Origin of the sequence: Alteromonas marina, from assembly GCF_000808575.1 — a bacterium.
Taxonomy (GTDB): Bacteria; Pseudomonadota; Gammaproteobacteria; order Enterobacterales; family Alteromonadaceae; genus Alteromonas; species Alteromonas marina_A.
This window is the reverse complement of the sequence record NZ_JWLW01000066.1, coordinates 346,029-403,699: the sequence shown is the minus strand read 5'-3', so window position 1 is coordinate 403,699 and position 57,671 is coordinate 346,029. Positions and strand designations below refer to the sequence as shown.

Annotated in this window: 54 protein-coding genes, 1 tRNA gene and 1 pseudogene (2 of these 56 cut by a window edge); 32 read left to right on the top strand and 24 right to left on the bottom strand. The window is 44.6% G+C overall.

The features are described from left to right. Positions 1-899 carry the 3' end of a WD40/YVTN/BNR-like repeat-containing protein gene (locus tag RJ41_RS17490; protein WP_039223458.1) on the top strand. 2,257 nt of this gene lie to the left of the window's left edge, so 899 of the gene's 3,156 nt are visible here — the last part of the coding sequence; its start codon lies beyond the left edge, outside the window; it ends in the stop codon at positions 897-899. Between the two features lie 126 nt (positions 900-1,025). Here RJ41_RS17490 and RJ41_RS17485 read toward each other — a convergent pair whose 3' ends face one another. Then, positions 1,026-3,149 (bottom strand): TonB-dependent siderophore receptor, encoded by a 2,124-nt coding sequence (locus RJ41_RS17485; protein WP_039223456.1) that lies wholly within the window; start codon positions 3,147-3,149, stop codon positions 1,026-1,028. A 296-nt stretch (positions 3,150-3,445) separates the two neighbouring features. Between RJ41_RS17485 and RJ41_RS17480 the strand changes: the two genes are divergently transcribed. Together RJ41_RS17480 and RJ41_RS19435 are read left to right on the top strand one after the other, a co-directional pair. After that, positions 3,446-5,332, top strand: a complete 1,887-nt coding sequence (locus tag RJ41_RS17480; protein WP_039223453.1) for a TonB-dependent receptor domain-containing protein — start codon at positions 3,446-3,448, stop codon at positions 5,330-5,332. Positions 5,333-5,342: 10 nt separating this feature from the next. Further along, a complete protein-coding gene (locus RJ41_RS19435; RefSeq protein ID WP_039223452.1) occupies positions 5,343-5,882 on the top strand; it encodes a DUF6314 family protein in 540 nt (179 codons plus the stop codon). Positions 5,883-5,900: 18 nt separating this feature from the next. Here RJ41_RS19435 and RJ41_RS17470 read toward each other — a convergent pair whose 3' ends face one another. The 3 genes from RJ41_RS17470 to RJ41_RS17460 form a co-directional block, all read right to left on the bottom strand. Further along, positions 5,901-6,764 (bottom strand): DMT family transporter, encoded by an 864-nt coding sequence (locus RJ41_RS17470; RefSeq protein ID WP_039223449.1) that lies wholly within the window; start codon positions 6,762-6,764, stop codon positions 5,901-5,903. Positions 6,765-6,835: 71 nt separating this feature from the next. Then, positions 6,836-7,705 carry an MIP/aquaporin family protein gene (locus tag RJ41_RS17465; RefSeq protein ID WP_039223448.1) on the bottom strand — a complete coding sequence of 290 codons (870 nt, stop codon included), beginning with the start codon at positions 7,703-7,705 and terminating at the stop codon, positions 6,836-6,838. Between the two features lie 296 nt (positions 7,706-8,001). Next, positions 8,002-8,193 (bottom strand): hypothetical protein, encoded by a 192-nt coding sequence (locus tag RJ41_RS17460; protein WP_039223445.1) that lies wholly within the window; start codon positions 8,191-8,193, stop codon positions 8,002-8,004. 385 nt (positions 8,194-8,578) lie between these two features. On the opposite strand from RJ41_RS17460, the gene RJ41_RS17455 reads away from it, so the two are divergent. From RJ41_RS17455 to RJ41_RS17420, 9 genes are all read left to right on the top strand, one after another. Beyond that, positions 8,579-8,953: a PKD domain-containing protein gene (locus RJ41_RS17455; RefSeq protein ID WP_039223442.1), complete on the top strand. Its 375-nt coding sequence runs from the start codon at positions 8,579-8,581 to the stop codon at positions 8,951-8,953. A gap of 77 nt (positions 8,954-9,030) precedes the next feature. Further along, positions 9,031-9,621, top strand: coding sequence for a peroxidase family protein (locus tag RJ41_RS19545; RefSeq protein WP_052235505.1), 591 nt, complete (start codon positions 9,031-9,033; stop codon positions 9,619-9,621). Further along, positions 9,597-10,574 carry a peroxidase family protein gene (locus tag RJ41_RS19540; RefSeq protein ID WP_052235504.1) on the top strand — a complete coding sequence of 326 codons (978 nt, stop codon included), beginning with the start codon at positions 9,597-9,599 and terminating at the stop codon, positions 10,572-10,574. Before RJ41_RS19545 ends, RJ41_RS19540 begins: the two co-directional genes overlap by 25 nt. Before the next feature lie 348 nt (positions 10,575-10,922). Next, positions 10,923-12,866: a TonB-dependent receptor plug domain-containing protein gene (locus RJ41_RS17445; protein ID WP_039223439.1), complete on the top strand. Its 1,944-nt coding sequence runs from the start codon at positions 10,923-10,925 to the stop codon at positions 12,864-12,866. Positions 12,867-12,999: 133 nt separating this feature from the next. Beyond that, positions 13,000-14,142: an HmuY family protein gene (locus RJ41_RS17440; protein WP_039223436.1), complete on the top strand. Its 1,143-nt coding sequence runs from the start codon at positions 13,000-13,002 to the stop codon at positions 14,140-14,142. A 3-nt stretch (positions 14,143-14,145) separates the two neighbouring features. Continuing rightward, positions 14,146-15,102, top strand: a complete 957-nt coding sequence (locus RJ41_RS17435) for a heme/hemin ABC transporter substrate-binding protein (protein ID WP_039223434.1) — start codon at positions 14,146-14,148, stop codon at positions 15,100-15,102. Next, positions 15,102-16,298 (top strand): FecCD family ABC transporter permease, encoded by a 1,197-nt coding sequence (locus tag RJ41_RS17430; protein WP_039223432.1) that lies wholly within the window; start codon positions 15,102-15,104, stop codon positions 16,296-16,298. Before RJ41_RS17435 ends, RJ41_RS17430 begins: the two co-directional genes overlap by 1 nt. Before the next feature lie 5 nt (positions 16,299-16,303). Next, complete coding sequence (locus tag RJ41_RS17425) at positions 16,304-17,134, top strand: ABC transporter ATP-binding protein (protein ID WP_052235503.1); 831 nt, start codon at positions 16,304-16,306, stop codon at positions 17,132-17,134. Positions 17,135-17,171: 37 nt separating this feature from the next. Continuing rightward, a complete protein-coding gene (locus RJ41_RS17420) occupies positions 17,172-17,903 on the top strand; it encodes a HugZ family pyridoxamine 5'-phosphate oxidase (protein WP_039223429.1) in 732 nt (243 codons plus the stop codon). Positions 17,904-18,064: 161 nt separating this feature from the next. Here RJ41_RS17420 and RJ41_RS17415 read toward each other — a convergent pair whose 3' ends face one another. Next, positions 18,065-18,688 (bottom strand): substrate-binding domain-containing protein, encoded by a 624-nt coding sequence (locus tag RJ41_RS17415; protein ID WP_276203246.1) that lies wholly within the window; start codon positions 18,686-18,688, stop codon positions 18,065-18,067. A gap of 185 nt (positions 18,689-18,873) precedes the next feature. Between RJ41_RS17415 and RJ41_RS17410 the strand changes: the two genes are divergently transcribed. Beyond that, entirely contained in the window at positions 18,874-19,962 is a 1,089-nt protein-coding gene (locus RJ41_RS17410; protein WP_039223425.1) for a Gfo/Idh/MocA family protein, read from the top strand. A gap of 110 nt (positions 19,963-20,072) precedes the next feature. Here the strand turns inward: RJ41_RS17410 and RJ41_RS17405 are convergent, their stop codons facing one another. From RJ41_RS17405 to RJ41_RS17370, 8 genes are all read right to left on the bottom strand, one after another. After that, a complete protein-coding gene (locus RJ41_RS17405; protein ID WP_039223422.1) occupies positions 20,073-21,146 on the bottom strand; it encodes an ADP-ribosylglycohydrolase family protein in 1,074 nt (357 codons plus the stop codon). A 92-nt stretch (positions 21,147-21,238) separates the two neighbouring features. Continuing rightward, on the bottom strand, positions 21,239-22,027 hold the full coding sequence (locus tag RJ41_RS17400; RefSeq protein ID WP_039223419.1) for a lipase family protein: 789 nt from the start codon (positions 22,025-22,027) through the stop codon (positions 21,239-21,241). 196 nt (positions 22,028-22,223) lie between these two features. Then, on the bottom strand, positions 22,224-22,580 hold the full coding sequence (locus RJ41_RS17395; protein ID WP_039223416.1) for a RidA family protein: 357 nt from the start codon (positions 22,578-22,580) through the stop codon (positions 22,224-22,226). A 124-nt stretch (positions 22,581-22,704) separates the two neighbouring features. Next, positions 22,705-24,537 carry a lipoprotein N-acyltransferase Lnb domain-containing protein gene (locus RJ41_RS17390; RefSeq protein ID WP_240485823.1) on the bottom strand — a complete coding sequence of 611 codons (1,833 nt, stop codon included), beginning with the start codon at positions 24,535-24,537 and terminating at the stop codon, positions 22,705-22,707. A 3-nt stretch (positions 24,538-24,540) separates the two neighbouring features. Then, a complete protein-coding gene (locus RJ41_RS17385; RefSeq protein WP_039223413.1) occupies positions 24,541-24,897 on the bottom strand; it encodes a hypothetical protein in 357 nt (118 codons plus the stop codon). A gap of 218 nt (positions 24,898-25,115) precedes the next feature. Then, the gene (locus RJ41_RS17380) at positions 25,116-25,490 is read right to left on the bottom strand and encodes a cupin domain-containing protein (RefSeq protein ID WP_039223410.1); all 375 of its coding nucleotides are present in this window, start codon (positions 25,488-25,490) and stop codon (positions 25,116-25,118) included. A gap of 8 nt (positions 25,491-25,498) precedes the next feature. Beyond that, entirely contained in the window at positions 25,499-26,041 is a 543-nt protein-coding gene (locus RJ41_RS17375) for a redoxin domain-containing protein (RefSeq protein ID WP_039223407.1), read from the bottom strand. Between the two features lie 9 nt (positions 26,042-26,050). Next, entirely contained in the window at positions 26,051-26,647 is a 597-nt protein-coding gene (locus RJ41_RS17370) for an NAD(P)H-dependent oxidoreductase (protein ID WP_039223405.1), read from the bottom strand. Positions 26,648-26,783: 136 nt separating this feature from the next. Here RJ41_RS17370 and RJ41_RS17365 point away from each other — a divergent pair. Continuing rightward, positions 26,784-27,144, top strand: a pseudogene (locus RJ41_RS17365) (winged helix-turn-helix transcriptional regulator). A 109-nt stretch (positions 27,145-27,253) separates the two neighbouring features. On the opposite strand, the gene RJ41_RS17360 reads toward RJ41_RS17365, so the two are convergent. Then, positions 27,254-28,342, bottom strand: a complete 1,089-nt coding sequence (locus tag RJ41_RS17360; protein WP_039223403.1) for a CaiB/BaiF CoA transferase family protein — start codon at positions 28,340-28,342, stop codon at positions 27,254-27,256. 397 nt (positions 28,343-28,739) lie between these two features. On the opposite strand from RJ41_RS17360, the gene RJ41_RS17355 reads away from it, so the two are divergent. From RJ41_RS17355 to RJ41_RS17335, 5 genes are all read left to right on the top strand, one after another. Next, positions 28,740-29,948 carry an acetyl-CoA C-acetyltransferase gene (locus tag RJ41_RS17355; protein ID WP_039223673.1) on the top strand — a complete coding sequence of 403 codons (1,209 nt, stop codon included), beginning with the start codon at positions 28,740-28,742 and terminating at the stop codon, positions 29,946-29,948. A 22-nt stretch (positions 29,949-29,970) separates the two neighbouring features. Beyond that, the gene (locus RJ41_RS17350; protein WP_039223401.1) at positions 29,971-32,121 is read left to right on the top strand and encodes a 3-hydroxyacyl-CoA dehydrogenase NAD-binding domain-containing protein; all 2,151 of its coding nucleotides are present in this window, start codon (positions 29,971-29,973) and stop codon (positions 32,119-32,121) included. Between the two features lie 64 nt (positions 32,122-32,185). Then, positions 32,186-33,829 carry an AMP-binding protein gene (locus RJ41_RS17345; protein WP_039223399.1) on the top strand — a complete coding sequence of 548 codons (1,644 nt, stop codon included), beginning with the start codon at positions 32,186-32,188 and terminating at the stop codon, positions 33,827-33,829. A gap of 79 nt (positions 33,830-33,908) precedes the next feature. Next, complete coding sequence (locus RJ41_RS17340; protein ID WP_039223398.1) at positions 33,909-34,910, top strand: helix-turn-helix domain-containing protein; 1,002 nt, start codon at positions 33,909-33,911, stop codon at positions 34,908-34,910. Between the two features lie 97 nt (positions 34,911-35,007). Next, positions 35,008-36,150, top strand: a complete 1,143-nt coding sequence (locus RJ41_RS17335) for an acyl-CoA dehydrogenase family protein (RefSeq protein WP_039223395.1) — start codon at positions 35,008-35,010, stop codon at positions 36,148-36,150. A 168-nt stretch (positions 36,151-36,318) separates the two neighbouring features. Here RJ41_RS17335 and RJ41_RS17330 read toward each other — a convergent pair whose 3' ends face one another. The 3 genes from RJ41_RS17330 to RJ41_RS17320 are packed head-to-tail and all read right to left on the bottom strand — an operon-like array spanning position 36,319 to position 39,227. Further along, positions 36,319-37,092 carry a 2OG-Fe(II) oxygenase gene (locus RJ41_RS17330; protein WP_039223394.1) on the bottom strand — a complete coding sequence of 258 codons (774 nt, stop codon included), beginning with the start codon at positions 37,090-37,092 and terminating at the stop codon, positions 36,319-36,321. 10 nt (positions 37,093-37,102) lie between these two features. Continuing rightward, positions 37,103-38,440, bottom strand: coding sequence for an aldehyde dehydrogenase family protein (locus tag RJ41_RS17325; protein ID WP_039223391.1), 1,338 nt, complete (start codon positions 38,438-38,440; stop codon positions 37,103-37,105). After that, a complete protein-coding gene (locus RJ41_RS17320) occupies positions 38,433-39,227 on the bottom strand; it encodes a CmcJ/NvfI family oxidoreductase (RefSeq protein WP_039223388.1) in 795 nt (264 codons plus the stop codon). The genes RJ41_RS17325 and RJ41_RS17320 overlap by 8 nt, the downstream gene beginning before the upstream one ends. Before the next feature lie 77 nt (positions 39,228-39,304). Here RJ41_RS17320 and RJ41_RS17315 point away from each other — a divergent pair, with 77 nt between their 5' ends. Then, positions 39,305-40,222, top strand: a complete 918-nt coding sequence (locus tag RJ41_RS17315; protein WP_240485822.1) for a LysR family transcriptional regulator — start codon at positions 39,305-39,307, stop codon at positions 40,220-40,222. Positions 40,223-40,348: 126 nt separating this feature from the next. Here RJ41_RS17315 and RJ41_RS17310 read toward each other — a convergent pair whose 3' ends face one another. The 3 genes from RJ41_RS17310 to RJ41_RS17300 form a co-directional block, all read right to left on the bottom strand. Continuing rightward, a complete protein-coding gene (locus tag RJ41_RS17310) occupies positions 40,349-40,651 on the bottom strand; it encodes an ABC transporter permease (protein ID WP_276203245.1) in 303 nt (100 codons plus the stop codon). 292 nt (positions 40,652-40,943) lie between these two features. Next, positions 40,944-41,020, bottom strand: a tRNA-Ile gene (locus RJ41_RS17305). Between the two features lie 142 nt (positions 41,021-41,162). Continuing rightward, positions 41,163-43,898: a choice-of-anchor B family protein gene (locus RJ41_RS17300; protein WP_039223381.1), complete on the bottom strand. Its 2,736-nt coding sequence runs from the start codon at positions 43,896-43,898 to the stop codon at positions 41,163-41,165. 78 nt (positions 43,899-43,976) lie between these two features. On the opposite strand from RJ41_RS17300, the gene RJ41_RS17295 reads away from it, so the two are divergent. The 3 genes from RJ41_RS17295 (at position 43,977) to RJ41_RS17285 (ending at position 46,391) form a co-directional block, all read left to right on the top strand. After that, a complete protein-coding gene (locus RJ41_RS17295) occupies positions 43,977-44,786 on the top strand; it encodes an MbnP family copper-binding protein (RefSeq protein ID WP_039223379.1) in 810 nt (269 codons plus the stop codon). A gap of 47 nt (positions 44,787-44,833) precedes the next feature. Beyond that, a complete protein-coding gene (locus RJ41_RS17290; protein WP_039223671.1) occupies positions 44,834-45,910 on the top strand; it encodes an MbnH family di-heme enzyme in 1,077 nt (358 codons plus the stop codon). A 151-nt stretch (positions 45,911-46,061) separates the two neighbouring features. Next, positions 46,062-46,391, top strand: coding sequence for a hypothetical protein (locus RJ41_RS17285; protein ID WP_039223377.1), 330 nt, complete (start codon positions 46,062-46,064; stop codon positions 46,389-46,391). A gap of 46 nt (positions 46,392-46,437) precedes the next feature. Here the strand turns inward: RJ41_RS17285 and RJ41_RS17280 are convergent, their stop codons facing one another. After that, positions 46,438-46,719: a hypothetical protein gene (locus RJ41_RS17280; protein ID WP_084081949.1), complete on the bottom strand. Its 282-nt coding sequence runs from the start codon at positions 46,717-46,719 to the stop codon at positions 46,438-46,440. A gap of 317 nt (positions 46,720-47,036) precedes the next feature. On the opposite strand from RJ41_RS17280, the gene RJ41_RS17275 reads away from it, so the two are divergent. The 9 genes from RJ41_RS17275 (at position 47,037) to RJ41_RS17235 (ending at position 54,796) form a co-directional block, all read left to right on the top strand. Then, positions 47,037-47,363 (top strand): DUF3718 domain-containing protein, encoded by a 327-nt coding sequence (locus tag RJ41_RS17275; RefSeq protein WP_039223375.1) that lies wholly within the window; start codon positions 47,037-47,039, stop codon positions 47,361-47,363. 115 nt (positions 47,364-47,478) lie between these two features. After that, a complete protein-coding gene (locus RJ41_RS17270; RefSeq protein WP_039223373.1) occupies positions 47,479-48,246 on the top strand; it encodes a LytR/AlgR family response regulator transcription factor in 768 nt (255 codons plus the stop codon). A gap of 115 nt (positions 48,247-48,361) precedes the next feature. Further along, positions 48,362-48,763: a CidA/LrgA family protein gene (locus RJ41_RS17265; RefSeq protein ID WP_039223372.1), complete on the top strand. Its 402-nt coding sequence runs from the start codon at positions 48,362-48,364 to the stop codon at positions 48,761-48,763. Beyond that, complete coding sequence (locus RJ41_RS17260) at positions 48,760-49,470, top strand: LrgB family protein (protein ID WP_039223370.1); 711 nt, start codon at positions 48,760-48,762, stop codon at positions 49,468-49,470. Before RJ41_RS17265 ends, RJ41_RS17260 begins: the two co-directional genes overlap by 4 nt. A gap of 292 nt (positions 49,471-49,762) precedes the next feature. After that, positions 49,763-50,758: a response regulator gene (locus RJ41_RS17255; RefSeq protein ID WP_039223367.1), complete on the top strand. Its 996-nt coding sequence runs from the start codon at positions 49,763-49,765 to the stop codon at positions 50,756-50,758. Next, a complete protein-coding gene (locus RJ41_RS17250) occupies positions 50,758-51,270 on the top strand; it encodes a PAS domain-containing protein (protein ID WP_039223364.1) in 513 nt (170 codons plus the stop codon). The genes RJ41_RS17255 and RJ41_RS17250 overlap by 1 nt, the downstream gene beginning before the upstream one ends. Positions 51,271-51,379: 109 nt before the next feature. Continuing rightward, positions 51,380-53,158, top strand: a complete 1,779-nt coding sequence (locus tag RJ41_RS17245; RefSeq protein ID WP_039223361.1) for an Lcl C-terminal domain-containing protein — start codon at positions 51,380-51,382, stop codon at positions 53,156-53,158. Between the two features lie 2 nt (positions 53,159-53,160). After that, positions 53,161-53,733 carry an Lcl C-terminal domain-containing protein gene (locus tag RJ41_RS17240; protein WP_084081947.1) on the top strand — a complete coding sequence of 191 codons (573 nt, stop codon included), beginning with the start codon at positions 53,161-53,163 and terminating at the stop codon, positions 53,731-53,733. Positions 53,734-54,001: 268 nt separating this feature from the next. Continuing rightward, positions 54,002-54,796 carry a YggN family protein gene (locus RJ41_RS17235; protein WP_052235502.1) on the top strand — a complete coding sequence of 265 codons (795 nt, stop codon included), beginning with the start codon at positions 54,002-54,004 and terminating at the stop codon, positions 54,794-54,796. A gap of 111 nt (positions 54,797-54,907) precedes the next feature. Here the strand turns inward: RJ41_RS17235 and hemW are convergent, their stop codons facing one another. The 3 genes from hemW to srmB all read right to left on the bottom strand — a co-directional run. After that, complete coding sequence (gene hemW / locus RJ41_RS17230; protein ID WP_039223358.1) at positions 54,908-56,047, bottom strand: radical SAM family heme chaperone HemW; 1,140 nt, start codon at positions 56,045-56,047, stop codon at positions 54,908-54,910. Then, positions 56,040-56,642 (bottom strand): XTP/dITP diphosphatase, encoded by a 603-nt coding sequence (locus tag RJ41_RS17225; protein ID WP_039223355.1) that lies wholly within the window; start codon positions 56,640-56,642, stop codon positions 56,040-56,042. The genes hemW and RJ41_RS17225 overlap by 8 nt, the downstream gene beginning before the upstream one ends. Before the next feature lie 220 nt (positions 56,643-56,862). Then, positions 56,863-57,671, bottom strand: partial view of an ATP-dependent RNA helicase SrmB gene (srmB, locus tag RJ41_RS17220; protein ID WP_014997505.1) — the 3' portion only. 418 nt of this gene lie beyond the right edge of the window; 809 of the gene's 1,227 nt are visible here — the last part of the coding sequence; its start codon lies off the right edge, out of view; it ends in the stop codon at positions 56,863-56,865.

The following is a 57,671-nucleotide window of genomic DNA, read 5'->3' as shown; positions in this document are numbered from 1 at the left end:
TAGATGGCATTCGCTTGCTATCTGGCGGTGGCATGACCGACCAGCCACAAGCGAAAAACCCGCCACGTGGCGCTACCTTCCGTTATTACCTGAAAGATGCACTAGAAGAAGAGCAAACGCTACGCATTGATATATTTAATGCCGATAACGAGCTTGTTCGCACACTGTCATCTGCACCTAGTGCATTTGAGAAGTGCGCGAAGGGGAACGAAGACGTTCGCAGCCCTGTCAAATTTAAACACCCTGCAACAAAAGCGGGTTACAACGAATTTGTATGGGATCTTCGACGTGAGCCGTTGAACTGCATTGAGAATGTAAAACTGTTTGGCGGTTGGAACGGCGCCCGTGTTATGCCTGGAGACTACAAAGCGAAAATCACAGTAGGTGAACAGGCGCAAACCCGCGCGTTTAAAGTACTTCCAGACCCAAGAGAAGAAGCAGATAAAGCGCAACTTCAAGTGGTTGAAAAGAGCATTCAGGCTACAGAAAGCTTACTGAATGATTTGTTTGCACACCTGCAAAAAGCCCGTGATGTGCGAGCACAATTAAACGGTGTGTCTGAAGATAACGTAATGCTGGCAAGCGATGTGTCGGCTTCAATCGAGCGCATTGTTAGTGCAATCGACGACTGGGAAGCCTTGGTTATTCAGCCCAAACATCAAACTTTTGAGGATGACATTAACTGGCCGAATATGCTCGACAGACAAGTCCGCTTCTTAATGGATAACTTCGACAGAACAGGCGCGCCTGCACAAGCTGGTGCACTAAAACGGTTGGAAGACTTAGAGGCAAAGTGGCAGCAGTATAAAGTACAGCTAGAAACCTTGTTTGGCGAAGAAGTGAAACCATTGAACGAAAAGCTCTCAAAGCAAGGCGCGTTTGATTTAGAGAGTTTGTAAGTTTCTACGTCCACAATTCTCAGCTTAAATTTGTAAATAAAAAAAGCCAGAAGATATTATCTTTGTGGCTTTTTTTGCTTAAGAACACTCACGTCGTTAAGCGAGTAACGCTATTTCAGCTAGGCATTAGAACTGGTACTTAACGCTTACCGTATAGTTAGTTGGTGAGCCTGGCATAGTCCAAAGCTGATGGTATGAGTTCTCAAAGTAATCTCTGTCGAACAGATTGTTCACGTCAAATCTCATAGAAAGTTCATCGCTGATGTTCACCGACCCTGCCAAGTTCACAAGGGTATAAGACGGCAAAATGAAGGTTGGATCCGTGGTTTGCCCTAATCGGTCGCCCACGTAACGCATGGTCACACCAAAGAACGCTTCTTTTTCAAATATGCTGGTGAAATGATTAAGCGAGATATACCCCGAATGCTTGGCAATATTGATTAAGCGCGACCCTTTAGGAATAGGAACGCCCCAATCCAAGTTGTTAACTTCGTTCGCGGTTTTAGCATCTATGTACGCGTAGGCCATATCAAGGCGAATGTCTGAAGTAAGGTCAGTCGTTAACTGAAATTCTAGCCCTTGGCTTTCAACTTCACCGAGCGTAGCTGAAAAGCCAGTGTTAGGTTCAGCGGTAAGCATGTTGGTCTTTTCAGCATCAAAAATAGCGACGCTACCAGAAAACATATCAGCAATGTTTTCCCACTTAGCACCTACCTCAAAAGAGGTGGTCTCTTCAGGGGCAAATGCGTTGCGGTCAGAATCAAGTCCTGGGTTGGGTCTGAAACCTTCTGCATAGCTAGTGTAAAGGCTTACGGAATCATTGATTTCATACACGAATCCAAAGCGTGGCGTCACTTCCGTTTGGTCTTGTTCTTGCCCTTCATTACTTAACTTATTAAGAATGTCTTGCTCGAATTTGTCCACGCGAAAGCCAATTAAAAGCTTGGTTGCATCGGTAAGTTCAATAACATCTTGTGCGTAGAAACCTAACCCTTTTTGCTTTTCAGCCGTAAGTGTAGTGGGCGTAACGTCGGGTCTGAAAATAGTGTAGTCAGGATTTTCAGGGTCGATGCTATAAGTGGTATCACCAGCACCCCACGCAGTGCGCCAACGACGATAGTCTGTATCGATGTGGTAGTTGTAGTAGTCCAAGCCAAATAAGACGTTATTTACGAAGCCTGCCACGTCTACCGCGCCACTTAATTCAAAGCGTAGTGATAAGTCCTGCGCTTGATAGTCACGTGTTCTACGTTGCCTTGAAAGTATAGACGGGTCGGTATACAAAAGCTGACGGCCTTCTGACAGTTCAGTATCTGAAGACTGCCCTTCAAAAGAAGAGTGTCTGTAGGCGAAGCCACTGAGTAAATGCCAATTGTGATTCAACTCGTGATTTAACACTAGCTGATGGCCAAAGGCTTTAACTTCATGAGCTCCGTCTCTAACATCACCATAAAAGTCTTCGGCATCTACGGCGTCGAAGTCGTTATTCAATATGAACACACCGCGATCAAGCGGCTTTTCCTGATCCAATATTTCCATCTGATAGCTTAAGCTGGTGTGATCAGAAATGTTCCAAATGAATGAAGGGTTAAGATTCAAATTTTTGAAAAACACGTTATCGCGATAAGTATCAGAGTCTTCGTATGAACCATTAACGCGATACGCCATGTCTGAATTAATGCCGTTCGTGTAATCGAACTCAACTTGCTTTTTATCAAAGTTACCTACGGTACCTTGGATGTAGCCTTGCTCTTCAAACTGAGGTTTTTTGGTAATTATGTTTATGGTACCGCCAGGCTCCCCTTGACCATATAAGGCAGAGCCTGGGCCCTTCATTACTTCTATGGTTTGAACGTTAACGGTGCTTCTATTGCCGCTATAGCCACGTACGTTGAAGCCGTTTATTAAATAACCCGATGGATTATTTTCATCGCCAGAAAAACCTCGGATCGCAAAGCTATCGAACATGCCGCCAGAGTTGTTTTGTCTAACAACGGTGGGCGCAAAATCTAACGCATCGATGAAGCGCGTGATCCCTTCATTCGCTAACGTATCCGCGTTAATTCGGTCGATTGCTTGTGGGGTGTCGATTAGCGGTACGTTACCACGATATGGCTGAAAGTGTCTTTTTACTTCAATGTGTTCAAGTTCATCATGATCACCTTGAAGGGGGCTTTCATCTGTTTGCGCAGCAGCGCTTACTGATAATGCAACTAAAGAAAATATAAACGGAGTTTTAAGGTCAAGCATAAGCAAGGGATGACGTATCTTTGGCAGATTTTGGAAAGGTCGCGAATGTTATGTTATCTCGTTTCTTTCCTCAGTGGTATTGATGGGTGTAGAGGTGAAATTGATGATTATTTAGGACTAATTGCATACAGGGAGCTTCTTTTGAAAAGTAAAAACACGCAAAGCGTTGTTACAAAGTGAACATACTGGTCCAAACTCAACTGTCTGGCGTTTTCCTCTGCCTGCCAATGCTATACACTTCGCGTTTTTGTTACGCCTTATTGCTGGCTATCCGTAAATTTGAACTAGGACACTAAATGCGTCATACAACACTCTCTTTGCTCTTCTGTACTGTACCTTTTGCTGCGATGGCCGCTGAAAGTGTTGATACTTCAAGCGCTAACGTTGGCGTGAACAGTAACGAAAAAGGCGTGGAAAAAATTACGATTGAAGGGGCGGCGACGGCGAATGACAAGCCGGTAGGCACGTTTAATTCACCTATTTCAAATTTAGAGTACGACCCCCGTGTCGATTTGCAATCAAGGAACATGGCAGAAGCGCAGGCCGACGTCACAATACGCGGCGGTATATTCGAAAACACGGGTTTTCGCATAGGAAGCGCAACGCTTATTGACCCGCAAACGGGGCACTATTTTGCTGAAATTCCCATTGCGCCAGAAATGCTGACGAAGCCGAGTATTTTCACGGGCGTCGATAACGCGCTTTACGGTGTAAATAGCTCTGTAGGTACGGTGTCTTACGGCTGGCGCCCCATCCAAACAGCAGGCAGTGTGTCACTGGGTGTAGGCAATAATAACTTCAATCTGCAGCGTGTACACGGTGCAGTAAAGCACGCATTTGATGATTTACCCGGTTGGTCTGTTGGGGTTGAAGGAGAGTACTCTCGCTCTGAAAGTGATGGGACTATTGCCAATGGCGATCATGACTTCGAACGTGCGTCAGGGCGTATTCAACTAGCAAGTGAGGATTCACAAACTGATTTGTTTTATGGCTTCCAGCAAAAGTTCTTTGGCTGGCCTAACTTGTATACACCTTTCAACGTAAACGAAACGGAAGATATTCAAACCCGTTTGGTTATGCTAAATCATAAACAGCGCTACGGCGAAAAGGGTATGGTAAATACCTTTGAGGTTTCAGCTTACTACAGAGAAAATGACGACCATTATGTATTCTCACGTGAAAACCCTGAAGCGTTTCAGGCGTTTCACGAAACCCAAGTGGAGTCATTGGCGTTTTCTGGCACCCATAATATATCGCAAAGTTTTGGTATCAACTACGCCGCACAGTTTACCGCAGACGACATTACATCAACCACGTTAGAGAACAATTTCACCTCTCGTGACTACTACAAAATAAGCGTAGTGCCTGAGTATCGAACGCAGGTGAACAGCAATGAATCGCTTACCGTTCGTTTAGGTGGGGCGTTTGACGATACGAATCGCGACGACGACCGATTGTCTTTTGTGGGCGATATTAGCTGGCTTGCCCAAACGGGCAATAATGCCTCGCGCACACTCTATCTTTCTTATGCAGAAGCGACGCAGGTGGCTGGCTACACTGCTGTAGGCGGCAGCACCTCAAGCGGTCTATTTAGAAGTAACAATCAGTTACAGCGGGAAGTCAGTAAAAACCTAGAGTTTGGGGCGTCATTTGATGAATCTTCTTTCAAAGTTGATACCGCCTTGTTCTATCGCTGGGATAATGAACTGACAGACTGGACCTATAGCTTCGACTCTACCTCGGCGCGCAGTGCAAACCCAGTTGATATTGAAACCCTGGGTATTGAGTTAATTGCAATTAAGCGCTTTGATAGCGCAGATGTGGTGGCCAGCTACACCTATTTAGATAAGTCTGAAGACTATCGAATTGATGAGGTAGACGCGAGCTTTTACGCGCTTAACTATCCGCCGCATCGCGCAACCCTTGGGGTGGTGTGGTTTGCAACCGATACGGTTGAAGTGCGCATTGACAACGAGTGGCGGAAACAAGAAACCAATGCGCTTAGAAACGGCGATGACTCAGCATTCTTCTCGCATGTTGCCCTTACGTATTCACCGGCTCAGATTGAAGGGTTAAACCTAGTAATAGCCGTGGATAATTTGTGGGATGAGCGCTTTGAAGAAATTCCTGGTACGCCGGGTCGAGGCGACCAATATTCTGCCACTGTTACCTATTTTTGGTAAGGGATGCGCAATGACCGTTAATTCTCCTTATACCTTGGAAGATTTTGCTGGACGATGGACGCTCTCGCGCAAAATTATCCAGAGAAACGGTGATGAATTTACCTTTTCTGGCAAGGCTGAATTTAGCTGGCTTGAAGGCAAAAGCTACGTAGGTGAAAGCTATGTAGATAACGGCCACATCGGCAAAGACGACATAGTCAAAAAACACAAAGGCAAAAAACACAAAGACAACGTCGGCGCAAAAAAGGAAATGTGCAGCTTAGCGTATAACGAAAAAGGTGAGGTAACGGCGCCTAACGGCAGCGTTATGCCAGCAGAGCGTCGGTATATTTGGCAGCAACCTCAAACCGGTATGTTTGAAGTGTTGTTCGACGATGAACGTTATTTTCATACATTTAGTGCGAGCAACCCGAACGCCGAACACTTATGCGGCGATGACAACTACATAGTGCGCTATGACTTCTCTGCCTGGCCAGTATGGCGCTCAACATGGCAGGTCAAAGGCCCGCGCAAAGACTACACTATGGTAAGTGAGTATAGCCCTGCGTAGACTCGGCTTTGTTTAGGCTTAGATCTGCTTCAGTTTTTTGGTGTATTGATGAGACATCCAAAGCGCAATAGCAATGATGGCTCCGCCAAAAAACAGACGGGAAAAATCTGTGTCTTTTTGCCAAAGCAGTAAATTAACAACCAGCCCTGCCGGAATCAGCGCGTTATTCATTATGGCTAACGTACCACCAGAGACTTTTAGCGCGCCTTGATTCCAAAAGTAATACCCAAGCCCTGAAGCCACAATACCCAACCACAGTAGCACTCCCCATTGCTCGGTATTTTGCGGTAGTTGGCTTGTGTTGCCGAATAGGAAAAATGCGGGCAAGGCTACAACTAACGCGCCTAAATAAAACCACGCGAAAACGTTGTGATAGGAAATTTGGCCTTCAAAAGTAGAGGTGAGTTTTTTATAACCCACCTGTCCTAGTGCAAAGGAAAGGTTAGCACCTTGAACAATGGCAAAACCAAACCAGTAGTTATCAGTCACGCCATCAAAGCGAATTATGGCTGCACCTGCGGTGGCAATAAGTGCGCACAATAAATAAAACGGGGTAAACCGCTTAAACAGGGCGTCATTTAAAATGGCGACATAAAGCGGCGTAAAAATGGTGAAAAGTAGTACCTCAGGTACGGTTAAATACAAAAACGCGTGGTAAAAGAAGATGTACATCAACCCCAGTTGCACCGCACCTAAACTCGCCAGGACTGCCTTTTGTTTAGGGTTTAATAACGCAGGCTTAAGAAAGGGGAGGAAAACCAGTGTGGCGAGCACAATGCGTGTCAAAACAGCAAAATAACTGTCTACTGAGCCAGCCAAAAACTCGCCTATGAGCGAAAAGGAAAATGCCCACAGGACAGTAACTGCTATTAAATAAAACACACGCTATGCTTCTTTGTAAGTTCAACCGCGGCGTAAAATAGGCTATCGCCGCTCGTATATCAATAGTTAGCTTACCCTCTATCAAAACTCGCTTCAGAAGTTTGTGTAACAGCGGAAGTTTCGCAATCGTTTGGAATAGTGCAGGCGCGACTTTCTGGCGAAAGGGAATGACCTATTAATACAGGGTACAGCCAAGCGCCAAAGCATGCTCCACATATTGGCGCTACAATAGGCACAATAAAGTAGGGGATGTCTTTCGCCCCATCAAGCGCATACTCCCATCCTGCTATATAGGAAAATAGCTTTGGACCAAAATCGCGAGCAGGGTTCATAGCAAAACCGGTCAACGGCCCTAAAGAAGAGCCAATGACAGCAATGACAATACCAATTAGTAGTGGATTCATGGCTCCACGAGATGCGCCGTTATTTTCATCGCCCAGTGCCAGGATTGCGAACATCAACACTGCAGTGATAACGAACTCAACGCCAAAGGCCCCCCAGAATGAGAGGGCTTCGTGAGGGAAAGTAGAGAAAATGCTGGCTGTTGCTAGAGCCTCTTCACTATGGCGTGAAAGGTTGTGAGTCAGTTCATAGTCTATAAAGAGTTGATGATATAACCCGTAGACGAGAGCGGCAGCGGCGAATGCTCCCAGAAACTGAGAAAGAATGAAGGGGGCTACTTTGTGCTTTTCAAAACCATGAAAAAGCGCAAGCGCAACGGTTACCGCAGGATTGATATGTGCACCCGAAACCCCAGCAGTACAATAAATGGCAACAGCTACGCCAAACCCCCAGACAATACTTATTTCCCATTGACCGAAAGAAGCACCGGTTAATACCAATGCTGCGACTGCACCAACACCAAAGAAAATAAGAATTGCAGTGCCTATGAATTCAGCAATACACTGACGGAAAAGCGTTGGTTCCTTGAGAGGTAACATAATTCATCCTTTAAATCTTTAACCAGTACAACACGTTGTGCAGAAAAAGAAACGACAGAGTTATGTTAGGGAAAATGAAGGCAGAAACCGTTTTGTTTTGCGCAATATTGTATTCACTGTTCATTTAACTAACAGGCCGTTTAGTTCTTATTCTGACGCAGCTACCCATGTACATTTAATTGGGGGTATCATAAAACGAACATAAACGAACTGCAAATGAGCAAAAACGAATATTCGTCGTTATTGGTTTCCTGTAGCGCTCCTATTTGAAGGCAGTGAACACTGTAAAGCTTGTTCTAGTGGAGTACGGACAGCTCTGTATTGGGGATATTATTTTTGGTGTCGCTATCAGATTTTAACTCTCCAGCTTCCTCAACCAATGCCGTCATGGCGTCAATAATATCGAGAAAGCTTGATAACTGCTCAGGCGTTAGGCCATTAGATAAGTTTTCTATTTTATTAATAAGCTGTTTAGTTGGTAGGCGCATAGTGTCAAAATCTCGTTGTTTTATAGCGTGAAAAACCTAAATTCAAAACATAAAGTCATGTTTCTTTGTAAGGCCTTCAAAAAACTTGCCAACATTTTTCTGACGATTCTGACGATTCTGCCGATTGATTCTCGAAACCTCTTGTTTATCAGTTTTTTAGATTTTTTCATATTTGTTTAATCTTATTTTGCGTTCGCTGCCATCTAATAAAACCGATAATAACGCCTGCTTTTACTGGTCGAAACAATGAGTAGTTTCTCCAAGTGCTGTGGTACTAGCACTGCTGTTGTGAGGCATTACGGGCAGCGAGTACGAGTTTTTACAAGTGTTAATTCGTGCTCGCCAATTTAGTTACTTCATGTAGAAGTAAAAGAAGGCGTTGAATATGAAAAAAGTAAGAATGTCACTGACAGCAGTTGTCATTGCCATCAGTGCCTGTAGTTCTGATGAAAACAATGTTAAAACACCCCATGTAGTAGAAGCAGGGGAAAGGCAAATAATAGATGAAAGGTCTATGGTAGTGCTACAAGGCAATGCTAGCGATACGCAAGGTAGCGTTAGCGTTCAATGGGAGCAAATCTCGGGAGAGGCGGTTGATATCGAAGGCGCAAACACCTTAACGGCGAGCTTTCGTGCTCCATCTACTTCAGATGATGAAACCCTGGTATTTCGTCTTACCGCGACAGATGGCGAAGGAGTTAGGGCTTCTGATGATGTAAGCGTAGTGGTTAATGACCGTAGAGCATCGTTTCAGGGATAAACGAAGATGCTAACGAGCGCAGAGAGCGAGTTAACACCAACAGGGATGACGACAACGACTTTGTTGATAACAGAGAAGTGAGAACCATAGATGGCTCTTTAAACAATAACGCAAATCCACTTTGGGGCGCAGCGTTTACCCAATTAAAACGTTGGGGTGGGCCAGAATATGAAGATGGGGTTTCTACTATGTCGGGAGAAAATAGACCTAGTGCGCGCTTAATTTCCAATAATATTCAACATCGGGAAACTGGCGAAGTTATTCCCAACAATTTCGGCACGTCTGATTTTGTTTGGCAGTGGGGGCAGTTGATCGATCACGACTTCGGGTTAACTGATGGTCTTGAGGAAGTGGCAGATATCTCTGTCCCTATCGGACACCCTTTTTTTGACCCGCAAAGTACCGGTTCCGCTACTATTTTGTTCTCAAGAGCTATTTTCGATCATGATACGGGCACGTCTACTCGAAACCCGAGAGAGCAAGAAAACGAGCTTTCCGCGTGGATCGAAGTAAGCATGGTCTATGGCTCTGACGAAGAACATGCGTCAGCGATAAGGGTGGGGGAAGATAGCCCTTACTTAGCGACGAGTGAAGGTAACTTATTGCCTTTTAATACCAGCGGCCCAACGGTAATGTGTTTGGTGTGGAAGACAGCGAGCTGTTTTTAGGTGGCGAAGTGCGCGCCAACGAGCAAGTTGGGCTTACCGTAATGCACACCTTGTGGGTAAGAGAACACAATCGACTTGCGGCTATATTGGAAGAGCAGTTGTCAGGAGCATCTGGCGAAGAGATCTTTCAGGCCGCTCGACGGCTGGTTATCGCTGAAATTCAGGCTATTACTTACAATGAATATCTGCCCGCGCTTATCGGAGACAACGCGCTGTCTCGCTATCAAGGCTATGACAACACTGTAGACCCTGGGCTTTATAATGCGTTTTCTATTGCAGCATTCCGTCACGGTCATTCATTGATAAATGACCAAATATTGCGGCTTGATGCACAGGGAAATACGATTGACGAAGGGAATTTATCTGTAAGAGAAGTGTTCTTTACTGCACCTAGCATTCTTACCAATGAGCAAAGTATTGAGCCTATTTTAAGGGGCCTTGCAAGTCAGTTGCACCAAGCCATCGACGTGAAAGTTACTAGTGAACTGCGTAACTTTTTATTTGGTTCATCCGGCCAAGGGGGCTTAGATTTGGTTGCGCTAAATAGTCAAAGAGGAAGAGATCACGGTGTGCCTTCTTACAACGATATGCGGGCTCAGTTCGGTCTAGAGCGTAGGCAGTCATTTAGTGAAGTAACCTCTAATACTGAGTTACAACTTGCGCTAGAGGCGACCTACGACAGCGTTGACGATATTGACTTGTTTACTGGCGGTCTTGCAGAGGATCCGGTTGCGGAAGAAGGTTCCCAGTTAGGTCCTTTATTTCGCGCAATGGTCACGGAGCAATTTGAAGCCCTTCGAGATGGTGATAGGTTTTGGTACCAAAATTATCTTACAGATGAAGAGCTCGACATGATTGAGGGGGTGACGCTAGCCGATGTTATTCGTAACAACACAGGTATTGGAAATGAAATACCAGACAATGTGTTTTACGTAAGTGACTCGACTAACTAGCTACAAATTGCATACCGCTACACCATTTGTGTAGCGGTCTTCATACTACTAATTCTTTGTTGTAAGGGAAGCCGCATTACTAAGAGTAGAAGGAAAGTGCTTTTTTTCTTTCTATCTCTTTTTATTCCACTATGTCGTGTTGCCAATCCAACTTGATGCTGTTCTTTTCTCGCAAAACATCGAAAATTTTTTAACGTCCTATCGCTCTGTTTTTAATGCAAAAAATACGTTAAACACAATGCTGTAGCAGAGTTTTTCTAACGAATTTCTACATTTCTCCTTGCAAAACGCTTCTAAATAAATAATATCAAACGCAAATCATTATCATTTGCGTTAAAAGAAAAATAAATGAAACGAGTTCACTTTTTACCTTCACTTTTGGTAGCCGCTAGCTTTCCGTTGGCTTTTTCAGCTTTAGCAGAAGGTGATCTTGAACGCGTTGTTGTTACAGGCACTAGAACACCAAAGTTATTGGCATCCTCACCTGTAAAAGTTGACGTGGTAGATAAAGAGGACATTGCTCGATTAAGTAAAGGCACACTACGCCAAGTGCTTGAAGTGATGCCCGGTGTTGTAGTTAGACGCAGTCAAAAAGACGGGTACAACGTTCAGCTAAACGGGTTCAATGGCGATCACGTATTGGTGTTAATTAACGGCCAGCCCATCATTTCACCTACAGGCTCTTCTGTCGACCTTGACCAAATTAGCGTTGCTAATATTAAGCAAATTGAAATTGTGCGAGGCGCTGCTTCTGTGCTTTACGGCAGCTCTGCGATGGGTGGCGTTATCAATATCATTACCGAAAAGGTAGAAGGCTCGCAGTTTGCAGCAGACTACGAGGCATCTTATTTTACCGATGATGCAATTGACGGTGATGAATTCGGGCATACGTCTAGGGTCACTGCAGCGAAAGCAGTAAGCAATTGGCAGCTTGGCATAACGGCCCAAAATATTACTAACCCCGGTTTTGATTACGACAACGAAACCACGTCACAAGATGGTGGCGCGGTAGACAAATCTTTTGTGCAAGTGTCTTTATCGACGTTGATAAATAACATTAGCGTGCAATACAAAGGGCAATGGCTGGATGAGCAAAAAAACAAACCTCAGTCATCAATACCGGGTCAAGCCACCATTATTAGTTATCTTTCAAACGTTACTCAGTGGCAGCACGATGTTCGCGTTGAGCAACAATACGATTGGCATATCAACACGCGCTATCTTTCACATAATGAAGAAAGCGGTAACAGCAACGGGTTGCGTCAAACCGATATTCAGCTAGCGGAACTAGAAGCACAGAAGATTTATTCTACCGAAGATATGGAGTGGGTAGGCGGCCTTGTTTTACATGGCGATACGCTGGACCAGCAAAACCTCAGCACGGGCACGGTTGAAGTTGATGATGTAAGTAGAGAAAGTGCCGAGCTTTATTTACAAGGAAACTGGCAGATAAACGACACCCAGCTTTTAGCTGGCGCAAGAATACAAAACGATTCTGATTTTGGTTGGCATACTGCATTTAAAGCAAGTGCAAGCCAGTCATTTAACGCTGAACATACTTCGTGGCAAGTTCGCGCAGGGGCTGGCAGTAGTTATCGCGTGCCTAATCTTAAGGAACGCTATTACACCTTCGACCACAGTAACTTGGGTTATATGGTGCTTGGCAATGACGCACTTACGCCTGAAACCGCGCTGAATGCCAACTTAGGCGCTAACCTTCGAGTAGAACCGACCCAAAGTGACTGGTTATATCACCTTGATATAAATCTTCATTACACTAAAGCTGATGACTTCATCACCACTGCGATAGACGTGGACGCATCGCAAGAGGCTGGTTTAGATATTTCAGTTTATCAGAACCTCGATGAAGCCACCCTTTACGGTGCAGATTTAAGCGCCAGCGCGCAAAATGATAATTGGCAATGGCAGTTGAATTATAGCTACTTAGTTGCTGAAGATGGCAGTTCACAGCACTTGCCTGAACGCCCCACGCACTTAGTTAAAGCATCAATTACCTACCAGTTTAGTCAAACCGACACTAGCTTGCAGATTTACGGAGTGCATGAGGGAAACGTGTCGCCTTCAAGTGGCTATACCTCAATTGCCAAAGACAGCTTTACCACACTTAACGCGGTTGTACAGCATCAATTAACGCCTCAGTGGCAAGCGCGCCTTGGACTTGAAAACCTCACCGATGAACATCGCTCAACCGATGCACTTTTAGCGGGTTCTTTCGACGCGAGACCGATTGCTGCAAGGCGGTTGTATTTGGGCGTGAGTTATCAGTATTGAAGTAGTCAATAGACGAATAGCTACTACATAGAAAAAGCGTTTGAGATCAGAACAAAGAATACCTAACGGCAGATCCTAAACCAACAACTAAAAAACGTTGGTTAATTCGGCGAACTTTAAAAAAGGAAAACACATGAACAAAACCTATTTAGCGTTACTGCTTGCCATGACATTCGGTTTAACTGCTTGTGGTAGCTCAAGTAGCGATGACACCCCAGTCGAAACGCCTGATGAAGTGACCGATGGTAGCGGAGATTCAGGTGACGGAAGCAGTGACGGCGAAAACGAAGAGGCAACAATTTACGGGCCTTTTAGTACAGGGTCTACATCAGAGCCTGTCGCGGTTTACTTTGACTTAGATACACAAACGCAGCTTACACTCACCGAAGAAGAAGCCGCAGCGGATACCATGTGGGATATAGGTTTTAAACGTACCAGTGTGTTTTTAAATACGCATCAAGACACGCCAGTACGCCTTTATTTTACTGGTAATAACAGCGAGTTTTACGACGATACGGGCGCGCCAGTGCCTGACTTATTCCTAAATGCGACCGCTGATAGCGAACTAGGTGATTATTTGGCTGTTACTCAAAGCGATATACCAGGCGCTGACGCGTTCAGCACAGATACAGAAACCCAAGTGATCGGCGATACCTTTTACAACTACGACATTACCACTCACGTAGTAACGCCAAATGAAGAAACGTATTACATCGTGTCCTCTGACAGCAACTACACAAAATTTCACGTTACCGATATTGTTACTGAAGGGCGAGGTATCGGTAAAATAACCCTTGGCGTTATGCATCAAAGCGTTCTTGACGGGCAAACCACCTTTGCTGAAGAAGTTGCACTTACCGTTGATGCGGTGGGTTGTAGCGACGCCGTTTACGTTGACTTCGATATGCAGCAAGTAGTTACACAAACTGACGACTGGGATTTATCAGTGCCGTGTGCGGACGGAGCGGGGGAGTTTACCCTTTCTATTGCTGATGATGCGACCGTGCTTCGCACCGACGCTGACACATACGATGGCGTGGATCCCGAAGCAGCACAGTTTTATGGCTTCAGTGAAGAGACCGTTAGCGAGTACGCGATGAGTGCGAACAATTGGTATTTCTACGACAGCACCAGCCACTTACTTTACTCACAGTTTGGAGTTTATTTAATTCAGGCTGGCGACACTACCTACAAGTTTCAAATTACCAGCTATTACGATGAAGAGGGGACATCTGGTGCCTATAGTTTCCGTGCTGACCCTTTAAGCGGAGAGTAGAAAATGTCGCAACACGCTCTTTCACTTTCTTCAATAGCCGCAAAAGCTGTTTCTGCGGTGATGGTAGGGTGGAGTTTGTTTGCAGTAGGGGCGTTTAGCGCCCCTTTAGATGAAACGCAAACTACATCACCTCGAATAGTTACCGCTGGCGGCAGTATCACCGAAATTGTTTTCGCGTTAGGACGTGGCGATTGGGTAATTGCTACTGACAGTACCAGTATGTACCCAAATGAAGCGGTAAGTTTAACTAAGCTTGGGTACTTTCGTCAGCTCAGCACTGAAGGGGTATTGGCCCAACAGCCCGCAATGCTATTAGGAGCAGAGGCGACAGGCCCAAGTGTAGCGCTTGAACAAATAGCCCATGCAGGCGTAGAGGTTACTACCTTTAACGTCGACAAAAACTTAAGTGGTCTAAAGCGCCTAGTATTGGATATTGGCGAAAAACTATCGGCAAGTGATAACGCCATTACCCTTGTTCACGATATTGAAAAGAAGGTAGAGCAACAAAAAGCGCGGTACGCAGATAAAACCTTAGCGTTCAATACGCCAATTAAAGCGCTTTTTGTGGTGGCGAATAATGACAGAGGAATAACGGTAGCGGGTAAAAATACTGTGCCCCAAGCGCTATTCGATACGCTGGGTATCGTTAATATAGGTGATGCAGTGGAAGGCTACAAAGTGATGCATGCTGAGTCTGTGCTGATGCAAAACCCTGATATTGTGATTGCCGCTGGTCACATGCTTCGTGGGAAAAGCGCGAAGGACGCACTTTGTACGCACCATGCGTTAGCAGCCACCTTTGCTGGTATTCATTGTCTAGTTGAAGCCATGGATAGCAGCATAAGTTTGGGGCTTTCTCCGCGCTTTGATGTGGCGCTTCAGCTTGTCGCGGAGCACGCAGGAAAAGCCATTGAAATGAAACAAACGCAAAATGCTGCTAACAGTAGAACGAGTCAATAATGCAGTTATCTCCCGCAGCTAAGCATGGTAATAACCTAGGCGATAACCCAAGTGGTAACCCACGCGATTACTCAAGTGATTACCCAAGCGATTATTCAAGTGATTACCCATTGACGCCTGTAGTACTTCAGCTTATTAATGCCCGCGCGCAGCGAAAACGTATTGGCATGGGAATACTGGTTGTATTGCTGTTGTTCTGTGCTTATGTGGGGTTAACCCGCGGCAGTCTGCCAATTGATATTGAACAGCAACTTAGATACTTCATTAGCGGCGTAAATACGGTAGAAAATACGGTAGAAAATACAGCAGCAAACACTACTCATTGGTATGTACTGTCTGAAATAAGGCTACCGAGGGTGATCATGACAATGCTGATTGGCGCGCTTCTAGCCGTATCTGGCTGTGCAATGCAGGGGCTAGTGCGCAATCCGCTTGCCGACCCTGGTTTAATTGGTATTGCAGGGGGCGCAGCCGCAGCTGCAGCCCTTAGTATGACCATAGTACCTCCGCTCATCCCTGCGCTTGAGTCTATATGGGTAGCCATGTGGGCCTTTGGTGGTGCACTACTTTCTGTATGGACAGTGCTTCGGTTTTCAAATGGGCCGCAAGGCGTTTCGGTAGCCGCGCTTATTTTGGCTGGTGTTGCCATTAACGCCTTAACCGGAACCGTGATAGGGGCTATTAGTTATGTAGCAAGCGATGACGCACTTCGCCAAATAAGCTACTGGACCATGGGTAGTCTTGCCGGAGCAAGCTGGGCGCTTTGTGGTCTTATTGCGCTAGCTGGGCTTGTTGCTTTTACTGGTCTTATGAAGTCACGTAATGCGCTTAATCTACTCGCGCTTGGTGAAAAAGAGGCGGCTTATATGGGGCTTAATGTTACCCGATACAAACACTGGGTTTTATGGCTGGTGGCGTTCTCTGTGGCGCTAGCGACGGCGCTGTGCGGCATTATTGGCTTTGTAGGTTTGGTAGTGCCCCACATGTGCAGGGCCATATTTGGTGTAAACCACCAGGTGCTAATACCTGCCAGCGCACTAATGGGCGCTTTGCTATTAATGGTTGCCGATACCTTGGCTCGTACCTTATTTGTGCCTATGGAAATACCTATTGGTATTGTTACATCAGCAGTTGGGGCGCCATTTTTCCTTTACTTACTTTGGCAGCAACGCCGCTTACTTGGTGGTGGGGTGTAGCTCAAATGAAAGTGGAAATCCTAGAGCAAAGCGAAAGTTGTAAACGGTTAAACACGGCGTTGCTTATATTGAAAGATGTTGTGATAGCCAGAGGTGACACGCGTTTGCTTGAACAAATATCTTTGTCATTTAACACTGGTGAGTTTACCGCGATAGCGGGTGAAAACGGATGCGGTAAATCTACGCTACTTGCTATGCTCAGTGGTGTAGAAACGCCATCTGGTGGAACGCTAACGCTTGGCGGGCAAAAAATTAGTGCGCTAAGCCCAAATCAATTAGCAATACAGCGTGCAGTGATGGCACAAAGCGCGTCAACGCCATTTGGGTTTATCGCCGACGAGTTACTTCATTTGGCGCGGTATCAGTACGTTGAGTCATTGGAACAAAAGAGTCGGTTGATTCATGGTATTGCCAAGCAGTTTGACATTACGCATTTACTAGCTCGCAATATTCAAACCTTATCTGGCGGGGAAAGGCAGAGAATATTTTTAGCTAAATCTATTCTTCAAATAATACCGGGCGATCAAAACGAGAGTTTGGAAGGCAAGCTGTTGCTGTTAGATGAACCCACCTCAGCCCTAGATTTGCGCCACCAGAAACTAGTAATGGAACAATTGGTCGCCCTACGAGAAAAAGGGCTGTGCATTATTTGCGTAAGTCACGACCTCAATTTAATTTCCCCTTATTGCGATAGACTCATTTTATTGGGGGAAAAGCAGTGTTTAGCCGACGGACCACCAGCGCAAGTACTTACTACCGATATGCTTTCTCGGTGCTATCACACCCAGTTAAACCTAATTAAAAACGAACAAAAACACGTTTTCGTGACACATTAACTTTTACGAAAACCGATAAACAAGAACGGAGTTAACCATGAGTATGCAAGATATTGCATTTCAAGCAAAACAGCTAAGCCGCACCCATCACAGCGGTGTATTGGGTACGCATTCAACATCAATGCCCGGCTACCCTTTTGGTTCGGTTGTACCTTATTATTTAACGTCTGGTGGTGACGCAGTTATCTACATCAGCGATATCGCACTGCATACGCGCAATATTAAAGCGAACGACAAAGTTAGCTTAACCATTTTTGATGCCGGTGAAGATGACTCTCAGGCGAATGGCCGGGTGACTATTATGGGGAGTGCGGAGCTAGCGAACCAAGATGACGTGAAAGCACAGTATCTTCGTTTATTCCCTCAAGCTAAAAAATACGAGCAAACCCACGATTTCAATTTTTACGTTATTCGTACTGAGCGAGTACGTTTTATTGGTGGGTTCGGAAAAATCCATTGGGTTGATAAAAACTATTGGCGCGTTGAAGTCCAAGAGTGGCATAGCGCACCAGAGGGCATGATTACCCATATGAATGAAGACCATCAGGACGCGATGCAGCTTATCTTGCAGCACAAAGTAGGCGTTAACACTGAAGCGCCGATAATGCACAGCGTATTTCCAGAAGGCATGCACTGCGGTACAGAAAAGCAGACTTGGTTTATCCCTTTTGAAGCGCCATGCGCGTCGTCAACAGACGTACGAAAAGCGTTAGTGAAACTGACCAATGACGCACGGAATACGCTTAACGTACCCAAAGCGGTGTCGTAGCCTTTTCACTGCATAATGCGACATCCATACGGGCGGCTTATCGTGTGGGGCGTTCTTGTAAAAAAAGGTATAGGTTTGCAGCTGTCAACATGGTCCGCTTGTTATAAACAAGGCGTTGTTCTGCAGCAGTAAGCCATCTAAATGGTTTACCGTAAATAAACTTATGCCTCTCCTTCAACGAGCGTTTTTTTAGTCATTAACGCATCGGTTAAAAACTGCATCAGCAATTTTACTTTAGGCTGTTCATACAAATCAGGGTGGGTGAGAAGCCAAATATCGTATTTCAAAACGGGCGCGCTGCCCGGTAGACGTACTAGGTCGGGGTGTGGGTCGCCCATGAAACATGCTGCTCTTCCCATACCCACGCCGTTTAATATAGCGTGATATCGAGAGATGATGTCATCGATTGCTATTCCAATTGGTACCTCTGGGTAAGGCGATTGTGCTAGCCATTGGGGCCAAACTTCATTCTCTAACGGCGTAATCCATCGCCAGTCTTTACGGGGTGTATTTTCACAGTAATCTTTGTGTGCATAAAAGCACAAGCCTAGCTTGTAAAGTCGCCTTCCAATTAAGTGTTCCGGTAATTTAGGTGCTCCCCGTATTACGACATCCGCTTCACCTTTGTCTAAATCGGCGAATATTGTAGAGCTTTTCACTTTTAATTGAATAGACGGATAAAGCCGAGTGAACTCACCGAGTTCTTTGGCTAACAAAAACTGCGACATGGGCTCGCCCAGTGAGAGCGTTATCGGGCCTGCGAGCTTTTCATTGCTGAGATTAATGAAACGAGAGCATAAACTTCAATAGATAAGATTTTAAAAAATAGTTAAGAGCCAATAACTTTTTAAATAATATTAGCCGCAATCATGAGATTTCTTATCCTATTGGGCAATTTGTGTGTGATCTATTTAGACAAGTAAAACACTACTAAAACCACACATGGATACTTTTCTTATGGAGAAGGCCAATGCCTCGTATTACTCGTCGTCATTTTCTTCAAATAGCGGGTTCAGGCTTGCTCGTTGCCCACAGCCCTTATTTGTTAGCTCAGCCACCTAAAAAGAAACTTGGCGTAGCCTTGCTTGGCTTAGGCAACTACAGCACAAATTTATTAGCACCTGCGCTACAGCACACCGAGCATTGTGAATTGCGAGGCATCATCACAGGTAGCGAAGAAAAAATTCCTAAGTGGCAAAGAAAGCATGGAATTAAGGATAGCAACGTATACACATACCGCACTATGGCTGAAATTGCGGATAACGATGATATTGACGTTATCTATGTTGTAACGCCCACAGGTACGCACAAAAACTTTGCAGTGCAGGCTGCAAATACTGGAAAGCACGTGTGGTGTGAAAAGCCAATGGCGATGGATAGTGAGGAGTGCCAAGCTATCATAGATGCCTGTAATAAAAATAATGTGACTTTGTCTATCGGCTATCGCATGCAGCACGAGCCTAATACACGCACTTTTCATCAATACCTTGAAACTAAACCCTATGGAGATATAACCGCAGTATCGAGCTTTGCGGGTTATGCCGGGCAGGGTAGAGCGGCAGACAACTGGCGCATGAAAACGCATATGGGTGGCGGCGCACTCTATGACATGGGCGTTTATGCGATAAACAGTGCGCGCTTTTTAACGGGGCAAGAGCCTTTGTCTGTAACTGGCAGCCACCCACCACAACGTTTCCCAGAAAAATTCACTGAAGTTGATGAAACTACCCTATTCACCATGGACTTTGGTGACGGGCTAGTGGCTAATTGCGGCACTAGCGTAGTAAAAGGGTTTAATCATTTCAAAGCTGACTGTGAAGACGGTTGGTATCAGCTGAAACCTATGCAGAGCTACAATGGCGTAACGGGGACAACGTCAGACGGGAAAACGCTGCCACCTATTGACGGTATGCAGCAAACGCTTCAAATGGATAACGACGCTTTAGCCATATTGACTGGGCGCCAGCCAATGGTAACCGGTAGTGAAGGGCTTGCTGATATTAAGATTGTTAACGCCATATTCAAAGCGGCGAAAACTGGTCAAACAGTTACGTTGTAAGGTTTTATAACGTAAATTTGGGTGAAACCAAGCGTCAGTGATTGGCCGCTTATATGATAGCATGTACGGTATTTGCTTAGCTTTAAAACTACAAGATGCCTACTTCTGGCTCACTCCACGTCCAGCGAATCGACTAGGGAGTTTAGCTTTTTCGCGTCGGTTAATTCGCTAAACCATGAGGTTATCTCGGTCCCGTGCATTAAACCTAGTATGGCCCCTAAAACAAAACCACGATGCACGTTGTCACCGCCCACATTAGTGTTTGCTATAAGCGCTCTTTTCGGATTATCTGCGTAGCGGTATGCGAAATACAAAACGGCGGGCCAGGCGTCTGAGATATAACATGCCGGCGAATACATGCGCCCAACAACTTCAATATCGCTTTTGTTCTTTGCCGTAAGGGACGCCAAGTTCAGCCCTGCAGACTTACTCGCAATACCTTCTAACATGTTTTTGGGTGATTCATCTTGGCGATGCGCTAATTTGTATATTAGCTCAACATAGAAATCGCATACCGATGCTAATGACTGGTCGGGATGAGTTAAAAACAAGTGCTTACGACATAGGTGTTTGATGTCGTTAAGCGCAGTATTTCTAGCAGCTTCTACTATCGCTAAAGGTGTTACCGATACAAAAGCCCCTATAGAAGCCGTATCATGGGTAACTGCACCACACTTATCCGCAGGGAAGCCTTGCTCAAGGTTCGCGAAAAAAACTCTGTGGTATGACTCAGCATAGGTGTCTGGGTGTTTAGGAGTACCGGCGCGCATAAAGCTAATATATTGATTTAAAAACTCAGTTTCATCATAACCTTTAAGCGCGCAGGTCAAAACAATACGGGCACAGCAAGCATTAAGCGTATTTTCACCTGCCTTCATACCCTGATGATAATGCACATTGTCTTTACCCCAGTACTGCCTTTTCCCTTTAAGAATGACCTCACCCACAATTTCTTTTTGGCTAGCTGATGCTTTGTTTGCACGCCCACCTTGTTGTGTGGAGTGAAGGGACATTATTGAAGAGGGATGAAAGGGGGGCGCATCCTCAAATTGTTCTATTCCTAATGGGAATGTTTTGTAGATATCAGCTGGGTTGTAAAACCAGTGCACCGGCATAGCAAGTGCGTCGCCCACAAATGCGTTTTTAAGTGCTGCTTTCGCCCGTTCAATCGTCAATGAAGTCATACTGTATTTCGCCTGTAAACTACGCCGTTTAGGTGGTTACACATTTTATGAAACAATTAAAAATACGGACTTGAAGCGAAAAGTGATCGTTTTTAGTGTTCGTCAAACAACGACTTGTTGCGGATATACTTTCGCATGTAGTGGTAGGTGATAGGGCGCAACATCCAACTTTGGAGCGACATTAAAAAGCGTTTATGGGTAGGTGTGTTTTCATAAATTTTATCGTCATGCAGCCATAGCATTTTACCCACATGCCAGAAGTAAAAAGGGAAGGGCGGCATAAAGGTGATTATGTCTAGGTCGCAGCAAATGCGATATGTTCGATGGTGCAATAAATAATGCTTATACCAAGAACGCGTACCAACGGCTGGCTGCCCAAATGTAACCACTCTTTTTACTGACTTCGGGAATCGCCTTTCGAAATAATCGGCCATTAACACTGCGACCGCACCACCGGATGAATGACCGATAAACGAGAACCGTTTACCTTGGGCGAGAAGTGGCTCTAGTACTTTTACGAGTAACTCTCTAAGAGGTAACGCGTCATCAGATGTTTTTGTACTTGAATACATCGGCTGCGCAAGTAATCTTGCAAACCCCCAATGAACAAAGAAACTTCGATTCAGCTGACGCAATCGATAGGGTATGAAAAACAAGTTAGCGAACCAATCTTTGAAGCCCAACGAACCACGAAAAACGATGATGACTTCTTTTTTGTTCTCAACCCACAATATTCTTACGCTCATTCTGCCGTACTTATCGACAAGATGGCGTTCATGAAATGGGTCTAGTATTTTCTGATATTGTGCGTCTGCATCGGGGTAGGCAAGTTGGCAAAGAATGGCATATCGTTCGTATTGATAGCGTTTCAATTTTTTCATGAAAACTCATATCGGAGCAATGTGCAATTTGACATAGTGCTTTTGACAGCACTTTCAGAGAACCTTATACGCTATAGGACAATTATTTCAGAGATATGACGGCGAGGGATATTTGAATAAAATTAGCATGGTTGGCTCTATGTATGGCGGCATACCAACAATCATAGAGCCTAAAATCAGTTCTTGCTATCTATGCTTATTCTACAATCTCAGCAGCAACAACAGAGATTTCTACAAGCAGTGCCTCGCGTGCCATATCGGCAGTGACGCAAGCTCTTGCTGGCGCGAAGCCTTCTGGAACCCAGTTATCCCATACCTCATTCATTTTCGCAAAATCATCCATGGTTTTAAGATAAATGGTCGCTGAAAGCATATGCTTTCTATCGCTGCCCGCTTGAACAAGTAAGCTATCTACTTTATCGAGCATGGTTTGAGTTTGATGAGTAATATCTTGCGTGGCATCTGCACATACTTGCCCGCATAAGTAGATAACGCCATTGTGCTTCACAATGCGACTCATACGCTGCTTAGTTTCCATTCGTTCAATGTTCATGAATTAAAGCCTTTCAGAAAGTGAGAAAAGTTTGTGTTGAGCGACTTTAATGGGTTTGCTGGGGGACTTCAATTGTTAGGCAGCACCAAATGAAGTAACCCCAATACATCCCACTATGAGTAGATTAAAAACGATACCCCAACATAAAAGATGCGCTAGATTCATATTCATCGGCAACTTTCTGTATGTTCACTTCAAAATCTAACGCGATGTTTTCGAAACCATATTGGTGCAAGCTAAACGATACTGCATCGATTGGCTCATCACTTCCATATTGGTTGTAGGTCCTACTTAAGTTAACCGCCAACTTACTATTCAGTTTTGTATATGCATATAGCCCAATAACGGGTTTGGCGTACACAAATGCTTCGTGCTTGTTAGCGCCTGCACCCACAATGATGTCGCTATACACCCCTAAACCTTGCATTACTTCACGTGTAAAACCTAAACCAAACTCCGATTGAACAATGAGTTTGCGTTGTCGCTCGCCGGTTAGCACGCGATTTATTCCAATGTTAAATGATGATGACCAGTTGCTTATATTTTGCGTAACAGGTACCCGCGACACCATTTGGTAAAGCATGGCCTTGTCCACATAGATATCACCTAAGTTGCTTTGCTCTAAACCAACTCTGAACTCAACGTCGGCCAAGATAAGCTCGGTTTCACCAATCATGCTCCTGTTGTCGTCGGCTAGCCTTCTTGCAACAGGAAAGGCACGAAACGCCATGAACGAACGGCTGTCTTGATGAGTGAAACCGGCAGCAACATAACCTTCTTGCTGGCGAGAGGAAGGAACGGGGAGCTCAGACACGTCTAAAGAAAGGTGCTTATATTTAGCATCAAACGCTGCAATTTCAGCGGAGTTCTTTTGATATTTCTGTTCTGAAATTGTTTGTGCTGACCTAAAGTACTGATTAAGCGCCAGTGCGTATTTGGTTTCAACAAACGAAAGTGATAATGAATCTAGCTGAGCGCGAGCTAAATGCGAAGATATGGCAGACGCGCGTCTACTCCCGATGCTTTCTTCTAACGTCGTTATTTCCCACTTATTTGAAGGTACGAATTGGGTTGAAGCAACGAGAGAGTTTGCTTGTGCAAACTTAACAACATCAAGAGGGGTCAGCCAGCTAGCAACCTGATTTAGATGAGCAGGACGAGCAATATTTACCAACAACTGAGTAACGGTCGCACAGTTGAATATATGAAAAAAATAAGCGGGGCTCTGCTGTCCCAATTCCCATATATAGTCTTGCACAAAGTGGCGCTGTTGCTCGTTGAAATCTAGCGTGTATCGCCAAATGTTTCTTTGCTCTTCATAGAGGTAAAACTGCTCAAATTCTTGGTAAGGAGCAACCTTAAATACGCCTTCTTTTCCTGTCATCAATGTTTCGTACATGATGTGAGGAACGTTTAAAGAGTCTAGCTCTGTAAAAAATGTAATACCGTGCTTAACGGGAATGCCATTATCATTAGTTCCATCTAGACGAAGCATAATATGCCCCATCATAGAGCTCGCAGATGTAACATTTTCTGAGGCGTAAATTAGCTTGATACTATCGGCAGGAACACTTTCAACAAATTTGCGATATTCTGCGCAGTGCTCGGCAGGGGTAATAAGGTCAAATTCAGGTATGTAACGCTTGAGCAGCCGTAAACGAGCAGGGTAGTTGCAAATGTTTTGGGTATTACGCTGAAAAAGGTCTATGGTAGCTTGCGCTTCGGCAAACGGGCTGACGAACGACTTTGATATATAAATAGAGGTGTCGTTAGTAATTGGCTTCCCATTTTTAAGTTGTAACAATAGTTGCCACAACGGGTCGTTAGCTATTTGCTGTAACGTTGCGCTATCAACTTTTGAGTCGCTAGTTTGAGTAACGTCACTGGCAGTGGAATTAGCTGCGAAAATCAAAAAAAAGGAAGCAAGAATGCTTCCTTTTAGAATTCGTGTAAACATATCTTATTTACAAGGTACGCTTACTGAATCTTGGTATTTCCACATTTTGTCTGAGCCGTAATCGGTAGACGAACCGAATACACCGCCACTAATAATGTTGATGAAAAACGCAGATTCGACTTCTTTGTTCAAGTTAACGTCGGTACATTTTGCATCGTCAGCAACTAGCACTTTATCTTTGTTCTCTTTCTTAACAGTAACTACACCAGGAACTGTTTGAGACATGCCATCAACAGTAACTGTAGTCGTTTCACCGCTAGTTGTTGTAACGTTTATTTTGTGTGTTTCTTCGGTAAGAATGGTGGCACAACCTGAGGTAAGAATAAGGCTTGCAGCAGCTAGTCCAATTATTTTTTTCATTATATTTCCCTTTCTGATTTTGAATGTCGAATTTTCGACGAGCGTTAATATAATGTTTGCGCTATAAAAATCAAATAAAGATTGTTTCTAAATTGGTCTGCCGGTGGTAGAGGGTAATTATAAGTAAGCGTATGCGCCAAGATATTGAAGTTAGTGCCAAGTAACCCTGACACTAACTTTAAACGCGTTCCTATCACTTACTATAATCGAAGACTTGGTTATTTAGCTTCCACAATTATTGCAGTAATCGTTGAGTCACCAATATTTTTAACTTGGTGCTCCCATTCGTCATGCCACATGACATAACCATCAGGGATTTCCAAGGTCATTGCTTTGTCAGCTGTTTTGATGATGGCTTTTCCGCCATCTTCAAAATAAACGGTTTCAGCATTGTGTTTGTGCCAAGTGTCTTCCTCGCCGGGCTGAAGCGTCATCTTTAAAACGAGCACGTTTTCGTTTTCTAAAAGAAGAGTGTAGTGCTTTGGCGATACAATATGAGCGTGTCCTGAATTGTCATCGTTCGCCATAGCACACCCAGATAACATAGTACCCGTTGCCAAAAGGGCTGCTACGAAATTAGCCACTTTTTTCATAGAAGCTCCTATTTGTGCATACCGCGAATAGGGTAGTTGTTATCAGGATTACGAATCCAGCCCAAACCACTTACTAATGTCTCTAACTCAGGTCTAACAAATGGGTTGTTAGAAATATCAGCGACGTGCACATTACCTTCATTGTTCACAACAAACAGCGCTGGCTCAGAAAACGGGTGATCAGTTTCTTGAGGAGATCTTGGAGCAGAGATATATACGCCTAATTCTTCCATCTGCTCCACCGTTAAGCCGTACGCAATTGGAAAGTTAATGTCCAACCTAGGCAGGTGACTTTCAAGCTGCGCTTTCCTGTCGCCAGACACTGCAATAAGGTCTACGCCAATTTCGGCTAGATGATGCCTAACACTCTCAAGTTGATTGAGGTATCGAGTGCAAAGTGGGCAATGTTGCCCTCGGTAAACCACTATCATTTTCCAATCAAGACCGTTCTCAGGTGTCGCTAACTTTTTAGTGTCGCCATTTAACAGCTTTGCTGAAATATCTGGAAAGGCAGAACCTGCATGTAACTTATTGGTGTATTCAGTACTCATGGTAATTCCTTAAAAATGCTTGTTTATATGAGCTTCAAAACGTTTAAAGTCGTTTTCCACATCGGCGTTTTTCATCACGTCAAAGCTAGCGAAAGTTTCCATTGGCTTCATGCCAAAGAACTTGAAGTTCATATGCATTGGAAACAGTAAGTCGTCTACAGATTTTCCTTCGAAAAACTCTTCGCTGTCGTTAAATGACTCTTCTGGTGCATTGAAGGTTAAAGACATCATATATTTAACGTCGGTAAGGGTACCGCCTGTGCCGTAGTTTTTCTTCGGCGCTTCGGCAACGCGGCCGTCACCAGCACATAATGCGCCGCCCATACCTGCAGTGTATATTTCATCCATATACTTCTTGAAAGACCATGGCACACCCATCCAGTTAATTGGTGCCTGTAGAAGGACAATGTCAGCCCACTGATGATGGGCCAACTGTTCTTCAACGTTGTGTTCTTCAGTCATTGTCACTACGCGAGTGTTGTAGCCTTTAGCTTCAAGCAGCGTTACTGCTTTATCGACGAAAGATGCGTTTAGCTTGCCTTCTGAAAAAGGGTAATACTGGTGTGCATTGATAATTAGTACATTGTTTTTACTTGTGTTGCTCATTCATATACTCCTAATTGGTAATGTCTGAAATAGCGATATGTTTTCTCGCTCAATCATATGTGGTATATTTTAGTAACCTAAATACAATAATCAACCAGTAGTGTTTTGGTAACCTATGTGGAATATAAGTTAAATTTTGGAAAACTTAGTAAAAACAAATGGTAAAAAGAGGAAAAATTAACAGCATTATTGATAAGCCTTGCGCTATCGAAAGTGGAATGCGTTTGATTGGTGGAAAATGGAAAGCTTCAATTATCTATCACCTCAAAGATGAGCCTGTAAGATTTAATGAGCTAGCAAGGATGCTTGGCGGTGCCAGTAAAAAAATTGTCGATCAAAGGCTTAAAGAACTGGAAAACGAAGGAATCGTTTTGCGAAAGGTAGTTAGCGAAAGGCCGATCGCTGTTACTTACGAGCTAACTGAGTTTGGCAGAACGGCACTACATATATTAGAAAAGTTAAGAATATGGTCAGAAAATAATGATGTTCAAACATGAAATGGCCAATATAAGTCTAATCGGGTCTGTTATGAGCTTTGCGTAAAGCCCACTGACCCGCTTTATTACGTAATCAACCTATCTACTGTAGGTTGCAGCCTCGTGTCTCTTACTTTTCTAATCCCTTCAATATTTCATCGGTATGCTGACCTCGCCTTGGTATTCGCGCGCTTTGCTTATGAGCGCTAGGGCTACCGACAAATCGTGGTGCGGGCGCTGCCTGCATAAAACCTTCAGAGGTAGACCATATGTTTCTTGCTTTCATATGCGGGTCTTGCTGCGAATGTTCAGGGCTAAGTACGGGAGAAACGCAAGCGTCACTATTTTCAAAGAGCTGTATCCAATGCTGTTGAGCGTGTTCAGCAAATAATATTTCCAGCTTTTCGCCCAGCTTTTGCCAAAGAGCAGGGTCTTTTTGCTTACGGAATTCAGGGTCTTGTTCCAACCCTAATTTCATTAAAAAAGTCCTGTAAAATTGTGGCTCAAGGCATTGAACAGACATCCATTGACCATCTGCGCACTGGTAGCAGCGGCTCCAATGTGGACCATCTAACATACTGTGCCCGCGTGTATCAGAGAATACGCCAAGGCCTTTCATGTACATAATTAGGTTCATCATATGGGCTGAGCCGTCTACGATAGCAGCATCAACAACAGCGCCTTTGCCTGACTTTCCTACTCTGTAAAGAGTTGATAGCACTCCTGCGACAAGATAAAGCGCCCCGCCTGCAATGTCTCCTACTAGAGTGGGCGGTGTGAACGGGGCATGCTTGGGGGGCGATGCATACCAAAGCGCTCCAGACAATGCAATGTAGTTTAAATCATGGCCCGCTTGCTGGGCACGAGGCCCGCTTTGTCCCCAGCCGGTCACTCTTCCGTAAACTAACGCAGGATTAATTTCATGAAGATCGACCGGTCCAAGGCCAAGTTTTTCCATAGCACCAGGCCGCAACCCTTCAATAAGTACATCAGCGGTTTTAATTAGTTCGCGAACACACGCTTTGCCTTCGTCTGTTTTTAAGTTCAATAGGACAGACTTTTTTCCTCTATCGAGTAGGCTTTTTTCAGTCATCCCCTCTATGGGAACGTCTTCCCGGTGAACCACTGTTACATTCGCCCCTAGGTCTGCAAGCATCATTGCCGCAAAAGGTCCCGGACCAATGCCTTCGATTTCTATAACTTTTAAGCCATCTAACATGTTTTATCGCCTTCTCTGAAGCTTTTGGTCACATTCATTCGGTTGTTGTTCATATAACAGCACTGCACTTTATTTACCGTTGCCAATCTGTAATCTGTGGCCAAAATTTACCTTGGTTTAACAATCTATGTTTTTACAGCGCAATTATTAATGACCAGAAAGCTCAGCATTATTGACAAAATACAACATGCTGCTGCGATATCTTTCGTGTCGTGCACGTAATCGACTTATTTGTCACTTTTAGTCAATTTATATGGTGCCTTTAGTCATCGTTTTTTCGTCCATTCTCTCTATAGTTTTAAGCAACATTTTTTTAACAAGGCCGTGGTCTCAGTGAAATAGTAAAGGTTTCACCATGTACTGTGGCGTTGCTGACACAGCAAAGGGGAATGGTGTTATGGCAACACAAGCTTATATTTTTGATGCGGTGAGAACACCACGCAGTAAGGGAAAGCCTGATGGTTCGCTTCATGAAGTGAAATCTATAGAGCTGGGTGCGGGTTTATTACGTGAATTGCAAAAACGCTACGACTTAGATACGTCTTATGTCGATGATGTAATGCTGGGTTGTACCGGTCCCATCAAAGAGCAAGGTGGCGATATTGCCAAGTCAATTGTGCAGTTTGCTGGGTGGGATGAGAGTGTGGCAGGCGTACAAATGGACAGGTTTTGCGCTTCAGGCTTAGAAGCGGTCAATTCCGCTGCTCAAAATATTATGTCGGGTTGGAATCAGCTAATTGTAGCTGGTGGTGTGGAGTCTATGTCTAGGGTCCCCATGGGAGCCGCAGGTGCTTCGATGATGTTTGACCCCGAGTTTGTAATGACGCAAAGAACACCACCCCAAGGTATTGGCGCTGACTTAATTGCAACCTTGGGAGGCTGGTCTCGAAATGATGTAGATAATTATGCGCTTCTTTCACAAAAACGCGCAGCTTATGCCCGAGATAATGGGTATTTCGATAGCTCAGTTGTACCTGTGCGAGATGCAAACGGCTTAATGATATTAGCTAAAGACGATTTCATTAGGAGCGATGCCACGTTAGAAGGGCTCACCAGTTTAAAGCCGTCCTTTAAAAAAATAGGCGAATTGGGAATGGACGCCACATTATTGTCGAAGTATCCGCATGTAGAGCGAATTAACCATGTCCATACTCCCGGGAATTCTTCTGGGATTGTTGATGGTGCCAGTGCCGTGCTAATTGGTAGTGAGCAAGCAGGAAAAGATTTGGGGTTATACCCACGTGCAAGAATTGTTGCCGGAGCGGTTACCTCTACAGAACCATCTATTATGCTAATCGGGCCAGCGCCTGCTGCCGAAAAATGCTTAAAAATTGCGGGGCTTCGCAAAGAAGATATCGACCTCTGGGAAATTAACGAAGCTTTTGCTTCTGTGGCGCTTAGGTACATGCGTGAATTAGGTATTAGTGAGGAGGTGACCAACGTTAACGGTGGTGCAATTGCCATGGGACATCCGTTAGGTGCGACCGGCGGAATGCTCGTCAGTACGGTGTTAGATGAGTTGGAACGCCGTGAGTTAAAACGCGCAATGATTTCACTTTGTGTAGGTGGTGGCATGGGCATTTCCACCATTATCGAAAGACTGTAACCGAAGGATAATGGAGGAAAGCATGAATACTTTTAAATACCAAAAAGACGATAACGGCATTGTAGTCATTACCATGGACATGAATGGACCGGTAAACGCAATTAATGACGAGTTTTGTCGCGAAATGTCGGAAGCACTAGACACTTTGGAAAAAGAATCAGATCTTTCAGGTGTCGTGTTCACTTCAGCTAAAGATACGTTTTTTGCTGGTGGTGATCTCAATATGCTCATGGCAATGGAACCAGGAGATGAGCGAAAAATATTTGATACGGTAGAGGCGAATAAGTCGTTGTTCCGTCGATTAGAGAAGTTACCGGTTCCCGTAGTCGCTGCGATAAGCGGTGCAGCATTAGGTGGTGGCTATGAGCTGTGCTTAGCGAGTAATTATCGCGTTTGTGTAGATAACCCCCGCATTGAAATTGGCTTACCAGAAGTGTCGTTAGGACTATTACCTGGAGCGGGAGGCGTTGTTAGGCTTACAAACCTAATTGGGTTAGAGGCAGCGCTTCCCCTGCTTCTTGAAGGTAAAAAAGTCAGACCGCAGCAAGCTTTGAAAACCGGGTTAATTGACGCCACTGTACAGAGCAAAGATGAGCTTATTTCACATTGCAAAGCCTGGCTTGTTAACAACAAAGGTAACGGTGAGGTCGCTATTCAGCCTTGGGATAAAAAAGGTTTTAAAATACCCGGCGGAAATATTAACAGGCCATCCATAGCGCAAACTGTAGCAATGGCGCCGCATATGCTTCTTAAGAAAACCAGGGGCTTGTTACCCGCGCCAGAAGCGATTTTAGACACAGCAGCACAAGCGGTTACCGTTAATTTTGATACTGCACTTAGAAGAGAGTCCAGAAAATTTGCCTCTTTGCCTGTTACGCCTGTAGCAAAGAATATGATGTCAGCTTTTTTCTTCCAATTGAATCAGATTAATGGTGGTGGAAGCCGCCCTGACGTGAAAACAAAGTTCACATTCAAAAAGATTGGGGTAATTGGTGCTGGCATGATGGGGCAAGGCATTGCTGCAGTAGCGGCAGGTTTAGGTATTGAGGTCGTGTTAAAGGACGTGTCTATTGACGCAGCTGAGAAAGGTAAAGCTTATACGGCCAAAGTTTATGACAAGAAAATAGCAAGAGGCCGAGCAACTGAGCAAGATAAAGAGCAAGCTCTCTCACTTATCATTGCTACTGATAATGATGAAGACTTGAAAGGCTGTGAACTTGTTGTAGAGGCTGTTTTCGAAGACATGTCGCTGAAGCACAAGGTGCTTACAGGCTCAGAGCAATTTCTAACCGAAGATGGAATTTGGGCTTCTAATACCTCAACACTTCCTATCACTCAACTGGCTGAACCTAGTCACAAGCCTGAAAATTTCATTGGGCTGCATTTCTTCTCTCCCGTCGACAAAATGCCGCTGGTGGAAATAATTTGTGGCGAAAAAACGAGTGACGCTACCCTCGCAAAAGCATTCGATTTCGTCCAGCAGATAAAGAAAACCCCCATCGTCGTTAACGACAGTGTTGGCTTTTTTACTTCCAGAACCTTTGCCTCGCAATTGCAAGAGGCAGCAACTATGGTCAGTGAGGGTATTCATCCAGTCAGAGTTGATAATTTAGGAAAAGCTATTGGGATGCCCGTAGGCCCACTAACGGTAAATGACGAAGTAAGCTTAACGATTGGTATCAAAGTACGAGAAACGCAAGTAGCCGCCGGCTTGATAAAGGCAGAGGATGATCGCTGGCCTGAAGGGAACAAACTTATCGAAAAACTTGTGAAGGAACACAATCGCGGTGGTCGCTATCACGGTGAGGGCGGGTATTTTAATTATGTTGATGGTGACAAGGCAATTTGGCCTCAATTACTTGATATGTATTACGACTCAACCGTCGACATTTCCGATAGTGACATCAAAGACAGGCTGTTGTTTATAAACGTAATAGAAAGCTTGCTGTGTTTGGAGCAGGGTGTGTTGAAATCAGTGGCCGATGCCAATATCGGCAGTATCTTTGGGATAGGTGCACCCATTTGGACAGGCGGATACATTCAATTTGTTAATAGCTATGGGCTTGAGCGCTTCCAAGCCAGGTGTGAAGAGCTTGCTGAAAAATATGGTGAGCGATTTAAAGCCCCCGCCATTGTAGGAAAGAAAATAGCAGCAGGTGAATTATTTCTTTAGAAATACTTCACCTATTTCTTCGGACAATATCGCTTTACATTTTTAGACTGAAGGGGCGTGTAGCATGAGCCAGTTAAAAACACCGTTAGACTATTTCTATTATTGGGAAGAAAAAACACCTACTGACATATTTCTGCGGCAGTCATTAGGCAATGGGCAGTGGGAGGAGTACTCATGGGCAGAAGTAGGAGAGAGAGTTAGAAAAATAGCTAGCTTTATCCATTCTCGTAACCTTTCTCCTCAAAGCAAAATAGCGCTTTGGTCAGCAAATTCAGCTGATTGGATAATGGTAGATTTGGCTATCATGCTAAGTGGGCACATCAGCGTGCCCTTATTCCCTAATCAATCAGTTAAGGCCGCTAATCATGTACTTAAAGAATGTGATGTGCCGCTAATGTTTGTTGGTGAGTGTGGGCAAGAGCAAAAGTTTGCAGAATGGAATACGGCAAACGTTACCCTAGTGGGCATGCACGGCTGTTCGATAGCGGTAGACCACAATTTAGCGCAAATTCAGCAGACGTTTGGTCTTGTGTTAAGCAACCCAAAAGCAGAGCTCGATAGTCTAATGACGATAGTGTATTCATCCGGCACAACGAGTATGCCCAAAGGCGTTATGCACTTGTATTCTGCGCCGGCAAAGGTAACGCCCTCTATCGCCAAGGAGTTCAAAATTTCACGAGAAGAAGGGTATAGAGCCTCACTTTTCTCTTTTTTGCCACTGGCTCATATGGCAGAGCGTGCCCTTGTCGAATTTACGGGCCTATATAGTAATGCTTGTATTTCATTTTCTGCAGGTCTCGACTATTTTAGTGACGAAATCGTAAGCGTGCAGCCTACATTTTTCTTTGCGGTTCCAAGGCTGTGGGACAAGTTTAAAATGTCGGTAGATAGCAAAATTCCCCCTGAAGCACAGGCTGCATTGAGTGAAGAGGATAAGCACAAAATACGATATATGTTGGGCCTCTCTAGAGCTGATATGATCCTAAGCAGTTCAGCGCCGCTGCAGCCAAAAGTACACCAGTGGTACTTAAATATGGGAATCAAAGTAAGAGAAGTTTACGGAATGACCGAGACTTTTGCGACAGGGACGGGATGCTTTGAGGATATACCTGCGTCGGGAACGGTAGGGAAACCTATTGGTGATATCGTAGAGGTCAAGCTGTCCGATGAAAACGAAATACTGATGCGATCTGAGGGCATGATGCTTGGCTATTACAGAGCCGAAGAAAAAACGCTGAGCGTGCTTAAAGATGGATGGTTTCACACGGGCGATTGCGGTACTTACGACGAGAGTGGCAACCTAGTGGTAACCGGGCGTAAAGGAGATGAATTCAAAACAGCCAAAGGAAAATTTATCCATCCGGTGCCGTTAGAAAAATGCTTTAGCGGTGTACCGGAGATAGAGCAATTTATCGTCGTAGGGCAAGGGCTTAATCAACCCATTTTGTTAGCCACACGCTCTGAATCTGCTTGTTCATTAACAAACAGTGAGTTGCGCGATAAGCTGAAGCATTATTTGTCGAAAATAAACACCACACTTGCCCCTTACGAGCGCATTTCGCATATTTTAATTACTCAGGCTGCGTGGACAATTGATAACGGAATGTTAACCCCGACCTTGAAATACCATCGAAAAACCATTGAAAGCTGCTTCAAGCCAGATGCCCTAAAATGTTGTGAAAACAAGGAAGAGGTTGTCTTTGTTTAATATCGAGCCCCCTTGTACTACATGTATTCGATACGGTATTAACAAGATCAATGTATGAGAGTGTGCTAACTTTAATCCAATGAAGAAAAAGCAATCGTTACAAAAAGCAGCTTTACAACACCTGTTTGCAGGCTATGAAAAACATGGGCTTTCGATTAAAGCGTTATTTACCGAGTTGGGTTATGACGCGGAAGATTTTGAAGAAGCCAGTTTTAGGTTGCCGTCAGAAAAGTTGGGAAAACTGGTTCGACTTGCGGCAATCAAACTCAATGATGAAACCATAGGCTTTTTTGAACGGCCCACAAAATTAGGTGGTGTGAAGGTAGGTGTGTTGTATGCGTTACGTGGTAAAACACTGCGAGATGCGTATTTCAGACTATTTAAATATCTAATGCTGTTGCATGACGATTTAGATATAAAACTGGTTGAGAGCGGTGAAGAAGCGAATATTGTTATTAACATAAAGCGAGAAGAGTCGGATGCAGACATGCTGGTTTATATAACGCTTATGTTGTTTGTATTTAGATGGTCGTCTTGGGTAACAAATCATCGAATATCGCTTAATCGCCTGAATTTCAGCGGTAAAAAGTCGACTTACTCACACGATTTAGACTCTGCTTTTCCCTGTCGTCACTATTACGAAAGGCCGCAGACGGAACTAAGTATTCATCGAAGCGACCTAGAATTACCTGTTACTCAAAAAGAAGAAAGTGTTACTCCGTTTATAAATTCCCTTTCTAACTTACTCATTAACCGCATGTCTGACGCCAGTATTACTGCGCAAATTAAACGCATGTTGAGAGAGTGCGATAATCTAGAAAATTTACCACTTAAAAAGGTGGCTGATGATCTGAATAAAAGCCCGCAGACTGTTCGTCGCTATCTTGCCCAAGAAAATACAAGTTTTGCGGCATTAAAAGAGAGCGTTAGGAAAGATATTGCAACCTACCACCTTACGCAAAAAGACACCTCCATTAAAAATATTGCCTATCTGGTCGGTTTTTCAGAACCCAGTGCCTTTATACGCGCATTTAAGAAATGGACTGGCCTTACTCCTGGGGAATGGCGCGAACGTCAATGAACGTTTTGGTCTATTCTCTGGCGCTTTCGGTCATCGGTAAGCACTAATTAGGTTGTTAACATGTTGTGAAACTTACATTGAACGTTGGAGTAGGACCATGTTACCGAGAACCTTATTTAGTTCTGAGCACGAGATGCTGCGTGATAGTTTTCGAAAATTCTTACAAACTGAAGCCGTTCCACATTACGAAAAATGGGAAAAGATTGGGCAGGTTGATAAATCAATTTGGAAAGCGGCGGGCGAGCAGGGCTACTTAGCACCCCTCGTTTCAGAGGAGTATGGAGGGCTGGGTCTAGACTTTCTATACAACGTTATCCTTACAGAAGAAATCGGCAGACTTGGACTAAACGGAATAGGTTTCCCATTACACTCTGACATTGTCGTTCCTTATCTATCGAGATTAGGCACTGAAGAGCAAAAACAAAAATACCTACCCGCGTGTGTTTCCGGCGAAATAGTGACGGCAATCGCTATGACAGAACCAGGAACAGGGTCTGATTTGCAAGGAATCAAAACTACAGCAAAAAAAGAGGGTGATGACTTCGTTATCAACGGAAGTAAAACGTTTATTACGAACGGTCAATTAGCTGACTTAGTTATTGTTGTCGCAGTAACCGACCCAACCGCTGGCGCAAAAGGTTTAAGTTTAATACTCGTTGAAGCGAATACACCCGGCTTTGAGCGAGGTTCAAATTTAGCGAAAATTGGCATGAAGTCTCAGGATACTTCGGAATTATTTTTCAATGATGTGAGAGTGCCTCAGTCTAATTTGCTTGGGCCAGAGGGAAGTGGCTTCGCTCAATTAATGGCAGAGTTACCACAGGAGCGCTTAACAATCGCCGTGCATTGTATGGCAATGTGTGAATCTGTTTTAGCGCAAACCGTTGAGTATGTTAAAGAGCGAAAAGCGTTTGGCCAAAATATAGGAGCATTCCAAAACACCCAGTTCGTTTTAGCAGATTTAGACACTGAAATTGATGCGGCCCGCGCTTTTACAGACCGCTGTATTGAATTACATTTGACGAAAGACCTCACTACAGAACTTGCATCAAAAGCTAAATTATTGGTGACTGAACTACTCGGAAAAGTGGTTGATAAGTGCCTACAACTTTACGGTGGATACGGTTACATGCTGGAGTACCCCGTCGCAAGGGCATACGCAGACGCGCGCGTTATGCGAATTTATGGCGGTACAAGTGAAATTATGAAACTTATCGTTGCTAGGCAGCTGCTAAAATAGCTACCTAATACGCTAATCAGCTTTTACCGTTGGCTTGAGGGAAACAACCGCTATAGACGGCTTATGCTGTATGCGGTTGGCCCTCAAGCCGTTAGCGTTAAGGAAGCCGAGGCATCGTGTTACTCATGATGCCAAGTATACCCTGTTCGTCTACGCTCTAAGTTACCGTCAGATTTCAAACAGCATATCTGTGCGAATAATGTATTTAACGCCCTTTGTTATTGGCGTTGAACTGTGTAAACAGTGCAATGAATGATGTCCATGTGGAAATAAGAGCACTCCGCCAGCAGGCGTTCGCACATTTACTTGTGCTTGTCTGTCGCCTCGTTTCGCTGGTTTTCCCGGCTGGTCAGCATTAACCAAAAACTGTGTTTCTCCTCCTTCGAAATTGTCGTTAAGCAAAATAAGAAACGTCATTTTGCTATACCTGTCCGAATAGGCGTTATGAATTAACGTGTCTCCTTCCACTTTAGAGCCAGGCCAGTCCCCATCAATATGATATTTGAAATAATCACCTTCTTGATATCGGTAAAACCGAAAGCGAGTATTAATACCCAGCGGTTTTTTACCGTCGAATATGGTAAGGTTTTGCTGAGTTAAAGACTCAATGCGCTGCCATATCAAGCGCTCTGTAGCATCATCTACAACGATAGTTACATTGTCGTTATGCCGTATTTCCCGGGGTAGTGACACTGCCGCATCTTTTAAGTAGCCAAGCTCTTCCGACGTTTTCAGTAGTTTTCTACACTCTTGTTCACTAAAAACATTCAGAAGTTGGTAGGCGCTAGGCACTTCACTTATTTCACGGCGAACCGTTTGTTGCTGTGTTTGCGCTGATGAACTATCAAGCGCAAAGGCGTTATCTGTATGGGCAGCCCATGTAGGAATAGCTGGGTTTTGTGCGCCAGGTTCACGCGCTATAACGAAAAAGTTGTCTTTCATGATAGTTTCCTCATGCACTAATTACTTGTACTTGTGTAAACTGGCGATGCCCTTCAAGTGAACCGTGATAACCAAAGCCGCTTTCTTTCGCGCCCACCCATGGACCATCACCTGCGCCTGGGCCACCGTTAATACCCACCATGCCAGCTTCTATATTTTCTGCTACGTAGGCAGCGTTACTCTCGCCAAAAACGACTGCACCAAGACCAAGGGGAACCTTGTTCGCACGCATGATGGCTTCATCGATATTGCTAAAACTATCAATAGCGACGACCGGGCCAAACGTTTCTTCTTTTGCCATCAACATCTCATCTGTTAAACCGTCGATAACGGTGGGTTGAATATAAGGGGGGAGGTAATCATCGCTGCCCAGTAAAAAACGCGCGCCTTTTTCTTTCGCGTCTTTTAAATGATGAATTATCTGCTGGTGCTGCTTTTTATTAACGATGGGGCCAATATTTACTCTGGGTTGGTCCCACGGCCCAACGCTATACTGCTTTGCAATCTCCACCACACGTTCTACAAACGTATTGTGAATACGCTCATCAACGTAGATACGTTCCGTTGATGTACACATTTGACCAGCATTTTCGAAACTACTCGCCACGGCAAAGCGAGCAGCCTTATTGATATCAGCGTCTGCAAGAACGATCATAGGGTCGTTGCCACCTAACTCCATAACAAGTCGATGAAGTTTGTTCGCCGAACTCGCCATAATATGTTTTCCAGCTGCCGCTGAACCAGTAAATGCGACCATATTAATATTGCTGGCAACAAGCGCTTTGCCAACTTCTCCGTCGCCATGAATAACTGACAGCACGCCATTAGGCAAAACTTCATTGAGTGTTCTTACGAACATGTCAGCAACCAAGGGAGTGATTTCTGAGGGTTTCAGTACTACGGTATTTCCTGCTACAAGTGCTGGTAGCAGTAAATTATTTGCCATAGCCAAAGGGTAGTTCCACGGTGAAATCACGCCCACCACACCCAGTGGACGGTAGTAGATTTTTGTGCCGCTTGGCTTCTTTACTGGTGCAATAGCTTGCATGATCTCTCGGCAAAGATAAGACGCACTTTGTATGACCCCCATCACCTCATAGGTAGCTCGACGATGATCCTTACCCATTTCTTCAGAAATAAGGTTTACTAACTGCTCTTGAACACGGTTTAGGCGCGAGAATGCTTCAATAATTAGTTGTGCTCGCTGCTCTGATGTTAGCTTGCCCCATGCAATTTGAGCTTGTTTTGCGTCATTTACAGCAGTAACTACATCGTCATTACTTGCGACCTTTACGCTTCCCACTTCCTGTTCATCAAGCGGGTTTCGAGATATTAAAATGTTATTCATTGCTTTCACCACCAAACACGATTGCGCGTATTTCTAGGCTTGTACGCGGTTTTTTAGCTTCATCGTTTAAAACATCCACCGCTGAGTGTGGTACCCCAAACATTCCTTGTTCAAATGTAGAGTCATACACTTTGAACAATAGCCCTTCACCCGGCGTCATTTCCGACTGATAAAACCATTTGTGATTAGGGTTATAAGTGATGGCAGCAAGTTCACCGATACGATCGGGATAGATAAGTTTGAGTCGCTGAAAATCAGTTGGCTGCACGGTAGATATATCGACCATGGCTAGCGGAGATGACTCCACTTTATTTCGTACAGGAAGCCACAGGTTCACCAAGGTATAATCGCGTTTTCTTAAATGCTCTTGCCCCTTTGTCTCTTCCATCATGCGGTGATTCGCTGATACATCAGTGTAGTCGTTGTGTACTGTTCTTACCGGGGCTCTATTGTGAATAGACTTATCCGCACGGGTAGTCGAGCGATAAGTATGATCAAAAATGATCACGTCATCACTGTTCATTCTGCGCTTCAACATATCGATTACATATGGATATAGTTGCTTTTGTATTGCCTCGTCATCTTCAAAAGCATCAAAGTCGGGTGAAAACGACACAACTTCAAAGCCATTTTTTTCCAGTGAAAACGTGCTTTTTTCAGCGCGCATATCACTAACACTAATAGTTCGTTTATCTACTGACGATGTAAGTTCTGAAGCGCCAGGGCCCTTATACGTTTGGTCGTAAACCAGAGGGGCGTCGGGTGGAACGTAGTTTACTGAAAACATAATCAAATCCTGTTCTTTAGCTTGTGATTTGATCCTACTCCTTTATCCATTACAATAAAATCAAGTGGATAATGTATGTGATACAAAAAAAAATGGTAAGTCAGCTAGACATTAAGCAGTTGCGCACATTTGTTGCGCTTATAAAAGTGAGAAACTTGTCGAGAGTGGCGGAGCAGTTAGGTGTTTCGCAACAGGCCGTGAGTGAGCATTTAAAAAAAATGCGCAATGTGTTTAACGACAGGCTGTTTATTCGAAGTGGAAATGGTGTACAGCCCACCGCGCTCGCCGTCGCTTTACAGCCCAGAGTGACGGCTACGCTGGAAGCTTTTGATTCGCTTTTGACACCGGAAACTTTCTCACCTTCAACGACATCGACGACTTTCACGTTGGCATGCACTGACTTTGAGCAAGTGTCGCTGCTGCCAAGTGTACTTGCCGACATTCGACAACTTGCGCCGAAGTTAAAAATAGCGATAAAAAAGTTAGAACTAGATAGCTTGGCGAATGACCTTAAAAACGGTGAAGTAGATCTGGCTATCACAAATCCGTCGTTAGCACCTTCGGCTTACCCCAGTGAAACGCTCTATCGCGAACGCTATAAATGTGTTGTGTCATCGCAAAGTAAGCTAACCAAAAATGAAATGACGGTGGCTCAAATATCAAAAATACCTCAGGTTGTGGTTTCGCCTTCTCGGGGTGATTTCAGTGGGGCTATTCATCATTGGTTTGAAGCGAAAGGCCATCCTAGAGAAGTTTTTATGTCTTTTCCTACTTTCTCTGCAGCTATTGAAACAATACACAGCACCGACTTGTGTGGTTTCGTACCAAGTGCGCTTATACCTAACAGAAAGTTACGCGTTATCGAGTTAAATGAAACGCCGCCAGGATTTGATGTTATCAGCACATGGCATCATCGATTATCAAATGATCCACTGACTCTATGGATAAGAAAGTTGTTGGTTAATACTATTGAGGGCCGTTCTACGCCGGGCTAGCAAGTAAAATATCGAATGAAGGATTTATGACCCCGATGGTTATCGAAGTCCCGTCAGAGAAGTACAAATTGAGACTATTAGTAGAAATTACCAAAACTGGCCGGTATTAATAATCTCAACTGCTAGCTACTTTTTCTGTCCGAATTTCATTAGGCCTAACGCAAGAATTGTATATCCGACAGCTAGTGCTAGCTCAATGAGAATTGAGTCAGCCACTTCATTGAACCCAGCTCCCATTTGGTCTACTTGCACGAAAGCGGATATAGCCGTTGTCGAAGGAATGAGTAGCGCTATCAATCTAATAGATTCAGGAATACTTTCCATTGGCCAAGAGATGCCTGATAGAAAAAATAGTGGTAATCCCATAACAACTAAAAAGAATACAACACCTTCTCGTTCTTTAAATACTTGTGATTCGTCTAAATCGATTTGAGGAGCTTTATTAATAAGAGACAGGTCGCCGTGCGATGGAGCGACACGCTTGCGTGGCTATTTGTTGAAATTCAGACACAAAAAAACCGACTCAAAGGTCGGTTTCGAGAAGAGCGTATGGTTTTAGAAACTTTGAAAATTATCGAATAAGAGTGATGACCCATTGTGCTATGCCGGTTACCGGATGGGATGGTGTTATCAATCGTGTAAGGTGAATGCTGATCCCCCGTTTATGGGGTAGAGCCAATTCGCTACAGGCTGCATTCTGTATGGGTTGTAAGGAAGAGAATGGTGGCCCCACCCTGACTTGAACAGGGGACCTGCCGATTATGAGTCGGATGCTCTAACCAACTGAGCTATGGGGCCATATTAGATGTGCGACGTGGATTTCATGGCAAATTGTTTTGCATAACAACCACAAGCGAGCGCAAGTATAAGCAGTTTTATTTGCCTTGTCACGCCTCGCTTGTGGCTTTGTGATTTGTTTGCTTTATTTTTGTTCACTCAACTATAAGTTGTGTATAACTTTCTGCAGCCGAGCACGGCGTAATCGAACTGCCAAAGCTAGAACTAACATGCTCAATAAAGTAGTTGAACCACCCCCGCCAGAACTATTTGATCTGTTATCAACCGGCAAGCTTGCTACGCTCTCATTTACATTTACCGTGACGGTGTCGGTGGTACTAATGCCGAACTCGTCGGTTGCACTCAATGCAAACATTAAATTACTTGCAGTAGCTGGGGCTGTGAAAGACATAGTTAGCGTATCTGAATTTCTAATATTGACCGTTTCGCCTGCGGTTTGTGTCCACTCTACGCTTATTAGCGCGCCTTCGGGGTCTTGCGCGCTACCTGTTAGCTCAACGCTTGCTCTCACATCGGTTTCAACATCTGTTCCCGCGTTCACAACGGGGGCTTGGTTGCTCTCGTCATCTTTTATTGTAATGAGAGTTTCGACAACGCCGCCTAATACGTTGGCATCTTGTGCGGCAAGTACTAAACGGAACTGTTCGTTTTCTTCTTCCACGCTGTCGTTAATAAGCGTTACTGTCACCATCTTATCGGCAGTATCGCCATCACTCCAAGTTAGCATGCCCGTTGCGGTCACGAAGTCTTCATTGTTTATTGCAGTGTCACTTTCCAGTGAATAATTTACGCTAACGCTGCCTTCACTTCCGCCTTCACGAACAATATTTACTGTAAGTTCGGGGGCTGTCTCTAGAACGGCGAGTTCAGATTTACTTAGTTCAACTTTTCCTTGTTGCGCCGCACCAAGTATTGTTACTTGCGTATAGCCGTTGCCCGAAGCGATACCGCCGCCTTGGGGGTTAAATAGCCTTACAAAAAATACTTCGTTACTTTCTGTATCATTATTAGCGCTAACACTTAATGCAATGTTCTTTGCATCAGAATCATTTGCGCCCCAGGTAAGCTCGCCAGAAGTAAACAAAACATCATCGCTGAGGGCCGAGCCAGCTAATACCTCGTAGGCTACCGACATGGCACTGTCGCCGCTTTTAGTAACGGGAAGGTTAAATGTTGTATCGGCTTCTGTCTCATAACTATTTTGCGAAAACGCTGCAACAGTTGCCGCAGTAAGCGTGTTGTCTTTTAAAACAAACAAGCCACGCTGAATATCGCTGACTAAAATATTACCGCTTGGTAAAAATGGATAAACACCCCAAGCACCGTTGAAGTTAGTGCTGTTAAAGGCAGGGTAGGTGTCGAAGAAACCTACTTCTTCTGGTGCGGTAGGATCTGAAATGTCTAGTACGGTTAAGCCACGTTCGTAATTCGACATGTAATAGCGGTTGCCTCTCACGTAGCCGTTGTGATCGATGGTGCCGTTGTCACTGGTCCAAATACCCGCCAGAACAGGCGCAGTCAGTGATGAAATATCAAAAATCATGACCCGGGTATTTAAGCTAAAGTTGCGCTCGTCCAGTTCATCGTGGACAAACGCGTATTGCTTATCTTCACTAAACCAGCCGCTGTGGGTATAGGCAACCTCGTTGTAGCTAGTATTACTTAGTTCTGACGTACTGTTAGAATCAGTATGATCCCAAAGACGCATTGAGCTTTCGTTGAAGTCGAGCATTACGGTACATCCTGATGCAGTGGAATTTACGCAATCAGTTTGAGCTCGTGCATCTGTGATGTGCATTGAAGATGCGTCATGCGTGTAGTCTGCTCGGGTAAGTCCATTGGGTATATAGGAAGGTGTGGGTGCTTGAGGCGCGCTTAGCGCATAGGAGCGAAAAGCACCGCCATTACTATCTTGGCCCACCAAATGAAGTTGAGATGTCGCGCCTGCCAAGGGAGTATTTAGTGTGTAGTCTACGTTTGATATATAGATATTGTGTGCACGGTTGTCGTCGGTATTACGTCTAACTAGGCTAACGCGCTCAGGTAAGTTATTCAGGTCTATTATGCTAAACCCTTCAGTTACGCTGTCTGCACTGGCGTATGCATAGGCCTTAAATCTGCCCGATGTGCTATCAAAATACTGATAGACCTTGATGTCGCGCCATGTTGTGCTTTGCCCCGTGATTTCGCCTACAACTACTGGAGACGTGGGCTCGGTTACATCCACCACAGCAATACTGGCTTGCATGCCTACAATGGCATACTCTCTGCGATTGTTTAAATCTACATGCCCCCAAATATCATTTGCGCTATTAGACACTGACGAAAGTGCGGCAACTGGGACGTGAGAAAGTAAATCAATATTGCTACACGGATAGTCCCCAGCCATTCCACTGCTACAGCTTTCATTCGCGCTTACAGTGGTGTCCAGCTCCATATGTTGTGCGGCTAGTGACGTAAGAGGTGAAGCGGCTTTACCATCAACAATAGTGTCGAACCCTCTATCGTAAAGCGCTTCTGATAGATACACAGGCACGTTTAGAAGCGTTGTTTTGTGTAACGCCGGCTTTTGCGCTTGGAAGTGATCGTTACGAGAAAAACCGCCAAGCACAGGAAGAAGACTGTCGTTTAGAACTTGTGCTTGCTGTGCGTTGTCGAAATAATACTGGCCTTCAGCGACTAAAATTTTATCGCCTTTATTGGCCTGCCTAGCCGCGTATATCAGGGTTTTACATGGTCTGAAACGGTTGTCACACTTTCCTGTGTCAATGCCGTTTTCGGCAACAAAGCGTGCTTCGTCGTGGTCAGTGTGAGCGAGCACAGCTTGACTCATAAATGTTAAAAGCAGCACTATTAGCGTTATTTGTAATGCATTCATCTTGTCGTCCGTGCAAGTATTAAAAATTGCTGGTTTGTTTAAAAAACTATCAGATAATCAAAGGAAGTACATAAGTAAATGAAAATGCCTTTTCGCATGTGTGTCATGCCTTCGTTACTCTTGGCGGTTTTGGTATCGATAACGGGGTGTGATGTAGTAAATCTCAAAGGACGAGAGCCCGGTGAGATCCCGTTTAAATTGATTGGGGTAGATACTGGGGCTTGCCCCATGATAATGAGTATTGGGAAGCAGCGCTGGAATGTTGATTATTTTGGCTTTTACCTCAGTAAGCCGGAAGTACGTATTGATGGAAAGTGGCAGCGGGTTAAGTTTAAACAAACCCAATGGCAAACGCCGAATGAAGCTCTGCTGAAATTTCATAACAAATGCAGCAATCCTAATGATGCGAATAGCAAAATTGTGCTGGATGTGTCTGAAGAGTTATTGAAATTATCTACGAATTTGCGTTTTACCATGGGGCTTCCCTTCGACGTTAATCATGCTAATCCACTCACACAGCCTTCGCCATTAAATGACAGTTCAATGTTTTGGAGTTGGCAAAATGGCCATAAATTTTTAAGACTGGATGTGTCTAAAAGTGGCGAAGAAGCGCGAAAATGGTCTTATCATTTAGGCAGTGTTGGCTGTAACTCCGAATCTGCCGTCAGATCGCCGGAAAAATCCTGTGCCTTCACTAATCGCGTAGAGTTTATTTTGCCGATGACTCAGCTTGATACGGATTTAGATTTAGAAGTCTCGGTGTCTAACATAGTGGCGCAAGTTGATCTGAACGAAGCACCAAGCTGCATGTTTGAGTCTCCGGAAACAGAGCCTTGTAAAAAACTTATTCAAAATCTCGTACATAGGCCTTGGATTAAGTGGCAGTAAAAGTGCTTCCTCAGCGTTTTAAAACGCGAGCGCCGAATGCACGGGAAATGGTGTGTTCACTTTGCATTGTGGTAGGGGGAAGTGCGTGTTCGAAAGCACCCACCCCCTATGAATGGAATCTGCCAAATCATATACCTGCGCCCACGGTTCCTGCCGACAATCCCATGACGGTGGAAAGCGTTAAACTGGGGGAGATGCTGTTTTTTGATACGGCATTAAGTGCGAACAACACAACATCATGTAGTAGCTGCCATGATCCTGAAAAAGCCTTTGCAGAATCTAGAAAAGTGTCGGTGGGCGCACATGGCGAAGAGCTCAACCGCAACGCGCTGGCGCTTATTAATGTGGCTTACAATGCTTCATTTACGTGGGCGCACAACAACTTAGACAGTATTGAAAAACAACTACTGATCCCGCTCTTTAACGAACACCCTGTGGAAATGGGGGTAACTGGTAATGAAGATGTTATTTTAATGCGCTTTGAGCAAGGCGATTACCCTGCACTCTTCAAAGCTGCGTATGGTGACGAAACCCCTAGTGTGAACAATATTGTTAAAGCATTGGCTAGTTATGTAAGAAGCCTAGTGTCTTTTAATAGTGCATTTGATGCCTATGCTTATCGACAAGACGACAGCGCACTGACAGCGCAACAACTTGAGGGCCTAAACCTCTTTTTTTCTGAACGCACAGAGTGTTTTCACTGCCATGGAGGCGTGAACTTTACGCAGTCGTCTAAACATAGTTTTCAGCCATTTGGTGCGCAACCATTCCACAATACAGGTTTGTACAACGAAGATGGTGCGGGCAGTTACCCCAAAACAGATATGGGGCTGTATAGTGTAACCTTTAACAAGCAGGACATGGGGAAGTTTAGAGCGCCTACCTTGCGAAATATTGCGCTCACGGCACCTTACATGCACGATGGGAGTATAGCCACCCTTGAAGATGTTATTGCGTTTTATGCCCGGGGGGGCAATGAAGCTCAAAGCCCCAACCCCTATCGTAGCCCGTTTATTAAAGGCTTTAGTATTTCTGAAAAAGAAAAAGCAGCACTGGTGGCATTTTTACAAAGTTTAACTGACGAAGAATTTGTTGAAAAACACGTTTCACGCAAAAATAAGTGATTTATTGCTCATTTTTTGTGTTTTATGTTTATACTTTGCACATATAAATCAACCAAATGCTTATGTGCTGTTTGTTAACATCGTGATAGACTCAATTATCACATTCTTTGTTAATAGTTAAAAAAGCAGGTAAGCGGTCGCGGAGATGAGAATGACTGAAAAACCCTTTATTACAAGTGGTCGAAACACCATCATTCATAAAATTAGAAAGTTAGACCTATTGGTTATTAATGGCGATGATAACCCGCCAATTATCGTAACCTACAAAGGCATTAAGCAATATGAAGGCAAAGTGCCAGAAAATAAGCGCGATGCGAAAATGATGGATATGGAACTGGTCGATGTAACGACTAGCGATGTTTTCGGCGATGAAAAAACCTTAGTGTTCATTCAAACGCTTAATGGAAAAGAATATAAGATTGACTACTCGAAAATTGGTACGAGTATGTTTATCAAAATCCACCAAGATAGTATTTTCTAAAAATTCACTTACCTACCACAGGCAGTGATGTTTTTAGCTATTGGGGCTAGGCAATCTGGCCCCAGTTATCTGGTTTTAACGAATTAAAGCCACTCATTAGCCGTCTATCACCTTTAATCTGGACATAACGTTTATTTAAAATATTGAATCGGCAGATGTCTACTGGGGTTACTTCGGAAGCATTTACACCACTTATCACTCCTGCAATTTCTAGCCCTTCTGCGATAAGTTCTAAGCAGAACCAACTACTGAAATCCTCTTGATTGTAACTAATGCCGCCAGGCTGTGTATCCGCTCTTATAAGATGATACTGTTGTTGCTCTAACATAGCCCTTCCTTGAATTAATGTTAATGGCGAACCGTATTACCAGAATTTGTACTAGGTTCGAGGATATACTTTAGCGGTTATTCGCTATGCCTCACAACTTCGCTCTCAGAGAATGTTGCAAAGTATGTATCAAGTACGATTAATAACCGTTTAGACCGATAATTAAACCTTGGCTTTTGTGTGCTTATCGCAAGGTCTCAAATAACCGTACTTTAACGCTTTTGTAGCGTAAATATCATAAACCTTAACTAGTTTATTGGTGCGGCGGCATGAAGAGGTCGTCACCGCGTTGCCTAATACTATCAGAGGAAATTGTTATGTTTACGTTACGCCGTGTTACCCAATGCACTCTACTCGGAATGACCCTTTCTTTTACCGCTACCGCAGCAAATGCTGGTACTTATCCAGTAGAGCTTGAAGATGACTTAGTTGCAGTATGTGAAGCCGTTAAAAGCAATAGCCGCTTAAAGTTGCGCCGCGCCGTTAAGGCAACAGGCTTAAATATGAGAGATCTACACGAAGGCCTAGTATGTAACGGACAAGATATGCTGACTTTTGCGACTACTCACAATGCATCTAAAACCGCTCAGCATATTGCGCGCCGCATCAATGCAGATCCTGGTGTATTGACAGCCAAGCGCTAGCAACGTTATGCGCCCTGAAATTTGGGCTATTAATTGATAGCCCCTTTTTGCATTAATTCACTGTGCTATCGGGATTAGAAATCGTTAGCCACAGTTTGTATGCAAGGTAGAGCAGATGATCTCATTGATTTTCTTACAATCTGCATCTCAGCAAGAATCACTTTGCAAAATATTGAAGCAGCTAAATGTTTTTAGTCATGTTTTTGGAGCCGAGTCGGTCGGTCATTGCTTAGCCTTAGCTGAAAAGTACCCCCAGTCCGTCGGTTTTTATTCAGTATCAAAATCATCTCGAAATCTTGCCTCAAAATATTGGCTGGCAGTGGGTGAAAACGACGAAGATGCGCTGCTTGCTTTTTCGCATAATGCATCTGGTTTTGTGACTTTGCCATTTGAAGAGAGCCAGCTATTGCCTGCCATCGAATACGTGAAAAATAAGTATCGTTATGTTGAGCGAAATTTTCAGTTTGACGCAATGGTAAAGGGCTTGTGTGAGCAGCATGGTGTGTCAAAACCAGCGCTATTAGCAACATTGCGCCAGCAATTAAGTAAAAGCGCTAAACCCAACATTGTTGCCATTAGGGCCGATGATGGATGGTGTTGCCTAGATCCTGCCGATATAAAATGGATAGAAGCTGCTGGTGATTATATGTGTATATACACGCTGTCAGAAAGCTATGTGGTTCGAATAACTTTGTGTGAATTACTGAAGCGGCTTGGTGAGCGACACTTTAAACGATGTAATCGTTCGGTGGCGGTAAATGCAAAATACGTAGCGCACTTAGAGCAGAGACTTAATCAGCAAAGGGTGGTTATGCAAGGCGGTGAGACGTTCAAAATTACTTATAAATATTTCTATCAGTTCTGGCATGTAGACAGACGATAAATTTCATAACACTGCGCTTTACCGGTTAACAGTATCATACGACCATGGTCCTGCTGGTGATGGAACTCGCTAATCGTTACACTTAGTGCTTAATTCTTAAAAGCAAGGATATAAAGTGCGAGATGTTAGTAAGGCGTTAGTGGGAGCTATATTGGTTTTCGCGGCGTATTATCTTGGGCTTTTCGCCGTAAATATCATGGCTTTGCCCATTCCTGGCGCGCTGGTGGGGCTTTTGATTCTGCTTGGGATACTTTTTATTTTTCCAAAACTCGAAACACACACTGCACGTTTTGTTACTTTGCCTTTAAAGCATATGTCTTTGCTTTTCGTTCCGGCAGTGCTTGCACTATCAATCTATTGGGTTGATATTTATGAGAATTTGCTTGCGATCACCATAGCTATTTTTGTTACCACCTCATTGAGCTTAGGTTTTACCGCCTGGTTTGCCCAAAAGTTGTTTTGTAGCAAGCAGCATAAGGAGTCCCACTCATCACAAGTGGGTAGGGAGCTTGAATGATCAATGCAATAACTCAAGCGTTTAGCGTTAATGGATTAATATGGCTTTGTGTTTCTGTTGTCGGTTACCTCATTGCGCTATGGATTAATAGAAAATGTAACGGCCATCCGATAGCGCACCCAATTGTATTCACCGCTATTTTTGTTTTCTTGAGCCTTTACCTCTCTAACACTAGCGTTGTTGACTATCAACAAGCCGCTGCTTTGTTACATTGGCTTTTAGGTCCTGTCACCGTTGCACTCGCGTTACCGATTTATCGACAATGGCAAATTTTAAAGCGCTATGGATGGCGGTTAATAGTCAGTATCGTCCTTGGTGGAATAGTTGCTCCTATTACCGCTTGGTTCGCGCTGTTTGCGCTAGATGCTCCAGCAGCTCTAAAAATGACTATGTTGGCGAAATCGATCACCACGCCTCTTGCAATGGAAGCGACGGCTCACATAGGTGGAATTCCTGCGATGGCAGCCGTGTTTGTTATAACGACGGGTATAGTGGGGGCTATTGTAGCGACAGGCGTTTTTTCGTTATTCAAAATAGAGGATCGTCAAGCACAAGGTATAGCTTTAGGAACCGTTGCCCATGCGATAGGAACAGCAAAATCCATCCACATGGGGGAAGATGTTGCTGCCATGGCTACCCTTGGGTTGTGCGTAAACGGCATTTTCACAGCCCTAGCGCTACCGCTCGTTTTTAGTTTGTTTGTTTGAATGATCTATGCGGCCTAATATTACTTTAGCCTCCCTGAAACTTACCGCCAAATAAGCGTCAAGTTAATTGTAAAACGCGCTGGCAATATTCCCCAAAAGTGCTATTTCTTAGTGAGGTGTTTCATATCACCATATACAAATTATCTTTTTAAAAAATTGATATAGTAACTCTGCTGTTTATCTCCGAAGAAAAATCAATACTTCAGTTCACAGCGGTTGTGCCGATACAATTGAAATTGCTAGAAGATATCAGCGTTGGCTGGTTGTAAAAGCTAGGTGGTAAAAGAACTTAATGTTTTCAGTACTCGTATGTGATGACTCGTTAGTTGCGCGTAAGCAAGTGGCTAAGTGCCTGCCTCAAGATTGGGATGTGGCTGTTCACTTTGCAAAGAACGGTCAAGATGCTCTGTCTGCACTCGCCGAAGGCAAGGGAGATCTTTTACTCTTAGATTTGAATATGCCAGTTCTCGATGGATATGGCACGTTAGAGGCCATTCAACAGCGTGGGCTTAAAACCAAAGTTATTGTGGTATCTGGAGATATCCAGCCTGAAGCGCATGAAAGAGTTACATCGCTCGGAGCTTTAGACTTTATCCGAAAACCTGTTGAACCAGCCAAACTTGTCGAGGTTCTTGATAAATACAATATTCTTCATGTCGAAGAAAAAGCGCAAGAAGAGGTGACACCGCTTGACCCTGATATTCGCGATTGTTACCAAGAAATAACCAATATTGCCATGGGGCAAGCAGGCGACCACCTCGCCCGCACCATGGATGTTTTTGTAGAACTCCCTATTCCTAACGTAAACCTTATTGAAGTCTCTGAACTACACATGATGCTTTCTGACATTGAAAGTCACGAACAAGTCACTGCCGTTTGCCAAGGTTTTTTAGGGCCAGGTGTTAGCGGTGAAGCCCTGTGTATTTTGAGCGATTCAAGCTTTGACGATGTGGCCAAAATTCTCAATGTGGAAGGCGAAGTAGACGACCAATTACAGTTAGAGCTCCTTATGGACGCGGCAAGTATTCTGATTGGAACCTGTTTAACAGGGTTAGCTAACCAAATGGATATTAACTTTAGTCAGGGGCATCCCATTGTGCTTGGTCAGCACCGTGCTATCACTGAAATTATCAGTATGAACCAAATTAAGTGGAAGCGCACGCTGGCTATAGAGCTTAGCTACGGTCTTGAAGGTTACAATGTTCAGTGTGATTTGATCTTATTGTTTACGGAAGAGTCTATGAAAATGATGAATTCCAAGCTCGCCCACTTGTTGGAGGATTTCTGATGAGCCAGCATTTAGATGAGTTACAGGAATTCCATTGGATGATGGACATGTTACAAACGGTAGATGTAGGTATTGTGGTTTTAGATCGCAATTTCACAGTGCAAGTGTGGAATGGCTTTATGGAAAGCCACAGTGGCCTTCTGCCAAGTGAAGTGAGAGACAAAACCTTATTTTCACTGTTTCCCACAATTAAACAAGACTGGTTTATGAAAAAAGCTAAGCCAGTATTTGACTTAAAAACGCGTGCTTTCATGACGTGGGAGCAGCGCCCTTATTTGTTCAAGTTTCCTAATTACCGGCCGATTACAGGAAGTGAGCCGTTCATGTATCAAAATATCACGCTATCTCCACTCACGTCAGCAACGGGTAAGGTAGATTTTATAAGCATGATGATTTACGACATGACGGATGTTGCGGTTGGAAAGAAGCAGCTTGAGGCACTCCAGGTTACGATGTCCGAAGAGCAAGAGGCGCGATTAGTCGCTAATAGCGTGAAACGCACCTACTCATAACCGCTATATGCGAAGCAGCCTTTTTGTCAGGCACTTTGCGATTCTTTCTACATCAAGTTTTTCTAGCACGGCGTCTTAAATACACGCTAAGAGTGCGACTGGAGTATGTATGCAAGCAAGTATGTCCTCATTTTCACGCTATCTCTCACGCAACGTATTGCGCGGGTTAGCCATTCTTGGCGGCGCATTTATTTTAGCTTCCTGTGGTGGAGGCGGAGGCGACGATGGTGGAGCAGGCGGCGGGGGATCGGGCAACGGTAACTTAGTCATAAATGCAGGCCTAGACGCCACTGTTACGGAAGGGGTAACCTATTCGCTGAGTGCTGAGGTGAGTGGCGGCGATGGCACTTACACTTATAACTGGAGTGCGTCTCCTTCGTTAGCCATTACTCATGACGACACGAGTTCTTCAGCAGCAAGTTTTGTAGCGCCGCTGGTGAATAGTGCCACTGAATATACGCTTACTGTTTCCGTTAACGACCAAAGCGGAAATACGGCAAGTGATGTTACTGTAATTACGGTCGCTCCTGTGAATATTGCCCCTGTAGCCAGTATAGACGTTCCTACATGGGACGGATTGCCCGCCAATACATTTCCTGGCGGTGTCGAAATTGTTTTCGACGGAACAGGAAGCAGTGACGCTGATTCAACGTCAACAACTGGGGAAATAGCTGATTACGTGTGGACTCAAACCAGCGGCACAAATGTGATAACTGGTGTGGAGACTAACCTTTCTACTTTGACTATCGTTACACCCATTGCCAACGATGCACAGCAGCTTACGTTTCAGTTGGAAGTAACAGATAGTGAAGGGGCAACTGATACAGATACCGTTACTGTATCAGTGCAATCGGAAACTGAAACACTGCCAGTCGTTGATGCAGGGTTTTCGCAAGGTGTTTTTAGTGGCGAAGTGGTCATTTTAAATGGCGAGGCTACTACGAGTATTCCCAGTGCTCTACCACTTGCTTACTCTTGGGAGCGCAGTAACAACGTTACGTCCACTAGTGGGGCAAACACAGGAGCCGCAGTTCGCCCAGTAGATGACAGCGATGCGCTATCTACATTTGCTATTGCACCTTCTGTGTCTACCGCAACTGTGGTGGCCTATACGCTTACTGTGACTGACGCCAACGGCAACAGTGTTGAAGACACAATCAATGTACGAGTACGTCCAATGCCCACACCGCTGTTGAACGATACCGGCTTTTTACAACAAGCCACCAATAATGCGTTAACCGAGGCGCAGCAAAATGACTTCCCTGGGCAGGACGGGCAGCGTGGTGCTGATATTATTGAGCAAAATGGCTTAATTGAAAAAGCTGGGCGTGGTAAAGCCGGCTTCGACTTTACCCGGTTAAATGCCAATGGCGACGAACAAGACGCCAGCGCAGATACATGGTCGTGCGTTCGTGACAATGTGACCGGATTGGTGTGGGAAGTGAAAACCGACGACGGGGCATTTCAAGATAAAGACTATACTTACTCTTGGTTCAGCGACGAGGTGAATGGTGGATTTGAAGGTGATGAAACGGGTTCGAATGCGACGTGTTTATTAACTAACTGCAACACCTCTGCTTACGTCGAAGCGGTCAACGCGCAAGGTTTGTGTGGTTTTTACGACTGGCGGCTACCTACTCACCATGAACTCTTTTCGTTAATGCATTTAGGCATTGCCGACGATGTGGCCATTGATGAAGATTACTTCCCTAACACCGGCGCAGTCTCTACTGAGCCCCTATGGTATTGGACCTCAGTGCCAAGTGCTGATGGGGTAAACAGTGATGATGCACAAAATGCATGGGCATTGGATTTCGATTCAGGTGTCGATAACTTTCTTAATAAGTCATCAGCGGCGCGTGTTCGTCTTGTAAGAGCAGGGAGATAGTCATGAGCAATAAAGTCAATAAATCCGCTCAACGCGTACAGAAAAGCACAGTGCTAACTACACTCAAAATGGTTGTGGCCTCGACATTGTTTGCTAGTGCGTCGCTTTCAGCTTTCGCCCAAGAGTGTCTGTCTGATGGACTAGAAACCACGCCAAACGATAATTTCGAAGCAGTGACTACTAGTACTTTGTTGGATACTACCACAGATTTAGTTTGGAGACGTTGTTCCGAAGGACAAACTTGGGATGGCTCGACGTGTAGCGGTGAAGCGGTGAAGTATACGTGGCAGCAGGCGCTACAACTTGCGCAGCAGGCGAGTAACGAAGACCTGCTAGGATGGCGCTTGCCCAACGTTAAAGAGTTGGCCACCTTAACGGAACGCGACTGCGTACGACCGGCGATTAATAGCTCGCTTTTCCCAGCTACGCCTCCGGATGATTTTTGGACTTCTACCCCTTCGGCTGATGATCCAGACAGAGCCTGGGTTGTTGCGTTCTTTAATGCGAGCCACTCGATTAAAGAGAAAGACCGTTTCATTTACGTACGACTGGTGCGCACCTACACCAACGAATAGAGGTAGGAAAAGATCTACACCACTTTGCATTCGTCTTTAGTCTAGTATCTGACACTTAGACTTTTTATCACCAAAGCACGCTCTATAATGCGTGCTTTGTTGTACTAGGCCTGAACGTTAAAGGTGCAGATAAATATCGTTCTCATTCATGACCCGTCTATGTGTTGCGTATATTGATCATCTCGACATGTTCAACCTGATTTTTAGCACGTTAGACTCATGATGGCTTTTTATTTCCCAGTAAGCTAGCCACAATGTTGGTATGAAAATGATATCGAGCCTTAAGGCTGCCCTTTTTACAATTTGTTTATTCGCTGGACTTAGCACATCGGCGCAAGCTGAATATACATGCAATATTGATTTTGCCTACGGTATTGCCGTTAATAACGAGCAGCTTCGCGTAATGGATAAAACCCGCACCGTAGTTCAGATTAATAACCAAAACCAGCTGTTTGTAGGTGGACGTTGGCAAACCTTGAATGAGCAAGAACGGCAGTGGCTAGAAGAGTATGCTTCAGGGTTACACTATGTAGTACCAAAAATGATTATTTTGGCCACCGAAGGTGTAGATTTAGCTATTGATACCATTGAGCATGTTTACCTAGGCTTAGTGGGCAGTGATCACGATAGCTATGAGCGTTTGAATGCTGCTATGAAGCGTGTTCAAAACCGCGTGAAAGATAAATTCAGGCATGCCAGTAATCATTATTTTATCGGCCCTGGGTCACTGGAAAGCGTTGATGAATTCGTGGATAGTGAAATTGAAGCACAGCTTGAGGAAGCAATTTCTACCTCAGTAGGCGGTATATTATCGGCGATAAGCGGCATCAACACTGGAAGCGGCGAGGTTAACCAAGAGAAAGTAGCGGAAATTACTCGTCAGCTTAATAATGTGGGCGAGCATCTGGATGTAGGTGATAAAGCTACGACATTGCGTAAAAAGGCAGAGTGGTTTTGTGAAAAGCTCAAACGCCTAGATGTAGCGGAAGAGAACCTTCGAGCAAGTGTGCCTGCATTCAAGCCTTACAATATCATTACGCGACATGATAAGAGTGAAAACTAGTTGAAATAAGTAATACGTGTACTAATAGTGCTTAAAGACTGATTAATACAGAAAAGCCTGCGTGAGCAGGCTTTTTTGATCTAGCTTTTTGGTTAACTCAAAACGGCAAGATTATACGAAACACGACAGCAGAGAGTTAAGATATCTGCGCCCTTTAGCAGTTACCTGCCAGTGACTCTCTGAAATAGAAAGTAGCCCTTGTTGATGAGCATCAGACAGCGCGCGCTTGACGTCATCCGTTAACTCAGTACCAGTGAAGTCGTTAAAATCACTTATCGGGCAAGGCTCAACTAAACGAAACCTATTCATAAAAAACTCAAACGGCAGGTCGTCTGCACTAACCAGCGTTTGCGTATCTAAATACGGGCGGCTCATTTCCATGTAGCCTCGTGGATGCTTAACTTTAACGGTACGATGAATAGTGCCGTTAGCGGCATCGGTAATCTTGCCGTGTGCACCACAGCCAATGCCTAAATAGTCGCCAAAGCGCCAGTAATTAAGGTTATGGCGGCATTGATGCCCTGCTTTAGCGTAGCCTGAAATCTCGTACTGCTGATAGCCCGCCTGCTCTAAAAGGCAGTGGCCTTTCTCCTGTATTTCCCACAGAATGTCGTCGTCAGGTAACTCTGGCGGCTTGGAATAAAAAGGCGTGTTTGGCTCGATAGTAAGCTGATACCACGACAGGTGGTAAGGGTTTAACTCAATACCTTGCTTTAGATCTGTCATGGCATTGTCGACGCTTTGTTCCGGCAATCCATGCATAAGATCTAAATTAAATGTAGGTAGCCCCGCGCTGTGCGCTTGTTTCACTGCATTTTCGGCTTGGTTCTCATCGTGAATACGGCCCAGCACCTTTAAATGTTTCGGCTGAAAGCTTTGAATACCCACCGATATTCGGTTTACGCCTGCCTGATAAAAGCCCGTAAACTTACCTGCCTCAACGGTACCTGGATTGGCTTCCATGGTTATTTCAGCAGTGTCGCTCAAGTTAACCCGCTGTTTAACACCGTTTAAGATGTCAGCCATGGCCTCGCTTGAAAACAAACTGGGCGTGCCACCGCCTATAAAGATTGTCTCGACGGGGCGGTCGCCAATGCGTTTGGCATCAATGGCTAAATCGTCAAGCAGGTGCGCCACATATTCTTTCTCGGGTAAATCAGACTTAAGCCCGTGAGAGTTAAAATCACAGTACGGACACTTTTGAACACACCAAGGAATGTGGATATAAAGGCTAAGCGGTGGATTACGCAAAAGTCGCTCTCATATTATCAAGCAAAATCGCTAGGGCGTTGCCGCGATGGCTAATACGGTTCTTTTCGGCTTTCTCCAATTCTGCCGCAGTACAGCCATGAGTTGGCACGTGAAAAACTGGGTCGTAACCAAAACCGTCGTTACCAGAGCGAGCAGTTAAGATTTCGCCTTGCCACTTGCCTTGACTAACTAATGGTACTGGGTCGTCAGCATGGCGCATAAATACTAGAGTACAGAAGAAATGCGCTTTACGCTGGGTTTCGCCATTAAGGGCAGCTAATAGCTTGTCGATATTGGTATCGTCAGTTGCATCAGCGCCAGCATAGCGGGCTGAATAAATACCGGGTGCACCGCCAAGGGCGTCAACTACTAAGCCTGAGTCGTCAGCAATAGCAGGAAGGCCTGTTATTTGTGCCGCATGACGCGCTTTAATAATGGCATTTTCAACGAATGTTGTGCCTGTTTCAGGCACATCAGATACACCTAATTCTTTTTGCGCCACAACGTCTACGCCGTAATCTGCAAATAAGGATGCAAACTCTCGCACCTTGCCTTGATTACCTGTGGCTAGAACAATTTTTTCTGGAAATTTCATTGTGCCAGACTCCTCGTTTTTTCTTTGCTCCTGAAATAAGCTCGAACACATTTATCAGGTTACTTTAGGTTATTCAGGACGAAGGTTGAGAGTGGTTTGAGCAAACCCTCTGCCGCAGGGATGCGGCAGCGGAGCGCACATGGATGTGTTTACCGCGTGTTTGCGAAAGCCACTCCCAACCTTCGGCCATCGCATCGCTCAGCTTCTAAGTGCTCGAGTTTTACTTTTTCTTCTTAGGCTTAGCTTTTGCCTTGGCTTTGTCTTTGGCCTTTACTTTTTTCTTTTTCGGGCCAATTTTAGGTGTTTTGTTTTTAGGGCGTAGCTCGTCAATAACGCGAGCTTTAAGTGGTTCGCCCATGTAACGTGCGGTTTTGGCTACCATGTCAAAATCGTGGGCCTCAACCAAAGATATTGCAGTACCTTTGGCGCCAGCGCGGCCGGTTCTGCCAATGCGGTGAACATAAACGTCGGCTTTGCGTGGCATGTCGAAGTTAATAACATGGCTTACGTTTGGCACATCAATACCACGGGCTGCAACATCCGTTGCCAGCAAGATAGGTACTTCACCACTTTTGAAACGGGCTAGCGCTGCAATACGTTTGTCTTGTGGCATTTCGCCCTGTAACCAGCACACTGGAATATCTTTCGAGGCTAAGAAGTCCTTTAGCATTTGCAGGCGTTCGCGGGTTTTCACAAACACCACCGCTGACGTCGTCGTTTCTTGCTTCAAAATATTCACTAGCAACGCTTGCTTGTGGTTCATATCGTCAGCAAGGTGATACCACTGATGAATTTTGTTCTTTTCTTTACGCGATGGGTTCGCTTCAATCACTTCAGGATTGTTAAGAATGTCATGAGCGAAGGTCTTAACGCCTTTGCCTTCAAGCGTGGCAGAGAACAATAGGTTTTGCTTGCGCCAGCGCGCTTCGGCAGCAATTTGGTTAACTACCGTTGAGAAACCCATATCCAACATGCGGTCAGCTTCATCTAGGATCAAACACTCGATATCACGGCAATCTGCTGCCTCTT

What these genes read in the sequence shown, in the direction of transcription:
- RJ41_RS17485 (WP_039223456.1), bottom strand. Translation starts at nt 3,149, where the DNA reads ATGCTTGACCTTAAAACTCCGTTTATATTTTCTTTAGTTGCATTATCA.
- RJ41_RS17480 (WP_039223453.1), top strand. Translation starts at nt 3,446, where the DNA reads ATGCGTCATACAACACTCTCTTTGCTCTTCTGTACTGTACCTTTTGCT.
- RJ41_RS19435 (WP_039223452.1), top strand. Translation starts at nt 5,343, where the DNA reads ATGACCGTTAATTCTCCTTATACCTTGGAAGATTTTGCTGGACGATGG.
- RJ41_RS17465 (WP_039223448.1), bottom strand. Translation starts at nt 7,705, where the DNA reads ATGTTACCTCTCAAGGAACCAACGCTTTTCCGTCAGTGTATTGCTGAA.
- RJ41_RS17460 (WP_039223445.1), bottom strand. Translation starts at nt 8,193, where the DNA reads ATGCGCCTACCAACTAAACAGCTTATTAATAAAATAGAAAACTTATCT.
- RJ41_RS17455 (WP_039223442.1), top strand. Translation starts at nt 8,579, where the DNA reads ATGAAAAAAGTAAGAATGTCACTGACAGCAGTTGTCATTGCCATCAGT.
- RJ41_RS17445 (WP_039223439.1), top strand. Translation starts at nt 10,923, where the DNA reads ATGAAACGAGTTCACTTTTTACCTTCACTTTTGGTAGCCGCTAGCTTT.
- RJ41_RS17440 (WP_039223436.1), top strand. Translation starts at nt 13,000, where the DNA reads ATGAACAAAACCTATTTAGCGTTACTGCTTGCCATGACATTCGGTTTA.
- RJ41_RS17435 (WP_039223434.1), top strand. Translation starts at nt 14,146, where the DNA reads ATGTCGCAACACGCTCTTTCACTTTCTTCAATAGCCGCAAAAGCTGTT.
- RJ41_RS17430 (WP_039223432.1), top strand. Translation starts at nt 15,102, where the DNA reads ATGCAGTTATCTCCCGCAGCTAAGCATGGTAATAACCTAGGCGATAAC.
- RJ41_RS17425 (WP_052235503.1), top strand. Translation starts at nt 16,304, where the DNA reads ATGAAAGTGGAAATCCTAGAGCAAAGCGAAAGTTGTAAACGGTTAAAC.
- RJ41_RS17420 (WP_039223429.1), top strand. Translation starts at nt 17,172, where the DNA reads ATGAGTATGCAAGATATTGCATTTCAAGCAAAACAGCTAAGCCGCACC.
- RJ41_RS17410 (WP_039223425.1), top strand. Translation starts at nt 18,874, where the DNA reads ATGCCTCGTATTACTCGTCGTCATTTTCTTCAAATAGCGGGTTCAGGC.
- RJ41_RS17405 (WP_039223422.1), bottom strand. Translation starts at nt 21,146, where the DNA reads ATGACTTCATTGACGATTGAACGGGCGAAAGCAGCACTTAAAAACGCA.
- RJ41_RS17400 (WP_039223419.1), bottom strand. Translation starts at nt 22,027, where the DNA reads ATGAAAAAATTGAAACGCTATCAATACGAACGATATGCCATTCTTTGC.
- RJ41_RS17395 (WP_039223416.1), bottom strand. Translation starts at nt 22,580, where the DNA reads ATGAACATTGAACGAATGGAAACTAAGCAGCGTATGAGTCGCATTGTG.
- RJ41_RS17390 (WP_240485823.1), bottom strand. Translation starts at nt 24,537, where the DNA reads ATGTTTACACGAATTCTAAAAGGAAGCATTCTTGCTTCCTTTTTTTTG.
- RJ41_RS17385 (WP_039223413.1), bottom strand. Translation starts at nt 24,897, where the DNA reads ATGAAAAAAATAATTGGACTAGCTGCTGCAAGCCTTATTCTTACCTCA.
- RJ41_RS17380 (WP_039223410.1), bottom strand. Translation starts at nt 25,490, where the DNA reads ATGAAAAAAGTGGCTAATTTCGTAGCAGCCCTTTTGGCAACGGGTACT.
- RJ41_RS17375 (WP_039223407.1), bottom strand. Translation starts at nt 26,041, where the DNA reads ATGAGTACTGAATACACCAATAAGTTACATGCAGGTTCTGCCTTTCCA.
- RJ41_RS17370 (WP_039223405.1), bottom strand. Translation starts at nt 26,647, where the DNA reads ATGAGCAACACAAGTAAAAACAATGTACTAATTATCAATGCACACCAG.
- RJ41_RS17360 (WP_039223403.1), bottom strand. Translation starts at nt 28,342, where the DNA reads ATGTTAGATGGCTTAAAAGTTATAGAAATCGAAGGCATTGGTCCGGGA.
- RJ41_RS17355 (WP_039223673.1), top strand. Translation starts at nt 28,740, where the DNA reads ATGGCAACACAAGCTTATATTTTTGATGCGGTGAGAACACCACGCAGT.
- RJ41_RS17350 (WP_039223401.1), top strand. Translation starts at nt 29,971, where the DNA reads ATGAATACTTTTAAATACCAAAAAGACGATAACGGCATTGTAGTCATT.
- RJ41_RS17345 (WP_039223399.1), top strand. Translation starts at nt 32,186, where the DNA reads ATGAGCCAGTTAAAAACACCGTTAGACTATTTCTATTATTGGGAAGAA.
- RJ41_RS17340 (WP_039223398.1), top strand. Translation starts at nt 33,909, where the DNA reads ATGAAGAAAAAGCAATCGTTACAAAAAGCAGCTTTACAACACCTGTTT.
- RJ41_RS17335 (WP_039223395.1), top strand. Translation starts at nt 35,008, where the DNA reads ATGTTACCGAGAACCTTATTTAGTTCTGAGCACGAGATGCTGCGTGAT.
- RJ41_RS17330 (WP_039223394.1), bottom strand. Translation starts at nt 37,092, where the DNA reads ATGAAAGACAACTTTTTCGTTATAGCGCGTGAACCTGGCGCACAAAAC.
- RJ41_RS17325 (WP_039223391.1), bottom strand. Translation starts at nt 38,440, where the DNA reads ATGAATAACATTTTAATATCTCGAAACCCGCTTGATGAACAGGAAGTG.
- RJ41_RS17320 (WP_039223388.1), bottom strand. Translation starts at nt 39,227, where the DNA reads ATGTTTTCAGTAAACTACGTTCCACCCGACGCCCCTCTGGTTTACGAC.
- RJ41_RS17300 (WP_039223381.1), bottom strand. Translation starts at nt 43,898, where the DNA reads ATGAATGCATTACAAATAACGCTAATAGTGCTGCTTTTAACATTTATG.
- RJ41_RS17295 (WP_039223379.1), top strand. Translation starts at nt 43,977, where the DNA reads ATGAAAATGCCTTTTCGCATGTGTGTCATGCCTTCGTTACTCTTGGCG.
- RJ41_RS17290 (WP_039223671.1), top strand. Translation starts at nt 44,834, where the DNA reads ATGGTGTGTTCACTTTGCATTGTGGTAGGGGGAAGTGCGTGTTCGAAA.
- RJ41_RS17285 (WP_039223377.1), top strand. Translation starts at nt 46,062, where the DNA reads ATGACTGAAAAACCCTTTATTACAAGTGGTCGAAACACCATCATTCAT.
- RJ41_RS17280 (WP_084081949.1), bottom strand. Translation starts at nt 46,719, where the DNA reads ATGTTAGAGCAACAACAGTATCATCTTATAAGAGCGGATACACAGCCT.
- RJ41_RS17275 (WP_039223375.1), top strand. Translation starts at nt 47,037, where the DNA reads ATGTTTACGTTACGCCGTGTTACCCAATGCACTCTACTCGGAATGACC.
- RJ41_RS17270 (WP_039223373.1), top strand. Translation starts at nt 47,479, where the DNA reads ATGATCTCATTGATTTTCTTACAATCTGCATCTCAGCAAGAATCACTT.
- RJ41_RS17260 (WP_039223370.1), top strand. Translation starts at nt 48,760, where the DNA reads ATGATCAATGCAATAACTCAAGCGTTTAGCGTTAATGGATTAATATGG.
- RJ41_RS17255 (WP_039223367.1), top strand. Translation starts at nt 49,763, where the DNA reads ATGTTTTCAGTACTCGTATGTGATGACTCGTTAGTTGCGCGTAAGCAA.
- RJ41_RS17250 (WP_039223364.1), top strand. Translation starts at nt 50,758, where the DNA reads ATGAGCCAGCATTTAGATGAGTTACAGGAATTCCATTGGATGATGGAC.
- RJ41_RS17245 (WP_039223361.1), top strand. Translation starts at nt 51,380, where the DNA reads ATGCAAGCAAGTATGTCCTCATTTTCACGCTATCTCTCACGCAACGTA.
- RJ41_RS17240 (WP_084081947.1), top strand. Translation starts at nt 53,161, where the DNA reads ATGAGCAATAAAGTCAATAAATCCGCTCAACGCGTACAGAAAAGCACA.
- RJ41_RS17235 (WP_052235502.1), top strand. Translation starts at nt 54,002, where the DNA reads ATGATATCGAGCCTTAAGGCTGCCCTTTTTACAATTTGTTTATTCGCT.
- RJ41_RS17225 (WP_039223355.1), bottom strand. Translation starts at nt 56,642, where the DNA reads ATGAAATTTCCAGAAAAAATTGTTCTAGCCACAGGTAATCAAGGCAAG.